Annotated in this window: 36 protein-coding genes and 9 tRNA genes; 24 read left to right on the top strand and 21 right to left on the bottom strand. The window is 69.2% G+C overall.

What is annotated here, in order from left to right; all coding sequences use genetic code 11:
* Positions 1-106: 106 nt before the first annotated feature.
* From PYV61_RS00225 to PYV61_RS00215, 3 genes are all read right to left on the bottom strand, one after another.
* Positions 107-1,528, bottom strand: coding sequence for a bifunctional alpha,alpha-trehalose-phosphate synthase (UDP-forming)/trehalose-phosphatase (locus PYV61_RS00225; protein ID WP_275827055.1), 1,422 nt, complete (start codon positions 1,526-1,528; stop codon positions 107-109).
* Positions 1,525-2,250, bottom strand: a complete 726-nt coding sequence (locus PYV61_RS00220) for a hypothetical protein (RefSeq protein WP_275827053.1) — start codon at positions 2,248-2,250, stop codon at positions 1,525-1,527. Before PYV61_RS00220 ends, PYV61_RS00225 begins: the two co-directional genes overlap by 4 nt.
* An 86-nt stretch (positions 2,251-2,336) precedes the next feature.
* Positions 2,337-3,263, bottom strand: coding sequence for a hypothetical protein (locus PYV61_RS00215; protein WP_275827051.1), 927 nt, complete (start codon positions 3,261-3,263; stop codon positions 2,337-2,339).
* Between the two features lie 539 nt (positions 3,264-3,802).
* Here PYV61_RS00215 and PYV61_RS00210 point away from each other — a divergent pair.
* The 12 genes from PYV61_RS00210 to PYV61_RS00155 all read left to right on the top strand — a co-directional run bounded on the left by PYV61_RS00210 (position 3,803) and on the right by PYV61_RS00155 (position 22,052).
* On the top strand, positions 3,803-4,435 hold the full coding sequence (locus PYV61_RS00210) for a hypothetical protein (protein WP_275827049.1): 633 nt from the start codon (positions 3,803-3,805) through the stop codon (positions 4,433-4,435).
* A gap of 106 nt (positions 4,436-4,541) precedes the next feature.
* Entirely contained in the window at positions 4,542-5,459 is a 918-nt protein-coding gene (locus PYV61_RS00205; RefSeq protein ID WP_275827047.1) for a DUF2382 domain-containing protein, read from the top strand.
* 132 nt (positions 5,460-5,591) lie between these two features.
* Complete coding sequence (locus tag PYV61_RS00200; protein ID WP_275827045.1) at positions 5,592-6,590, top strand: metallophosphoesterase; 999 nt, start codon at positions 5,592-5,594, stop codon at positions 6,588-6,590.
* A 6-nt stretch (positions 6,591-6,596) separates the two neighbouring features.
* The gene (locus PYV61_RS00195) at positions 6,597-7,682 is read left to right on the top strand and encodes an AI-2E family transporter (RefSeq protein ID WP_275827043.1); all 1,086 of its coding nucleotides are present in this window, start codon (positions 6,597-6,599) and stop codon (positions 7,680-7,682) included.
* Between the two features lie 896 nt (positions 7,683-8,578).
* A complete protein-coding gene (locus PYV61_RS00190; protein ID WP_275827041.1) occupies positions 8,579-9,454 on the top strand; it encodes a hypothetical protein in 876 nt (291 codons plus the stop codon).
* 604 nt (positions 9,455-10,058) lie between these two features.
* A complete protein-coding gene (locus tag PYV61_RS00185) occupies positions 10,059-10,448 on the top strand; it encodes a hypothetical protein (protein WP_275827039.1) in 390 nt (129 codons plus the stop codon).
* A gap of 1,299 nt (positions 10,449-11,747) precedes the next feature.
* Entirely contained in the window at positions 11,748-13,361 is a 1,614-nt protein-coding gene (locus tag PYV61_RS00180) for an ATP-binding protein (protein WP_275827036.1), read from the top strand.
* A gap of 332 nt (positions 13,362-13,693) precedes the next feature.
* Positions 13,694-15,571 (top strand): Druantia anti-phage system protein DruA, encoded by a 1,878-nt coding sequence (locus tag PYV61_RS00175; RefSeq protein WP_275827034.1) that lies wholly within the window; start codon positions 13,694-13,696, stop codon positions 15,569-15,571.
* Positions 15,572-15,742: 171 nt separating this feature from the next.
* Entirely contained in the window at positions 15,743-18,868 is a 3,126-nt protein-coding gene (locus PYV61_RS00170) for a hypothetical protein (RefSeq protein ID WP_275827032.1), read from the top strand.
* A 50-nt stretch (positions 18,869-18,918) separates the two neighbouring features.
* Entirely contained in the window at positions 18,919-20,001 is a 1,083-nt protein-coding gene (locus PYV61_RS00165; protein ID WP_275827030.1) for a hypothetical protein, read from the top strand.
* A 16-nt stretch (positions 20,002-20,017) separates the two neighbouring features.
* Entirely contained in the window at positions 20,018-21,364 is a 1,347-nt protein-coding gene (locus tag PYV61_RS00160) for an NAD(P)/FAD-dependent oxidoreductase (protein WP_275827028.1), read from the top strand.
* Positions 21,345-22,052, top strand: a complete 708-nt coding sequence (locus PYV61_RS00155; protein ID WP_275827026.1) for a hypothetical protein — start codon at positions 21,345-21,347, stop codon at positions 22,050-22,052. The genes PYV61_RS00160 and PYV61_RS00155 overlap by 20 nt, the downstream gene beginning before the upstream one ends.
* A 486-nt stretch (positions 22,053-22,538) precedes the next feature.
* Here the strand turns inward: PYV61_RS00155 and PYV61_RS00150 are convergent, their stop codons facing one another.
* Positions 22,539-23,705, bottom strand: a complete 1,167-nt coding sequence (locus PYV61_RS00150) for an HAD family hydrolase (RefSeq protein WP_275827024.1) — start codon at positions 23,703-23,705, stop codon at positions 22,539-22,541.
* A gap of 277 nt (positions 23,706-23,982) precedes the next feature.
* Between PYV61_RS00150 and PYV61_RS00145 the strand changes: the two genes are divergently transcribed.
* The 6 genes from PYV61_RS00145 to PYV61_RS00120 all read left to right on the top strand — a co-directional run bounded on the left by PYV61_RS00145 (position 23,983) and on the right by PYV61_RS00120 (position 35,878).
* The gene (locus PYV61_RS00145; protein WP_275827022.1) at positions 23,983-28,062 is read left to right on the top strand and encodes a DEAD/DEAH box helicase; all 4,080 of its coding nucleotides are present in this window, start codon (positions 23,983-23,985) and stop codon (positions 28,060-28,062) included.
* Complete coding sequence (locus PYV61_RS00140) at positions 28,055-29,770, top strand: DUF1998 domain-containing protein (protein ID WP_275827020.1); 1,716 nt, start codon at positions 28,055-28,057, stop codon at positions 29,768-29,770. The genes PYV61_RS00145 and PYV61_RS00140 overlap by 8 nt, the downstream gene beginning before the upstream one ends.
* Before the next feature lie 122 nt (positions 29,771-29,892).
* Complete coding sequence (locus PYV61_RS00135; RefSeq protein ID WP_275827018.1) at positions 29,893-31,173, top strand: PD-(D/E)XK nuclease family protein; 1,281 nt, start codon at positions 29,893-29,895, stop codon at positions 31,171-31,173.
* Between the two features lie 438 nt (positions 31,174-31,611).
* Positions 31,612-32,586 carry a PD-(D/E)XK nuclease family protein gene (locus PYV61_RS00130; RefSeq protein ID WP_275827016.1) on the top strand — a complete coding sequence of 325 codons (975 nt, stop codon included), beginning with the start codon at positions 31,612-31,614 and terminating at the stop codon, positions 32,584-32,586.
* A gap of 529 nt (positions 32,587-33,115) precedes the next feature.
* Positions 33,116-35,407 (top strand): hypothetical protein, encoded by a 2,292-nt coding sequence (locus PYV61_RS00125; protein WP_275827014.1) that lies wholly within the window; start codon positions 33,116-33,118, stop codon positions 35,405-35,407.
* 96 nt (positions 35,408-35,503) lie between these two features.
* Positions 35,504-35,878, top strand: a complete 375-nt coding sequence (locus PYV61_RS00120; RefSeq protein ID WP_275827012.1) for a hypothetical protein — start codon at positions 35,504-35,506, stop codon at positions 35,876-35,878.
* Between the two features lie 151 nt (positions 35,879-36,029).
* On the opposite strand, the gene PYV61_RS00115 is transcribed toward PYV61_RS00120, so the two are convergent.
* On the bottom strand, positions 36,030-36,614 hold the full coding sequence (locus PYV61_RS00115; protein WP_275827010.1) for a hypothetical protein: 585 nt from the start codon (positions 36,612-36,614) through the stop codon (positions 36,030-36,032).
* A 620-nt stretch (positions 36,615-37,234) separates the two neighbouring features.
* Between PYV61_RS00115 and PYV61_RS00110 the strand changes: the two genes are divergently transcribed.
* Positions 37,235-37,750 (top strand): hypothetical protein, encoded by a 516-nt coding sequence (locus PYV61_RS00110; protein WP_275827008.1) that lies wholly within the window; start codon positions 37,235-37,237, stop codon positions 37,748-37,750.
* Between the two features lie 537 nt (positions 37,751-38,287).
* Positions 38,288-38,917 (top strand): hypothetical protein, encoded by a 630-nt coding sequence (locus PYV61_RS00105; protein ID WP_275827006.1) that lies wholly within the window; start codon positions 38,288-38,290, stop codon positions 38,915-38,917.
* Positions 38,918-38,948: 31 nt separating this feature from the next.
* Here the strand turns inward: PYV61_RS00105 and PYV61_RS00100 are convergent, their stop codons facing one another.
* Positions 38,949-39,866: a helix-turn-helix transcriptional regulator gene (locus PYV61_RS00100; RefSeq protein WP_275827004.1), complete on the bottom strand. Its 918-nt coding sequence runs from the start codon at positions 39,864-39,866 to the stop codon at positions 38,949-38,951.
* A 376-nt stretch (positions 39,867-40,242) separates the two neighbouring features.
* Between PYV61_RS00100 and PYV61_RS00095 the strand changes: the two genes are divergently transcribed.
* Both PYV61_RS00095 and PYV61_RS00090 read left to right on the top strand, forming a co-directional pair.
* Positions 40,243-41,010, top strand: coding sequence for a hypothetical protein (locus PYV61_RS00095; protein WP_275827002.1), 768 nt, complete (start codon positions 40,243-40,245; stop codon positions 41,008-41,010).
* A gap of 208 nt (positions 41,011-41,218) precedes the next feature.
* Entirely contained in the window at positions 41,219-43,171 is a 1,953-nt protein-coding gene (locus PYV61_RS00090; protein WP_275826999.1) for a hypothetical protein, read from the top strand.
* Between the two features lie 219 nt (positions 43,172-43,390).
* Here the strand turns inward: PYV61_RS00090 and PYV61_RS00085 are convergent.
* From PYV61_RS00085 to PYV61_RS00030, 12 genes are all read right to left on the bottom strand, one after another.
* Positions 43,391-43,464 (bottom strand) — tRNA-Pro (locus PYV61_RS00085).
* Positions 43,465-43,518: 54 nt separating this feature from the next.
* Positions 43,519-44,427: a chlorite dismutase family protein gene (locus PYV61_RS00080; protein ID WP_275826997.1), complete on the bottom strand. Its 909-nt coding sequence runs from the start codon at positions 44,425-44,427 to the stop codon at positions 43,519-43,521.
* 150 nt (positions 44,428-44,577) lie between these two features.
* Positions 44,578-44,650 (bottom strand) — tRNA-Gly (locus PYV61_RS00075).
* 24 nt (positions 44,651-44,674) lie between these two features.
* A tRNA-Thr gene (locus PYV61_RS00070) sits at positions 44,675-44,746 on the bottom strand.
* Between the two features lie 35 nt (positions 44,747-44,781).
* A tRNA-Leu gene (locus tag PYV61_RS00065) sits at positions 44,782-44,863 on the bottom strand.
* Positions 44,864-44,923: 60 nt separating this feature from the next.
* A tRNA-Asp gene (locus tag PYV61_RS00060) sits at positions 44,924-44,998 on the bottom strand.
* Positions 44,999-45,054: 56 nt separating this feature from the next.
* A tRNA-Glu gene (locus PYV61_RS00055) sits at positions 45,055-45,126 on the bottom strand.
* A gap of 36 nt (positions 45,127-45,162) precedes the next feature.
* A tRNA-Glu gene (locus PYV61_RS00050) sits at positions 45,163-45,235 on the bottom strand.
* Between the two features lie 71 nt (positions 45,236-45,306).
* A tRNA-Trp gene (locus tag PYV61_RS00045) sits at positions 45,307-45,379 on the bottom strand.
* 40 nt (positions 45,380-45,419) lie between these two features.
* Positions 45,420-45,493 (bottom strand) — tRNA-His (locus PYV61_RS00040).
* An 89-nt stretch (positions 45,494-45,582) separates the two neighbouring features.
* Positions 45,583-46,143 carry an elongation factor P gene (gene efp, locus PYV61_RS00035; protein ID WP_275826995.1) on the bottom strand — a complete coding sequence of 187 codons (561 nt, stop codon included), beginning with the start codon at positions 46,141-46,143 and terminating at the stop codon, positions 45,583-45,585.
* Between the two features lie 80 nt (positions 46,144-46,223).
* Complete coding sequence (locus tag PYV61_RS00030) at positions 46,224-46,928, bottom strand: arylesterase (RefSeq protein ID WP_275826993.1); 705 nt, start codon at positions 46,926-46,928, stop codon at positions 46,224-46,226.
* 31 nt (positions 46,929-46,959) lie between these two features.
* Between PYV61_RS00030 and PYV61_RS00025 the strand changes: the two genes are divergently transcribed.
* Together PYV61_RS00025 and PYV61_RS00020 are read left to right on the top strand one after the other, a co-directional pair.
* The gene (locus PYV61_RS00025) at positions 46,960-47,661 is read left to right on the top strand and encodes an ABC transporter ATP-binding protein (protein WP_275826992.1); all 702 of its coding nucleotides are present in this window, start codon (positions 46,960-46,962) and stop codon (positions 47,659-47,661) included.
* Positions 47,661-50,273 carry an FtsX-like permease family protein gene (locus PYV61_RS00020; RefSeq protein WP_275826990.1) on the top strand — a complete coding sequence of 871 codons (2,613 nt, stop codon included), beginning with the start codon at positions 47,661-47,663 and terminating at the stop codon, positions 50,271-50,273. Before PYV61_RS00025 ends, PYV61_RS00020 begins: the two co-directional genes overlap by 1 nt.
* 82 nt (positions 50,274-50,355) lie before the next feature.
* Here the strand turns inward: PYV61_RS00020 and PYV61_RS00015 are convergent, their stop codons facing one another.
* The 3 genes from PYV61_RS00015 to PYV61_RS00005 form a co-directional block, all read right to left on the bottom strand.
* Positions 50,356-51,696, bottom strand: coding sequence for a RagB/SusD family nutrient uptake outer membrane protein (locus tag PYV61_RS00015; RefSeq protein ID WP_275826988.1), 1,341 nt, complete (start codon positions 51,694-51,696; stop codon positions 50,356-50,358).
* Between the two features lie 14 nt (positions 51,697-51,710).
* The gene (locus PYV61_RS00010) at positions 51,711-54,809 is read right to left on the bottom strand and encodes a SusC/RagA family TonB-linked outer membrane protein (protein WP_275826986.1); all 3,099 of its coding nucleotides are present in this window, start codon (positions 54,807-54,809) and stop codon (positions 51,711-51,713) included.
* Positions 54,810-55,087: 278 nt separating this feature from the next.
* A complete protein-coding gene (locus PYV61_RS00005; RefSeq protein ID WP_275826984.1) occupies positions 55,088-57,415 on the bottom strand; it encodes a Tex family protein in 2,328 nt (775 codons plus the stop codon).
* Between the last annotated feature and the right edge of the window lie 256 nt (positions 57,416-57,671).

Genomic DNA, 57,671 nt, shown 5'->3' with positions numbered 1-57,671 from the left:
GCGCGCTCGACGCGCTGCCAGCAGGTCGCCGCGCCGTCATGGCGGCCGCGGCCGTGGGATCAGCAGCAGCGGCGCCGCCGTCAGCCCGTCGGGCCGACCGGCCGCCTCACTCGCTCGCTGCCGCACGGCGCGTCTCCTCGAGCGCCGCGAGGAAGGAGTCGGCCCACGCGTGCACGTCGTAGCTCTGCACACGCGCGCGCAGCGTGCGCATGCGCGCCTGCCGCTCATCGCGTGGCATGGTGAGGGCGCGGTAGTACGTCGCCGCCGCGCCGTCGACGTCGTACGGGTTCACGCACAGCGCGTCGGTGAGTTCGGCGGCCGCGCCGACGAACTCGCTCAGCACCAGCACGCCGTCCTCGTCGGCCCGGCACGCCACGAACTCCTTGGCCACGAGGTTCATCCCGTCTCGCACCGGCGTCACCAGCATGACGCGGGCGGCGCGATAGAGCGCCAGGAGCTGCGCGTCGGGCACGCTGCGGTAGAGGTAGTGCACCGGCGTCCACCTGGGTGTCCCGAAGGCGCCGTTGATGCGGCCCACGAGCGCATCGAGCTCATGCCGGAACTTCTGGTAGGCACCGACCGCGGTACGCGACGGCACCGCCACCTGGATGAGACGCACCCGCTCCCGCAGTTCCGGGTGTCGGACCAGGAGCTGCTCGAACGCCAGCAGGCGCCGTGGGATGCCCTTCGTGTAGTCGAGTCGGTCGACGCCGACGAACAACGCCACGTCGTGCCCAGGCGCGGTGCCGAGCGCGAGGTCCGCAAGCTGCGCGTCCACCTCAGGTCGAGCGGCACGCTCCTCGTACGCGGCGGCGTCCACGCCCATCGGGAACACGCCGACGCGCACGGTGCGTCCCTCCATCACGACCGCATCCGGCTCGGCCGGCATCCGCAGGATGCGCCGCACGGACTCGGCGAAGTGCCGCGCGTACGCCGGCGTGTGGAAGCCCACGAGGTCGGCCCCGAGGAGCCCGCGCAGCACTGCGTCGCGCGCGGGCATCGTGGCGAACACCTCGTCGGACGGAAACGGGATGTGCAGGAAGAAGCCGATGCGGGCATCGGGAAGACGCCGTCGGAGCAGCGCCGGGAGCAGCATCAGCTGGTAGTCGTGCACCCAGATCCGGTCGCCGGGGCGGTACTGCGCGACGACGGCCTCGGCGAAGTGGGCGTTTGCCGCCTCGTAGACGTCCCAGTGCTCGACGCGAAGCGGCACCTGGTCGATCAGGTAGTGGAAGAGCGGCCAGATCGCGCCGTTCGACACGTCCTCGTAGAAGTGCGTCACCTCGCTCCGCGTCAGCCACACGGGGACCGTGCGATGCGCCGCGAGCAGCTGCGTCAGCTCGGCCCGGCGCTTGGCGCTGGCCGGCGCCGCCTGCCCCGGCCAGCCGATCCAGAGGCCGCCCGTCCGCTCGTGCGGGCCGCGCAGCCCCGTGGCGAGACCGCCCATGCTGGGGAGCACGTGGGTCTCCCCGTCCATGATCGAGACGGTGACCGGCAAGCGATTGGAGACGATGAGCAGTCGACTCATGGGCCGACGTGCGCGCGTGGCGGATGGGTGCCCCGACGGCGTCTGCGCTTGCGCGCCGAACGTCCGCCGGAGGGACCGGTCTCGCGGACCGTGGGGCGCGCCGTCGCGGGACCGGCTTCCGGACTCGCGGGCGCCGGCACGGGTCCCGGTGCCGCCGGGTCGTGGCGCGTCGTCGTGCGATCCGGCGCACGCGGCGCGCGCGCCATCTGCCACAGCAGCATCGCCATGAGCGCCACCGCCGCGAGATGGGCGGCCAGGACGTGCCCCCAGAGGTCATCCGCGACCTGGTGGCTCGTCACGACGTACAGCGCGGCGAGGGGAACCGCCACGGCGACGAGTGCCACCACGGTCGCGGCCAGGACTCCAAGGGCGCGACCGTCGACGCGCCGGGCCGCGGTCGCCGCGAGCACGCCGGCCAGCACGAACGCGCCGCACTCCAGACCGGTGAACAGCGTCGCGAGCTGCGTCGTGCCCCGCCACCCGCTCGACCCGAAGGCGCGCGTGACGTATGCGCAGAGTGTGGCCGCCGTGTCGAAGGGCAGCCCGCGCCCGAGGTCGACGGCGAGCAGCCACAGGGTGGAGACTGCCGTGCCGCCCACGCCCGCCACGACTCCGCGCAGCAGCGTGCGCCCACGCACGTCGGACCGCACGCTCCGAGGGACGCGCTCCCGCTCCGACGAGTGGGTAACGGCATCGTCGAGCAGCCGGTACCAGGACGACACCTGCACCTCCTGACATCGCGCCGTCATGGCACCCGTGAGCGGCGCCCTGGAGGGCCTTGCCTCCGCAACTCGGCGATTTCCGACGCTCACCGCGGTCGGGCGGGATCACCCCCTCGCGAGGGGAACACGACGCCAGCCGCCGGTAGCTCGGCGCTCACGACTCGCAGTCCGTTCGCCCGGACGTAGAGGGGCACCCGCGCGAGCGTCGCCGCCTCCGCGGCACTCAGCCCCCACACGGCCCGCGCGGTCGCCGGGTCGCGCGGCACCGGCCGGAGCACGCCCGCCAACACGACCGTCTGCCCGGGCCGGATTCCCAGTTCGATGGCCGGCGCCGGCGCCAGCGCGACGAAGAGCTGCCGGTCGGCACTCGACCCGACCCAGAGCGCGTTCCTGCCCACCGCGCTCCGGACGGTCACGCCGAGCAGCGCGACCGCGCGTCCGGAGAGCGCGGCGGGATCGGGCGTGTCGAGGATGGCGTCCAGATCGACGAGCGGCGCGACGGGCTCCGGGATGGTGATCGGTGCCATCGGCGCCGGCTTCGCGCCGCCTCTCGGCGTGAGGGCCAGCGCGGTCATCACGACCACCGGCTGCCGTTCGTAGAGGCGCCACCAGTTGCCCCCCAGCGCCTCGCCGAGCTCCTGCTCGATGGCGCGCTGGTCGAACAGGCGGACGCGGCCGGTCACCTGCACGATGTCGTCCTCGACGCGCCCGGCGTCAGCGAGATCGTCGAGCAGCGCGGGGAATCGGCTCGAGCCGACGACGAGCAACTCCTCGCCGGCACCGAAGCCTTCGCCGCCGATCGAGAACCATCGGGGGCCGAAGACGCGGTTCACCTCTCCGCTCACGGTCACCACCCTGCCCTCCGCCTGCGCCGGGTTCGACTGGATGGCGTCGACGGTGGCGCCCCACGGCACCGCCGGGCCGGACGGCGTCGCGCGGGGGGTGCACGCGGCTGCGGCGACGGTCGTCGCGACGCCGAGCACGAGCGCCCAGCGGCCGCGCACGCCGGGCACCGTGTCTCTGCTCCTCGCCTCGCACCGACGTTCTCGCACGATCCGCGGTTGTCGCATGTGGTCTCCTGCGTTGGTGATCCGGCGCCGGAGGCGCCCTGGGTGAAGCCGTGCGCGAGGGAGCAAGCGAATCGTCGACCCGGGCCCCGCAGCGTGCATCATCGGTGCCGTTATACGTCATGCCAAGTGCGTCATATAGCCAGAATGCGCGGCTCAACGGCGGAAGGAACGCCATACACGTGTCTCGCACCCGCTAGCGAGGCCACACCGACTCGGGCGCGGACGAGCGCGCCGGGTTCGCGCGAGCCGTCCAGTCACCAGCCGAGGTCGAGTGTGATCAGAGGTGATGAGGGTCAACCATCGGACCGGGTAAAGACATGGAGCATGTTTGATGTAGTATAAATCGGCACAGAGGCGTATTTGAGCACTATGAGTGTGTCATTCGCGCGGCTCCTGGCACCGGGCATGCCGTCAGGGGGCCTTGAACTGACGGAGCACCGTGCCAACGCGGCGACCCGCCACCCTCAACGAGGAGATCTCAAATGGCCGAGCTACATATCGAGCGAAAGGAGCGAAGCGCCTGGCCCTGGGTGCTGGCCGGCGCGCTCCTGCTCGCGCTCCTGCTCTGGTACTTGTTCGCCCGTGACGGCGCCGACCGCGTGGCGGTCGACCTGCCGGACGCGACGACGTCGGTGAGCGCCGGCGCCGTCGTCGGCGACGGCATGGGCGCTGCTGACCTGCCCGCCGAGGTGAGCGAGCTGGTGCGCTTCACGGAGACCCGCGCGGCCGACGGCGCCGGTCCGGCGCACGACTACACGGCGGCCGGGCTACGCCACCTCGCCGCCGCGCTCGGCGCCGTCGGCGGCAGCACAGCCGGGAACGTCGACGTGCAGGCGCGCATCGCGGAGATCCGCCAGCACGCCGACGCCATGCAGCGCGACCCGGCGTCCACCGAGCACGCGCTCCAGACGCGCGAGGCGTTCCTCGTCGCGAGCAGCCTGATGCAGCAGATGCAGCAGGGCCGCGGAGACGCGGCGGTCGGCGCCGTGCGGGAGGCGCACGACGCCGCGACCGCGATCGAGGCGCGGACGCGGCTCCTCGACCAGACGCAGCGAGTGGAGCGCTTCTTCGACCGCAGCGCGAACGCCGTGCGCGAGCTGGCGCGGTCGCGCTGACGCGCGACGTCCAACGCCCGGGCCCTCTATCCGCGCGACGAGCGCGCCCGGGCTTCGACCACCAGCCACGCATTCAGGGCCACACCACATCACGGAGGATCACATCATGAGCACGCGAGACGGGAACGACCGACATGTCGGCTACGACGAGACCACGCGGACCATGGACACGGTGTCCCGTGGGCGGCTGGCGCACCTCGACGATCTCGACGATTTCAAGGTCGCCGACGGAGAGCCCGACATCCGGGGATGGTCCGTGCGGACGAGCGACGACCGGGAGGTCGGCGAGGTGAAGGACCTGGTCGTGGACTGCGGCGCCATGAAGGTCCGCTACATGGAGGTGGAGCTGGACGGCAAGGCGCTCGACCTCGGCGAGGACCGGCACGTGCTCGTGCCCATAGGGGCGGCGCGCCTGAACGACGACGAGGACGTGGTCGTGCTGGGCGGGCCGGCGGCCGAGATGCTGGGCCTTCCGGCCTACCGTCGCGACGCCATGTCGCCCGACCGCGAGCGTACGCTGCGCGACACGTACGGACGCGGCGGCGCGGTCGACGCGCGCACCGCCCGGGCGGACGGCGACCTGTACGACGGCGACGGTCGCTTCGACGACAGGTCGTTCTTCGGCGCTCGGCGCAGCGGCCGCGAGGACGCGCCGTACGTCATGACGCGCTCGGAGGAGGAGCTGGCGATCGGCAAGCGGCAGGTCGAGGACGGCGCGGTCGAGCTCCGCAAGACGGTCGAGACGGAGCAGGTGCGACGGACCGTCGCGCTGGCCCATGAGGAGGCGACCGTCGCGCGACGCCCCATCTCGGCGGAGGACGCAGCCCGCGGGGACAGGACCGTGATCGGCGAGCGCGAGATCCGGGTGCCGCTGATGGCCGAGGAGGTCGTCACCGACAAGCGCGTCGTGCCGAAGGAGGAGCTGGTGATCCGCAAGCACGTCGTCCAGGGCGAGCAGGTGGTCGAGGCCGACCTCCGCCGGGAGCGCGTCGACGTGGACGGCGCCGATGGTGGCACGCGCTGACGCGCGCTGACACCGGGTCGTGGGACGGAGCGCCGCGCACGGGGCGAGGTCTCGTGTCGGCGCCGCCCCTGAGACACCACGCGGTGCTCCGCCCGCCCCCCCGTCCGCACCCTCAGGCCCCCCTCCCCTTCCATGACCTACGCGGGCGACCCTCCGCGCGCCACCCGGGCCGCGCCACCGGCGGCGGGTGCCGCCGGTTCGTTCAGGGCGGGAGTCCTGGCGCGATACACGAAGCGTGCGGCCGCGGTGCTCGGCGCTGCCGGGGCAGGACTGCTGCTCTGGGGCGCGCTCGTCGAACCGCGCCTGATCGACACGGAGCACGAGGTGGCGCCGATCCCCGGCCTGCCGTCCGCCTGGGAGGGACGGCGCATCGCGCTGATCGCCGACCTGCAGGTCGGCATGTGGGGCGCGAATACCGGGACCGCGCGACGCATCGTCGCGCGCCTCGCAGCAGATCGCCCTGCCGCCGTCCTGATAGCTGGCGACTTCCTGTACAAGGCCGGCGACGACCTCGCCGAGCACGTGGCGCAGGCAGTGGCCATCGTGCGTCCGCTGCCGGCGGCCGGCATCCCGACGTACGCCGTGCTCGGGAACCACGACTATGGGATGGACGAGCAGGATGACCGACGGGAGAGCGCGATGGCCGAGCGGCTGCGGCGAGCCTTGGAACAGGCGGGGGTTCGGGTGCTGCGGAACGAGGCCGTGCCGCTCGAGGCGCCTGGCGCCCCCGAGGCCGGCGCGGGGGCGCTGTACCTCGTCGGCGTCGGCTCACACTGGGCGGGCGAGGACGATCCCGCGGCCGCGCTCGCGCAGGTGCCCCGCGGCGCCTCGTCGGTCGTCCTGATGCACAACCCGGCTTCGTTCACGCGCCTGAGCGCCGGGGCTGCGCCTGTCGCGCTGGCCGCGCACACGCACGGCGGCCAGATCCGCCTCCCGTTCACCCCGGACTGGAGCTGGCTCACGTTCGTGAAGGAAGACGCCGTCCACGCCGACGGCTGGAGCGACGCCACCTTCGGCGCCGCAGGGAACCGCCTCTACGTCAACCGCGGCATCGGCTTCAGCGACGTGCCGATCCGGATCAACTGTCCGCCGGAGCTGACCCTGCTGACGCTGCGCCGCGCCGCTCGGTAGCGGACGATGGGACGACCGATCCCCTCCGGCGGCCTGCCAAATGGGGTGCCCCTCTCCCAGCGCGCGCTCGTGATCGCGGGGGTGCTCGCGGCGGTAGCGGGCGTGCTGCTGCTCGTCTGGTTCGCGCACCGAGCGTTGCTCCTCGCCTTCGCCGGCGTGCTGGTCGCCGTGCTGCTCTCGACGCCCGCGGCGCTCCTCCATCAGCGTGCGCGGCTTCCCTATCGAGTCGCGCTCTTCCTGGTGCTCGTGCTGCTGGGTGGCACCATCGCAGTCGCCGTGTCTTTGAGGGGACCGGCGGTCGTCACCGAGGTCGACGCCTTGCGCGACTCGCTGCCCCGGGCGCTCGACGCGCTGCGTGATCGCGTCGCGCAGTACCCCTGGGGACCGCGGCTCCTGGACGGCGTCCCGACCATGGCGGAAGTGGTCGGGGACCAGCAGGCGCTGGCCGGTCGCGCCCGTGACTTCGCGGCTCGCCTCCTCGCCCTGCTCTCGACGGGGCTCATCATCCTGTTCACCGGCCTCTTCCTCGCCGTCGAGCCGGGGCTCTACGTGCGAGGCGTGGTGCGGCTCGTTCCGCCGCGCCATCGCGAACGGGCGCGCGTCGTGATGGACGAGGTCGGGCGCGCGCTTCGCTGGTGGCTGCTGGCGAAGGTCGTGTCGATGTTCGTGATCGGCGTCGGCACCGGGGTTGGACTCTACCTCCTCGGCGTCCCGCTCGTGTTCTCACTGGGCCTCATCGCGGCCCTGCTCACCTTCGTCCCGAACATCGGGCCGATCGTCTCGGCTGTCCCCGCCGTGCTGCTCGCGCTCGTGCAGGGCCCCCGCCTGGCGTTCTGGGTGGTGCTGCTCTACCTCGGGGTGCAGGTGGTGGAGAGCTACTTGATCACCCCGTACCTCGAGCGCCGCACGGTGAGCCTACCACCCGCGCTGACGCTCACGGTGCAGGTGCTCCTGGGGGCCGCCGCGGGTGTCCTGGGGATCGCCCTGGCCGCGCCGCTCACCGCAGTCGGGCTCGTGCTCGTCCGCATGCTGTACGTGGAGGATGTCCTGGGGGACCGCACGCTCACAGGCTCCGAGCAGAACCCCGGATAGGATCGCGGGCTGGGCATGTCATTGACCTGCAGCAGCAAGCACGAGAATGCGCCTCAGAGTATCTGCGACTCGTACGGTGCCTGCGAACGGCCCGGCCGCCGACGCGGGGCGACCGAGCCGCTGGCACCGCTGCCCGTGATCCGAGTGGCGGGCCCGTTCAATGAGACCTGCTAGCCCTGCTGGTCTGAAGAGGTGTGCGACGACCGGTTGAATCGGCAGGGAGTGGAGCCGAGCCTGCGAGTGTGCCTACGCTCGTGACACGAGCAGCACTCTCTCGTCCCCTGCGTCCCGGCCCGCTCCCGCAGACCCCATCGACGCGAGCGACGCCCGCGCCATCCTCCGGGACGCGCCGAGTACCTTCGAGCACCGTCGTCGGGCACTCGAGTTGGTCCTCGATCGGACGACCGGCGCGCGGAGTACCGTCCCTGAGTTCAAGAACTAGAAGGCTGAGCGAGCCTGGCGTGCGCGCGCCTGCCTCGTCGTGGCAGAGTGGGGACGGATCAAGCTCCGTGGCGCAGTGGCAGTACAGCCGGAGGCGCTTGCTCGCATTCGTGGCCGACCCGAGAGGGCGAGGTGTTCACTCGCTTCGCGCGCGCTGGCGCCCGGGAGTGGCTCGACACGGACGCAGGTTAGGGATCGCGCGGCAGGCAGAACCGACCGCTCGGGTGACCCGCGCGAGGAGCCAGCGGTGTGCGGACTCGGCCTGCCGTCAACTGCCGAGCGCCCGCGAGCCCCGGCGGCAGCGCGCTGCGGCGAATCCACCTAGGCTGGCGCCGTCCCCCGGACCCATGACGGTTCGGCGTGCCCTCCAGCCTTCCCGGACGATGCCCGCAGATCAGCACGAGCAGCCCACCTCCGGTGCCCCTGCACCCCCCCTCGGTACCCCAGCCGCCAGCTTGTCGGGCGCTTGGGCCTCCTACGTCCCGTTCCTCGCCCCCTACTTCCCGTTTCTCGATGTTCGGCTGACCGTCCAGGTGCTCGGCCGGTGCCGGTGGCGCACGCTGTCGCCGACGGCCCTCTACGAGGCCTGGCCGGCGCTGGCCGCACGCGCCGGCGTGCCGGACGTGCCGGCGTGCTGGTACGACGGGCGGTGGTACCCCAAGGGGGACGTGGTGCTCAACACACTCCTCACCGGCCTCCCGTTCTCCGAGGTCTCGGAGTCCGGACGGATCGAAGTCTCTCCGGGCACGATAGGCGCCGCGGCGCCGGCGCCCGAGTGCCCGGACGTCGGCGGCGCCATCGCGCGGGGGGGCGTGGCGGTCCCGGCCGCGGTGCTCGCCAGCTCGCATAGCGCCGGCACCGGCGCGGGGCTGACCCCGATCCTGCCCTATCGACCGCGCGCCTCGGAAGCGGGAGCCGCGTCAGCGGAGTCCTGCTCCATCGCCTGGCGCGGCGCCACCTCGCTGTCCGCCCTCGCGGCGTTCCCCTGGACCCGCCCCCTCGATTGCGCAGTCTACGTTCCGTCCTTCTGGTATGAGGACTATCTCCGGCAGGTGGAGGCGGGCGAGGGGGGCCTCCCTCGGTTCTTCGCGCCCCAGCCGACGCCGGGTGCTCGCGTAATCGAGGAGTCGGCAGCACGCGACCCGATAGCCCGCGCCGCGGCTGAGGGCCGTGGCTCCACGCTCGTACGCGTGCGGTGTCGCCTCACCTACGGCGAGGCTGCCGGCGCTTTCCACTCGGCGCTCCTACCCCTCTTGGCGGCGGTGGCGGCGCACTACACCGCCGAGAGCGGCGACGCCGCGGATCTCCGGCTGCTGGGCAGTCTCGGGTAAGGCAGCCGGATTCCGGCCGCAGCGCGGTTCGGCCGCGAGAGCCTGTCCGGCCCTCGTGTGGTGCGCGCGAGACGCGCCGGTGCCGCTCGGCGGCCGCGTTCCTCGCCGCCGGCTACTCCGTCCCGCTGCGGGGCCGGATGACCACCGGATCGCCGAGAGGCCGGCGGCGCGAGCGGCGCGGGGCCGGGCGGCTAGGCTGGGCGCACGGCGCCACGGCGGCCCGTTGCGGCCAGCTCGCGCATTTGAGTAGCCAAAGGAGGCCGGTCTCGCGGCCACTGCTGTTACGAGACGCACCACGAACTATGTCATGCAGTGCCGGATGGGGTGGTCGCCAGGTCGTTACTGCGAAGGAGCATGAACCAGCCGGACCACGCGCCCCCCGTCGATTACGCCGCGCACACGTCCGATTCACGTTCAGGATCACGTGCGTAGCGTCACCGTCAAGGGCGCCGCTCGCGCGGGCAGCCTCTCCCCGCCATGCGGGCCGGGGTCCCGGGAGCGGCGGCTCCGGACATGCTCTCGCCGGTTCGTGGCCGCTTGCAACCGCCCTGAGTGTGAAGGAGCGGGGTGGAGCCGAGCCCGCAGGCGCATCTACGCTCGGCACATGACCGACTTCCCGTCCTCCCCATCCCTCGCGACCGCCTCCGCGGACGCCATCGACGCGAGCGAGGCGCGCACCATCCTCGGCGACGCACCGAGCACCTTCGAGCACCGGCGTCGGGCACTCGAGTTGGTCCTCGACCGAACGACCGGCGCGCGGAGTACCGTCCCCACCTTCGACGATCCGCGCGTTGAACGAGCCTGGCGTGTGCGTGCCTGCCTGATCGTGCCGGAGTGGGGCGGCGTCAAGCTCCCGGGCGCGCAGTGGCAGTACAGCCGGCGCCGCATGCTCGCGTTCGTGGCCGACCCCTTCGAGTCAGTGACGTCAGCGGGCCCGATCATCTCGGCTCCCTCGGTCCCGGTCGTCGAGACGGAGGCCACCGAGCGCCCCTGAGGAGCATCAGGAATGGAGAGTGGCGCCCGGTCGAACGACCGCTGGAGTGGACGCGCCAGAGAGGACGTTGCAGCCCAACGACTTAGCCGTTCTCCATTCGCGGACCGCGAGCGGCGCCGAAGTGCCGCTCTCCATTTGGGCTCTGCTGGACTGCGTTGGTCTAGGTTGGCCGCGGATGGAGAGTTGGCCCTAGGGAGAGCGCTCTCTCCATTCGTTGATCGGCGTTCATCTCGCCGAATGCGTTGCACAGAAATGGAGACGTGAGCGAACCGGGCCGGTGAAGCGCCGGGGTAGCGCAAACGCGAGCCGCTGGTCGTGCCGCTCTAGGCTAGCCGGCGAAGTGCACACCATGCTCGGCCTGTTCTTCGAACGCGGCGGACGCTCTCGACTGACGCTCGCCGCCGGGCCGGCATTGGCCGCCGAGGTGAGTCGACCCGTCCCGCGCCCGGCCCGCATCGCGGTTGTGGCGGCCACCCAGTATGTGGCCGCCGCAGGCCATCTTCGGAACCATCCTCCCCGCATGGCCCTCGGCTGCAGAGGAGGACGACACTTAGCGGACTCCAGCGTATTGCTTGATTTATAACAGAGCGCTATGCTGTGGGACCTCAGGCGGCACGTTTTATAACGGATTGTTATACACCAAGCGATGCCGTCTTCCGCCTACCGTGCCCTATTCGGTCTTGCCCGGGACCAGATGGGCTACGTGACGACCGCCCAAGCCGCCGCCATCGGTGTGCGCCCGATGACGCTGGTCATGATGACACGCCGCGGGGCACTGGAGCGCGTTAGCCGAGGGGTGTACCGCCTTGTGGACTTCCCAGCGCAGCCACTCGGATCGTACATGGAGGCCACGCTCTGGCCGTATGAGCGACCGGGTGTTCTCTCGCACGGGACGGCGCTCGCTCTCCACAAGCTGGCCGGGGGCGACTCGGCGAAAGTGCACATCACGGTCGCCGCGGACTTCCGAATCCAGCGAGACGTCCCCGAGTACCTCGTCGTGCATCGCGGGGAGTTGACGCCTTCGGACATAGGTCGGTTCGAGGGCATGCCGATTACTACGGCCACTCGTACGATCCGGGATTGCATCGCCGCGCGCTTAGACGGGATGCTCCTCGCACATGCAGTGGAAGAAGCGCGACGAGCCGGTATGGTCGACGCTTCGGCCGCAGCCGACTTGCAACGGGATTTGCGCGTCGCACTAAGCGACGACGCTGAAACCGGAGCTTCAGTCTCACACCTACGGACTGCTCGCACTAACGAGCTAGGCGGGGCCAGGCAGTCCGATGCGAGGAGCCCGACATGAGTGCTGCGCGCGCGATTACACCCTCGTCAGGTCGTCGGCGACCTTTCCCGCTGGTTGCCGATCAACAGTTCATCCTCGCAACCCGCGATACGGGCTATCGCAGTATCTCGACGGCGGTAGCGGAACTGATCGACAACGCGCTCCAGGCAGGTGCCACGACGATACACATTTTCGTGCGTGAGGCACTCGACGCGGATGCCGTGACGGGAACGTCCAGGCGGCGTGTATCTATCGCGGTCCTCGATAACGGTTCTGGCATGACGGCCGCGGCCCTTCGCACCGCGCTGCAGTTCGGCGGGTCAGACCGATTCAACGACCGAAGTGGCGCTGGTCGTTTCGGGATGGGTCTTCCCAACAGCTCCGTAAGCCAGTCTGGGCGGATCGAGCTCTACTCGTGGCGCGATGGGAAGCGTGCCCTGTACAGCTACCTCGACGTGCACGAGATCGCACGCGGCACCATGCGCGAGGTGCCGGCACCGGCTACGTGCGCAGTCCCTCAGTGGGTACCCAGCGCGCTTGCGGTTACGGGGTATGGTATGCCTGCCAGCGGCACCTTCGTGTTGTGGCCTCAGTGCGACCGGCTGCCTTTTCGCAAGGCGTCCACTGTGCGCACCAAGCTCATTGGCGCGCTCGGAAGGACCTATCGCCATGCTATTCGAAACGGCACGAAGCTGCTTGTCGACGGTGCAGAAGTCCCGGCGACCAATCCGCTGATGGACTGGGGAAGCGTGGCGGAGAAACACGGCCCTGCTACGCAGTACGGAGAGGAGCTCCGCTACGAGTTCAAGGTTCCCTCATCTCCATCACGCACGTCAGTTGTTCGTGTGCGATTCACCGTCCTCCCGATTCGCCAGTGGGCGCCCCTGCCACTTGAGGTCAGGCGCGAGCTGGGGGTCATCGGCGGCGCGGGCGTCTCCGTGGTGCGTGCGGGGCGGGAGGTGGACTTTGGGTGGCACCTTATGGGTGGCAAGCGCCGAGAGAACTACGATGACTGGTGGCGCTGTGAGGTGCGTTTTGAACCCGAACTGGACGAATACTTCGGCGTGACGCACAGCAAGCAAGGGATTACCCCGCACCCTCTCCTGCAGGACGCGCTCGAGGCCGATCTCGAGCGGATCGCGCGCACGCTGAACGTACTCGTTCGTCGAGAGTTCGTCCGAGTCTCAACCGGCGAGAACGCGAGAGTCACTGCTCAGAAGTCGGCATCGCCGGGCCCGTCTCCAATCTTAGCGATGCGGGCGGTCAAGATCGCGAACGAACGGGAGCCATTTCTTCCAACATCCGATCGGCGGATCCGCCGCTATCGCATTCGCCACGCACCGCTCACATCGGCGCGATTCTTTGTCACGGCGTTGGAGAAGGGAGAATTGGAAGTCACACTCAACAGCGAGCATCCGCTGTACGGTGCAGTGACCAGCACAGGCGCCGGGTCTCGCGAGCTTTTCGACTTCATTCTTCTCGCCGCAGCCCGTGCGGAGGTCGCGACGCGCCCTACATCGTTCGCAACTCCGCACGCGAGGCCGGAACCGGGGTCCACTCCTGACGCGGCTGAGCAGTTTCTCGAAGCCTGGAGCGATGCTCTCGCCGCGTACTTGAGTGGCCGCACATGACAGCGCCACATCCTGTTACCTCCCTTTCCGCGCCTGCTCCGCAATCCGCCACGCTGTTACAGCGCCAGGCCGCTGAGAGAGAGCGCGGGGCTGCGTCCTCAACGCAGCAATCCGGTATTGGTCGGGATGCCGCCTGGGTGCGACTCGATGGGTCGCTCAGCTGCGGTGCGGACGGCGTACGAATGCTTCGCGCAGGTGCGCGCTGGCTTCGGGCTGCCCAAACCGTCGGTGACGCAAGGGCTATCACCACGGCCAGGTCGCGTCTGCTCGCAGCGGTCGAAGATTCAGCGCTGCTTCCGAGCGAAGCACAAGCGGTACGCGTCTGCTCGTCGGTGCTGTGTGACCTCGTGGGACAGGGCTGGCTGCTCAAGGTGAGCGCGCCCGGGATCTATGCTGCGCCGCCGAACGCGGCGGCTTCGCCTTCCGAAGAGAAAACTCGCGTCCGAGCCGCGCATCTCGTTGAGCGCGACAGTCAGCTCGCACAGCCAGCGACGCGACGGTTCATTCAGGACATGGAGCGGCGCCGGCCCACGCGAGACGGCTGGCAGTCGATCTTCACACTGATGCGGGATGGACGAGCACTGCGCGACCAACTGGTCGCCGCGGCAGCCTCCGACACACCCGACGCGCGCCAGGCCGCCCTCGCCGCATGCGTGCAACCGTACGTCCAGGTCGTGGAGCCGGACGCCGTCGATCACGTCACGGGTCTCAGGCTCATGGACGTCTGGCGCTACTTCCGCCATACGTGGACGACGACGTACAACAGCACCCCGGGTCGAAAGATGTACGTCTTGATCCGAGATCGTGCAGTGCCGGAGCACCCGGTGATCGGCATCGCCGCGCTCGGCAGCTCTATCGTGCAGATGTCGGAGCGCGACCGCTGGATTGGCTGGAGTAGCGACGCATTCCTCTCTGAGATGCAAGAGCGTCCGTCGGGACAGTGGGCACGCTGGCTGAACGATGCGCTCGCTGAGCTCCTCGCGGGGATCTACACAGTGGACCTCGTGCGCGACGAAGTCGTGAGTCGGTCGGAATTGCGTGCGCCGACGGTGAAGTCCGTCGAACGGCTGCGCGCGGCGTCTCGTGTCGCACGGAGCACCCACCGTCTGTATGGACAGGCCGCACAGCACAAGACAGCCGGAGACAGGACAGGGAGCACCACAAGCGCGCGTCGAAAGCAGCCGGTGTCCAAGTCGGAGAGCGACGACGCACACTGGCAGCGCCAAGCTCTCACGCACCTCTTCAGATCCAAGCGAGCAGCTGCGCTCGCGGACCTGCTTGAAGTGCGTATCAGGCTGGCAGCATCAGGGTTCGATGAGCCGTCGAAGAAAGCTCTGAAGTCAGCCCTGGCCAAGCCGTTGGGGCGTCGAGCCGTGCAAACTGTGCTGCGGCATGTACGCGCGGCCCATGTTGGCATCGACATGCTAGACATCACCGTCTGCGGCGCGGTTGCGCCCTATAACGCACTGCTCGGGGGGAAACTCGTCTCGATGCTGATGACGAGCCCAGAGGTCGTCGCCGCGTACGCGCAGCGGTACAAGAGTGCGTGCAGCGTGATCGCCTCCGCTATGGCCGCCCGAGCCATCCGGCGCCGTCCCAACCTGGTGCTTCTCGGGACCACGAGCCTGTTCGGTGTGGCTTCAAGTCAATACAACCGCATCCGGATACCCGCGAGCAGAGTAGGCGCCTCGGACGACGTCGAGTTCATCCGCCTCGGCCGCACCGCGGGCTACGGATCATATCACTTCTCGCGCGAGACGATGGCGGAGCTTGAGGCCGTCGCGGCAAGTGCACGTCGCGGACGCCAAGTGAACAGCATTTTCGGCGAGGGGGTCAACCCGAAGCTCCGGAAGGTGCGCGGCGCGCTCGATAGTGTCGGGCTGCCGTCGGAGGCTCTGCTACAGCATGGCAGTCCCCGGCTGATCTACGGCGTTCCGCTGGCCAGCAACTTTCGAGAGGTGCTCCTCGGAAAGGCGAAGCGACCCAAGTATCTGCTCCCGCAGGCGCCGGCTGGAGCCGCGGCTGAAGCGATCGCAGCCTACTGGCGCGATCGCTGGCTTACGCCACGCGTGCAGCGTCCTGAGGTCCTCCGCGCAATCGCAGAGCACTCCCTGTCGCTCCCTCTGACACACGGGGCCCGAGTCGTTCTCCCACCGCGAGGGGACGGAACCGAAGGCTCGCGGGACATGGCCGACCTATTCGAGTCCTAGGAGGGACGGTGAACGGCGCGGCTGTGCACAATCAGCTCGGAGCCCGTCCTGCCCTCCCGCGAAGGAGCCGCATTGTCAGTCCCTGGTCGTACGCTTCGGTAGTTCGGGACCCCGGCCGCGCGACCTCGCCGGTCGAGGACAGGCGCCCCATCGAAAGCCGGAGCGACATGAATGACCGGTTCCCATTTCAGAAAGCAAGTGGGCGCTGCCAACTGGGCACCACCCCTCAACGTGATGTCTGAGGCGCGGGATGTGACAGCGGGCCAGATCGCCCTCTCCCTCGGTGCAGCCGTGAGCGAGCCTGCACCCGACAACGGAGCACGAGACGGGCGTTTCCTAGCGGCCGATCCGCGAGTGCGGCTACAGGCGTGGCAGGAGCGCCTCGCCGGGCATTTCGGCCGGCTCGCAGGCACGCGGCGCGACTCGGGTTGGCCGGTGTTCGCGCTCGAGCATGGTCTCCATGAAAGTGATCGCGATACGCTCATGCGCGACGTACGCGAGTGCGCGGTGATTGGGCCGACGCGCGACGTGCCGCTGCCCTGGATCGTGTACGCGGTGGAGATCGGCTACGACTACTCCGGGTTCGAGTATTGGCAGACGTTTGAGTCGAAGACACCTGGATGGCAGCAGGAATGGCGGGGCCGGATCCGCTCGCGCTTCACCGCGTTCGCCGCGACTTATCACGGAGCGGAACCGCATGGCGACTGGGCGGACCAGTTCAACATCATCGCCTGGCCAATCACACACGGGATTCTCCCGCGAGACCTGCAGCGTCAGCTCGCCGAGTTGCTTTACGACGCGAGCATGAGCTTCCGCGCCGAGACCTTCTCGTCCGCGGAGGCGCTCGGCCGGCATCTGCAGGCGCGGTGCTTAGGCTACTCGTCGCGTTTCCGCCAGTTCGCGGAAAACACGATACTCGTGGGACAGATAGCGCTCGCCCTCTTGCTGCAGGACAGCGGGGATACCCTCGGTGGGGCGGCAGTCCTCCACACGGACACGCTTGCGCGAATTGTGGGGGACCTCAACCGCGAGCGCGACGCGCGCCAATGGCTTGCGGACGCTCGATCGGCCGCACGCTTCCGCGTGCGCGGATTGTCGAGTATCCCCCTGCGGGGGCGGACGAACGAGTCCACGCCACACGGTGGCCGGCCGCCCTCGATCGCCGAGGACGCCGAGGCTCTCCCTCGCCCGCGTCTCCTCCTCCGTGAGGAATCGCTGAATAAATGGCAAGTCCGACTGCAGTTCCCCAATCTGGCTCACGTAGCTGCGACATCACCTCGAACGCGGAACGTGCTCGCACGCAGCCAAGGGCGCGTGGCGGGGGCGACCGGCCCTGTCCTCGCTACCGGCAGGATCGTCCGCGACGCCGCGCCGACTGTCACCCTCGCAGCGTGGCCGTTACCGGACACGCAGTTGCTCTCGTTCGATGGCGCGCCACCGGAACTGAATGCCGTACTGCACGCCAGCTTCCGAATCGAAGCTAGGGAGAGCTGGCTCTTCTCGATCGGGAGTGACGGGCAGGCGCGCGAACTCGCCACGCGTGTCCTCCGCGCCGGCGCATCGTACCTGCTGCTCCAGACGGCGGAGACGCGGAACCCGCCCGCGGGACTTGGGCTCCGGGCAGTACAGGTCGCGTGCGCCGGTATATATGGTCTCCGCATCGACGTGCCCACGGATGTCCCTGATGTCCTAGTCGAGCTGTTGTCCAGCGTCCTGCGGCTTGAAGTCGCGCAGACGCTCGATGTGTGGCCCGCGGGCCTGCCGATTCCTGACTGGAGCGGTGATGGAAACGCCGTGTGGGTCGCCGGCCACCCCGTAATCCTCGGTGTGCGATCAGATCACCGCCTCACGTCGCTGACGTTCACCGTCGACGGCACCGGCAAGCCAGACGTGGTCTGCGCCACAGACACGTCCCCCGGAACACCGATGTTCGTTCAACTCCCGGCCTTGCAGCCCGGAACCTACCGGATCGTCATCGAGGCAGCGACGGGCGATGACGACACGGGGGGGAGCACCTCGATTTCGGGGAGCGTGCGCGCGCGCCCAGGACTGCGTGGAGAGCTGCTCTGCGTAGTTCGGGAACCGCGCAGCGCCACCGCGGGGCAAGGAGGAGCGCTCTCGTTCGCGGTGCTGCCCGAATCGCCGTCATTGGAAGACGTCTGGGAAGACCGGATCGAGATCCACGTGGCTGCGCCAGGTGCCACATCTATCAAGGGCTGCGTTGTGCTCCGCGCAGCCGGAGGGCAGGAGGCTAGGTGGTCGCTCTCGCTCCCTTCGCCGTGTGACAGCGACGCTTGGCGCCGGCAGTTCGCCGCAGTGCGGAAAGCTGCTGAGTCGAAGTACGATGACGCGCAGACTTGCGTGCTGGAGCTCGACGCAGGTTCGCTCGGTCGCGGGCGCGTGACAGCGGAGCGGGACTTCACCCCATTGCGGTGGGCTATCCGCGGAAATGGCCACCGGGCAGTCCTGATCGACTCACAAGGGTGCGCCGACCTCGCCATTTGTCTCGTCCCATGCGCCGCACCGTCGTTAGAGCAGCGTGTTGAGCCCACAGCCGCCCTGGACGGAGTAGCAATCAGCGACGGTGGGGCGCTCATCATCGCGCGATCGGGGCGCCTGGAGGTGGCCACCGTCGTCGTGCCGCCACAGCGCGTCAACAGCCTAGCCGCGCTGTCCGGCGTTCGGCCAAACGTACCCACGCCTGCTCGGGAGGCGTCCGCGCTCGCGGCACTCGCACGAAAGGCGGCGCTGTGGGAGCGGGCTCGCCTTGCGGGGAGTTCCCTGGCGGAAGTGCGTCGGGTGGCCGCAGTCGAAGCGTTGGCCGGTCGACTGGCGAGTGTCGTCGGCGGAGAGCGCTGGGCGGAAGCAGAGGAGATTCTACGGAACCGCGGACCCCAGGCTGTAGCCGATCTAATGCGCGGCCTTATCACAAGCCGGCCCGATGAGCGTGCCGTAGGCGTCATGCTGGCTGAGCGGGTTGTACCGAGCGCCGAAGCCTCTACCGTTGACGCCGAGCGCGCGCTCGTGGATGCACTCCGCCCATTTGTCCGAACTCCGAACCTCGACGCGCTCGCCGCCTACGCGCTGCGTCTTGCCGCCAGCCCAGCCCAAGCACGCGCGCTAGTGGACGCTCAGCGGAACATCGACGGCAGCTCTGACGCCCGCGAGCAAGAACTCATCGACGGGCTGCTCAACTGCCCAGTCATCCTCCGCGCCGCGCGTTACTTCGTAGTCGCGACTCGGGCGTTAGCACGCGGTCGTGTGCAAGGCGAGCGCGGCATGCCGTGGGAGCGGTAATGTCGACCGCAAATGTGAGCCCTGCGGGTTCTTCCGCCGACTGGCGTGTGATGTCCGTCGCTGACGTGCACGCCGTGAGCGTGCGTGCACTCGGATTGGACCCAGAGGCGCTCGATCTTGAATCACCAGAGGCGCTCGCGGCCCTGGTCCGCCGTGCAGCGTCCTTCGCCTCGCCATGCTCCCCGCAGGCGCTCCGGGGCAATGTGCTTCGCGCCCTTTCCCAACTCACGGATTCGGGCGCGAATGCACGCGAGGAGCTACGCACGTCAATCGACGAGACAGTCGAGGCGCTAACGAGCTATGGAGATCTGCTCGAGCTTCCTGCGGACGACCCTAACGAGAGCGCTTTAGCGCGGGTCCTGTACCTGGCGCCACCCACGTACGTGTGTGTCGACGACGTGCTCTTTCTGCTTGGCGGCCTGCAAGATGGTGGGGACGCAGTTCCCTCCGACCTCCGGGCCGTCGTGGAATACAGAAGCCATACGCGTCGCGTACGTCCCAACGACATGGCCGACGCTAGCAAGCGCCTTCGCGCGATCGGCTGGGTTGAGCTGCGCCGTGACCTCTGGCTTCCAGCACCGATTCAAGGAGAGCCCAAACAACTCATTGAGCGTGCTAACTCGGCGCTGGCCGCCAAACCGACTGCGGGTGAGGTGCCTGGGCTCAGCGTGCTAGACCCGCAGGCGCCGACGACGTATTACCGAGGACGCTGGAAGGAGCCCACACGAAAGTCTGGAAGGTTCGTCGCGCGACGCGAGCAGCGTTATGGGGCTGACCTCTGGTCGTACGTGGAGCTTGCGAACGGCGCTGTAACCCACCTCACGGACCTCCCCCTCAGCGGGCAGACAGGAGTGCGCCCGTGCGACGCGGCGTGGCACCTCCAAATGGCGATAGACGCGCAGGCAGGACGCCCGCAGTTCTACCGGCGGAGGTCCGCTCCGCTTATGGGGGCCGTCCTAGTCGACTTCTTCTCACCGGTGCCGCTCTGGGCGCGGCGTCGGTGGGACGTTCTCGGAGAGGAAATCACCCCTAGCAAGAGCCTCTTCGCATACCGATTCCCCACCGACGTGTTCGGAGACGTAGAGTGCACGTTTACGAAACAACTTTGGTTAGCAGAGATCGGCGGCCGATGATGCCATGCGGCGACTCGTGACCACCTCTTTCACAATGACCATCACTGCAGAAGAGACCATCAAGTCGTTCAGAGTCGTCGGTGAGCTGTACCTGATCGGCAGTCTCGAACGAGGAGTAACTGTATACCGCCAGCAGGTAAGAGCCCACAATCTGGTGTGGGCTCTGTCCCAGATCGACAAGGATCCTAAGAGAGTCCACGAAGTTGCGGTGATCGGAGGTGGTATCACAGGCCTAACGGCTGCAGCATGCATACTTGGCCTGTTTCCAAACGCAAGAGTGCACCTATTTGAGCGTAGCCCCGACCTGTGCTCGCTTCAACAAGGGTGTGATACCCGTTGGCTCCACCCACGCATTTACGATTGGCCCGCACGCGGAAGTCGAGCACCGAGCGCCGCCTTGCCAGTGCTTGACTGGAGCGAGGGTAGAGCATCTGACGTGGCTGCCGAGATACTTCGTCGATTTCACGAGTATTCGTGTCGCGTTTCCCACGAGCGGCTGCAAGTCATTCTTGGCGTGGATCACCTCAGAATTACGGGACGAGATCTACAAGTGGAGTGGGTCGGACGACGCGCGACTCGCGATGGGGAGTTCTTTCGCCAAGGACCTGCTGCTGGCGAGTCCGAGGTGTTTGATAGGATCATCGTCGCGACGGGTTTCGGGCTTGAGTCGTACCCTGCTCAGTTTCGCACTCCGTCATACTGGCGTAATGACACCTTGGCGCAGCCGCGTCTCGACGGATCGGTTCAGACCTACGTCGTGTCGGGATACGGCGATGGCGCACTTGTCGACTTGTGCAGGCTGACGATCGAGCGCTTCAGGCAGGATCGGATTCTTTACGAGCTCTTTGGCCACAACCCAGAGCCGATCGAGGAGATGCTCGGGCCTGCGGCGGCGAAGGCGTTGGCGGGCGAGAACGTATTCGACCTGCTCCGCGCGATGGAAGATTCAGTGCTGAAGGGTGCGAGGGATGAACTACGCAAGCGCATTCGTAAAGACACTAGGGTTTTTCTTCATATCCGCGGGGGCGGTAAACCCGGAAACACCTCGCTGCCGGATGTGTTCGGCGACACAAGCTCGTTTGCAAACAGGTTGCTGCTCTTCCTGCTATATCGGTGTGGTGCCTTCATCCCTCGCTTCGATGAACTACAGTCGATCGTTGATGATCACTCATTGCCATCAGCGAACGTCATTTGTCGTTATGGTCCAAGCGCGATGGCGCATTTAGCGACTGTGTTCACAGACGAAGCTGCATTCGCGGACCGCTTCCGAGAGATGAAAGAGCTACGCTCGCAAAGCGTATACCTTCAGTCGGCTCCCGGCGTTTTCCCTGACTACGCAAAGGATGATGACCGTTCAGAGTGAAGTCCCGCACACCGAGCCGGTACCTTCGGCGTCGCAACTTGCCGTCCTGCCGTTTCTCGCCGCATTGGAAGGCTACCTCAGGCGAAGCGATCCTACAGTGGCGCTTCGCTTGACGCTGCACCGCCGGATGAACCGGGGCGGCCGAATCTACCTTCAGCAGCTCTGTCCCTACGTTGGACCGACGGAGCGAGCAAACCACTCGGGCGTGGGCCGCATTTTCCCGGTAAATGAGGGAATCATCGGGGCGGCATTCGCGACCGAGCGAGTTTGGCGCACTCGCCATTACGACACGGTGTCCCTGTTGCGTGCCGATCTTGCGAAGGACATGGAAAGGACTAAGGACAGGAGGGACATCACAACTTTACCGCTGTCCTGGCTGGCAATCCCTTTCCTGGGCCAGTCTTCGCACACTGTGCTCGTGTTGTACGCGGATGCGCATTCTCTGAACTTCTTCGCGAAGAGCGAGCAGGTAGCTCCCTTGGTCGCCATGTGCCGAGGCTTCTGCCTGCTTTTCGATGGGCTCGAGGAGTCACCCTTTCGGAACTTGCGGAACTTTCCCTTTGACGTGGGCGAAGTGTTCAAAGGGAGCGACACCCTCTATCCGACGATTCAGGAGGAGCTGAATGACGTAGCCCCACCAGCATTCACTAGGCTCGACTCATTCAACTTCGAGGCATCGGCCGTGTAGCGGGCTGCGGTGACGCACTGGGCCCGCCCCGCCGTCTCAGGCGAGCGCATTCGCGTGTGGCGCGACGACGCGGTACTCCGTCGATGGTCTGGGACGCGCCCTTCAGGGCGATCGCCACGAGCGCCACATCAATCTCGGGGGGTGGTCCCGAGCGAAGCGCGTGTCCCCGGATACGGAGCAAGATCCAGTCGGACCAGCCACGTGAATGTCTAGGGGTTCCCCACAGCTCGGGGGAGCGGTGGGCCGCATCCCACCGCGCTGCTCGCGACCGCCCTGAGCGGAGTGCGCACGATGTAAGGCCCAGCCCACGCGCGCGCGCAGCGTGTGCTGGCCGTCCGCCGACGTCGGAGGGCCGTTGCTCGTGTTCAGCCGGAGGCTGCGCTACATGAGCCCGGAGCGGTGCAGTTCACATGCGACAGTAGCGGCAGAGCGCAGAATCAGCTTCCGCGGTCCTGGTTGGCGCTGAAGGTAGAGCCTGAGGTGGGCCTATTCGCGCGACCGGGCCTGCCGCGATTGAAGCGACTTAGTAACGCCTGAAAGCCCGGCTCGAGTGGCCAGTAAGGATGCACGACCCAGTGTCTCAGGCTCAAGTTCATCAAAACGACGAAGAACTGCGTGAGGGTAGAGGGCTCCGGCGCTTGCTACCTGCACAGGCGCGCGGTTGAACTGGTCTCCAGTCAAATCGACGTCGACAGCCCCAACGTCCGTCGGCAACCGATTCAACCAGTGGGGCTCTCCATTCACATGCGTGCTGAGCAACTCGCCGCCGAGCATCTCGTGAATGATCGTCGCCACAGCTGCGCAGTGACCGGCACTAGGTGTCGAAGCTACCGATCCTGGGAGGGCAGTGTCTTCGGAAAATACGGATTCCAAGCGCCGCCTGAGCGCCAGCAAGCGTTCATAGCCATGGGCACCGTTCATTTCGGAGTCCGTCCGGCGGCCGTCCACACTCAATACAATCGTTGCTGCTTCGGTCAGCTCAGCGGCTCGCCAAATCGTTGATCCGAGCTCCGCCTGCTCGTATGCCCAACTGCGCGCTGCAACCAAGACACATCTCATCCCAAGTTCGAGCGCTGGGTTTATGTCCGACCGAACGCTGTTGCCGACAGACCAGGTCGAAGCCGCAGGCAGGTGCTCTGCTCGCAGGAGTTCACGCCAGGTCTCACTAGACTTCTGTGCGACGATTCGTACCGCGTCGAAGTGCTGGCCAAGCTGTGACTGCTCGACGCGCATCCGCTGAACCTTTTCGTCACCAGCAGTGAAGAGCACAAGACGGTAGTGCTCTCGCAGCTGTGCAAGAGTACGAGCAGCATCCGCGCGGACCGCAGGCCGGGAGTCAAAAACTGCGCTCCCGAGTGCCATCGCCTGACGTACGACCGCCTCCTTTGGCCGTCGGTCAGCCTCACGACAGAGATACTCGTAAGTTTCCCGCATCGACTGCGGGAAGCGTTCGCGTGAGAATCCGAAGCGCGCGACGTTCGCAACGTCAATTTCCTCGAACGTCGACTGAACGCTAACGGCACTGTAGCCGCGCTCGGCAAGCAACGCGAAGAACCGAGTCTTAGCCTCATCGTAGAGTGCCTGCGTGTCCCAGAGCGTGTCGTCTCCATCAAACACGATCGCCCGATCAGGCACACCTCCGTAATGACGCATCGTGGTTCCTCCAAGAGTGCGGGGCTCGGTTGAGCGCCGTGTGGCCTCCCAGCGAAGGTTCCTCGACGTCCATCAGCCGTCGTCGGAATCCGCGCCGAATATAAGCCGAAGAGACCGCCCCGCATAGCGGACTCAGCAGCGACTCCCAGCTTGATCCCTGATCAGCCCTCCTGCTGTCAGTCCCCTTCTGCATTCTACACCCGCTCAAGCGAACCCCCGTCAGACGCGCTCCTCTTGAGCCTCCGGACGAAGCCTCTTGATGCCCCAACCGCCCCTCATGCCGCCTTCTCCGCCAAGCGGGAACGGGTCCGATGCAGCACCGAAGCCTGCGCTGACCATTACCGGGACGATTACCGAGCTCCACCAAGCACTGCAGGACTACATCGAGGCCACGTACCACGTGAGCCATCCGGCGCTTGTCGCGGAGCGTCGGGCGCTCCTCGCGTCGAGCGGAGTGATCTCGCAACGCCCGTTCTTCGAGAGCACCCCGCGTTACCGGAAGCAGCGGTTCTTCCGTGACATCGTAGGTCTCCCGGCGCCTGTGCTCGACCTCTTCGAGAAGATCAGCCGAGCGCCCGGGAGCCCCGCGGAGCCGAAGCGGCTCATCTTCGATCCGCCGTACGAGCATCAAGCGAAGGCGGTCGAGACGGCGCTCGTTGGCACCCCCGCCGAAGGTGGTCGTCGGCAGGATCTCGTGGTCATGACGGGCACGGGCTCAGGGAAGACAGAATCGTTCCTCCTGCCGATCCTCGGGAAGCTCGTTCGCGAGGCAACAACACGCGGCCATGCGTTCGGTGCGCAGCCGGCGGTTCGGGCGCTCGTGCTCTATCCCATGAACGCGCTCGTAAACGATCAGCTCGGGCGCATGCGATTGCTGTTCGCGGACCCGCGTGTCGTGAGCGCATTCAAAAGCGTGTCGGGTCGACCTGCTCGGTTCGCTCGCTATACCAGCCGCACGTTGTATCCAGGGGTGCGAGACGCAAAGCGCGATCAAACGCGCCTCCGTCCGATTGGGGATTACTACGTGAAGAAGTTGGAAGAGGGCGCGGCTTCCGAGGCACTGGTGCGCGAGCTTCAGGAGCGCGGGAAGTGGCCAGCGAAGTCCGACCTACGCGCGTGGTACGGTGCCGCAGGGACACATTGGCGCTCGCGTGACGGGCGGTTCCTCCGTTGCAACACGATGAACGACGACGCAGAGCTCCTCACTAGGCACGAGGTGCACGCGAACCCGCCCGACGTGCTCATCACCAACTACTCGATGCTCGAGTACATGTTGATGCGCCCCCTCGAGCGGCCCGTGTTCGATCGTACGCGAGAGTGGCTCGAGCAGAATCCCGATGAGCGGTTCCTGCTCGTGCTCGACGAGGCGCACCTCTATCGCGGAGCTGCCGGCACTGAGGTAGCGCTTCTGATTCGCCGGTTGAGGACGCGCCTCGGTATTCCAGCCGACCGTTTGCAAATCATCTGCACGTCCGCGAGCTTCTCGAATGCCGCGAACGCAGCGGCCTTCGCCGCACAATTGACCGGCAAGTCGGCGGACGGCTTTGAGGTCGTAGCTGGCCAGTTGGACCTCCGGTCACCCGACGCGCACGGTACCTACGAAGACGCTGCGCTGCTCGCCGCCATCGACCTAGAGGCGTATCACAACGCCGACTCGCCTGGTGGGCGCCTTGCACCGCTGCGGGCATTCCTAGAGGCGCGAGGGATTTCCCCGCAGCGACTCAAGACCGATGCCGTGTCGTCAGTCGAGGAGCTCGAACAGCTGCTGCACCAGGCGCTTGCGGGGTACGGTCCGATGAACCGGCTCGTCAACGTAACCATGGGCAGTGCGCAGTCGCTCTCCTACCTCGAACGCGAACTGTTCCCCACGGCTGCGCCTTCGGTAGCCGCGCAGGCGACCACCGCGCTGATGACGCTCGGTAGCGCCGCCCGCCCATCAGGCAACGAGCCGGGACTGCTTCCATGCCGCGTGCATGCGTTCTTCCGCGGTCTACCCGGTCTCTGGGTCTGCATGGACCCAGACTGCAGCGCGGTGCCAGAGGCCGAGCGTGGGATCGACCAGCGGCCCTGCGGCAAGCTATACGCGCAACCACGTGAGCGGTGCGATTGCGGCGCGCAGGTGCTTGAGTTCTATACGTGCCGTCACTGCGGCACCGCGTACGTGAGGGGGTACACCGACAACGTGGAGCAGCCCACGTTCCTATGGGGCGAGGGGGGCGAGGCGTTCCGGGACGAGACCGGCGAGGTTCTACAACTCCAGCCGATCGACCTGCTCCTTCAACAACCGCGCGAGGACGTTGAGACGGCGGACTACGACGTGCTCACCGGGCGGATAAATGCGCCGGCGGGCGATCGGACACGGACTGTCTTCTTGAGGAACGACCGAACGGTCGACGCCCGACGGGACGATGACGATGATGATCAGGGCAGCAACGAGGGTAACCTCGGCGAGTTCAAACCGTGCGGTGTTTGCGGCGGCCGGGCCGGGTACGGTCGAAGTTCGGTGCAGGACCACCAGACGAAGGGCGATCAGCCGTTTCAAGCACTGGTAGCGCGCCAGCTCCAAGTTCAGCCGCCCGGGCCGAAACCGGCAACACCGCTCGCGCCAAACCGCGGGCGCAAGGTGCTGATCTTCTCTGACTCTCGTCAGACGGCCGCGCGGCTTGCGCCCAACATCCAGACGTACTCGATGCGCGACGTGGTCCGACCGCTGATCATCGCGGGCATGACACGTCTGCAGTCGCTGCCGCAAGCGGGGGCTATGCTCTCGCTGGACGACGTGTACTTCGCCGTACTCGTCGCGGGCGCGGACCTTGGCGTCCGCCTTCGTCCCGAGGTGCGCCTCGGCGAGAGCTTCGACATTGACCAGCGCGTCGATAGCGAGCTCGCGAGCGGCGTGCTCGAGGATCCCGTACGCGCTGTGATGTTGCTCGCTGAGGTGCGGGGCTCTCGGCCGCCGGAGGCGCTCCTGCGCAGCATTCACCATGCGCTTACTGACCAATTCTGGGGATTGGAGGCGCTCGCCCTCGCGACGGTGCAGGAGCTTCCAGCGGCAACTGCGCTGATCGCCGCGCTCCCGGCGCTTTCCCCCACGACGCAAACCACGGAGCAGAAGCAGGCGCTAGTGCGCACGTGGCTGGTCGAGTGGCTTCGTGATTTCCTACACCTCTCCGCCGCGCCGCCGCAGTGGGCCGACACGGTGGTCCGCACCCATCGCGGAAAGTTCAAGCGCATCAAGCGACTGCTGTCATCGACGCGTGGTGCAGAGGCGGCCTTCAACCGCGATTGGCTGCCGAAACTTCTTGAACACTTCTGTGAGCGGGTGGGCGGGACCGTTGCACAGGGCGAGTACCGACTCAAGAGCTCGCGTGTCACGCTTCTCCTCGGTGGGCAATGGGAGCAGTGCCAACTGTGCCGCGGCGTGCAGCGTCCGTGGCCCAATGCCTCCCTCTGTGGCCGGTGCGGTAGTACCGACGTGCAGGCGCTGAACCCAGATGCCGATCCGGTGTTCACCGCGCGTAAGGGGTACTACCGGCGCAGCGCGATCGAGGCGGTGGCGGGCATTCCCCCGCTCGCGCTGATCGCCGCGGAGCACACCGCGCAAATCGGCGCGGCACAGGTGCACGAGATCTACTCCCGCTCGGAGGAGCACGAGCTCCTATTCCAAGACGTGGCGCTCGATCCGGACGAGCGCGGTCGCCCACGACCCGCGATCGACGTGCTCTCGTGCACGACCACGATGGAGGTTGGTATCGACATCGGCTCGCTTTCAGGCGTAGCGCTGCGCAACATGCCGCCTGCGCGGGCGAACTATCAGCAGCGCGCTGGACGCGCAGGTCGCCGCGGCAACGCAATCGCGACCGTTGTGGCACTCGCCGGCGCGGATAGCCATGACGAGCACTACTTCGCGCACCCGGCGGACCTAATCTCTGGCAAGGTGCAAGATCCGACGTTGTCGCTCGACAACGAAGACATCTCACGGCGTCACGTTACCGCCTACCTCTTCCAGCGATACCACAGCGCCAAGCTGCCGGACATTGCGCCGGAGGCGCAGCCGCAACTCTTCGAGGTGCTGGGCACGGTGCACGGCTTTCGGCACCCGGCGTCGCCGCTCAATCGTGACGACCTAGAGGTCTGGCTGAACGCCAACAAGGCTGCACTGAGGACGGAGGTAGACGGATGGCTGCCCGTGGAACTCAGCGCGGCAACACGGGCGCGACTTCTCGATAGCCTTGTCGAGAACACGCTCGGCAGCATCGACCATGCACTCGCGAGTGATGCTGCCGTAGGTAACAACGGAGAGGCGCTGACTGTCGCCCAGGCCACGGCTACCGCGGAGACGGATCCTGATGACTAGACGCACGCAAGGACAGCACGGCGGCCGCGTCGCCGGAAGACGGCCGGCTACGTCCGGCGGGTCGGGAACACCAGCCGGTGGCGCCGCGCAGGCAGTACCGGGAGACTCCGCCGAGGCGCCACCTGTCGAGGCACCGGCGGAGCTGGGCGAGGAGCGGCCGGCAGGGGACGTACTGCAGGAGAATCTGCTAGACCGGCTTCTGTACAAGGGCGTATTGCCGCGCTACGCGTTCCCCACCGATGTCGCGACGTTCTACGTATTCGACCCGGCGAACTCGCGACGCGGCCTTCCAGCGTTCCGTTTCACGCCATCTCAGGGCCTTGCCGTGGCGCTCTCGCAGTACGCACCTGGCAAGGAAGTGTGGATCGCGAACAAGCGCTACGCGTCTGGCGCGCTCTTCTCCCCGCTAAAGGGAGAGCGCTCGCGCGCTTGGCAGCAGAAGCAACTGTACTACGAATGCCGTAACTGTCGCTATGCTCGGACTCAGTCTGTCGCCGAGGGCCATCGGGGCGAGAAGCTCGACTGCCCCGCGTGCGGCGCCCGTGACGCGTTTGGCGAAGCACGGTATTGGATTCGTCCGCCGGGTTTCGCGCATCCCGTAGGATGGGATGAGGATACCTCGCCAGACGACCAGCCGGCGCGTAGCTATGCAACACGAGCGAAATTGGAGGCGCCCGCTCCGCGAGAGGACGCCGCCTGGTCGGCTGTGACGTCGCGCGTGCGCCGGCACTACATGCGAGACAAACTGCTCGTCACGAATAGCGGCCCCCGCAACGAGGGCTACACCTACTGCACGACCTGCGGTCGGATCGAGCCGTCAGCTATTCCTGGCGGCGAGTTGGGAGGCGCTCATCGCAAGCCGTTCCCGGACGACCGAGACTCCATGTGCCCTGGTGGCCGGGTGGCGAAGGGTATCTGCCTCGGCATGGACTTCATCACCGACATCCTGCTCCTCTCGTTGCGCGTCGATCACCCGGTGCGGCTCGCGCCGGGTTTCCTACCTACGGAGATCGCACTGCGAACGCTCGCCGAGGCGCTAGCTGCTAGCGCGTGCGATGTGCTCGGGCTCGAGCCCGGCGAGGTACAGGCGGACTTCCGCGCCGCGCTCACGGAGGCCGGACAGAACGGCTACGAGGCAGAGGTTTATTTGTACGACACGCTTCCGGGTGGCGCCGGGTTCGCCCGCCTCGCCGGCGAGCGTGCGCAGGAGGTGTTCCGCTGCGCACTCAATACACTCGGTAGCTGCGATTGTGATGTGTCGTGCTACAAGTGCTTGCGGAGTTTCAAGAACAAGTTCGAGCACGACCGCCTCGACCGACACATGGCCGCAGACCTGTTGCGGTACTTGCTCGACGAAACGCGGCCAGTGGTTGACGCGGCGCGTGCCTCGCGCGCTGTAACCGCTCTGGCGGAGGATCTCCGCCGTCAAGCCGGTGAGGCCCTGACAGTAGAGTGTGCGGCCACGATCGAGGTTCCCACCGTCGGTCCCGTGACGGTCCCCATTCTTGTGTCGGGTCCCGCTGGCCAGCAACGCGCGATCTGCATCACACACCCCCTCACGGCCACTACGCCATCTGACGCTGGTCTTGAGGCCCTCGGGGAGTTCACGTCCGTGCCGCTTGACCCCGTACACGAGATCAAGGTTCGGCGCAGCCTCCCGTGGGTCACGCGCGGTGTGCTCACGTCTCTTGGCATCGCGGGTGGCTGATGAGCGCGGCCGCACCAGAGGTCGCCGGCGGAGGATCGTCCGCCACGCCGGCAAGTGCGATGGCCGAACGCTCGGTGTGGACGACGCAGGGGCCGACGTCTTGGCCCTCGCCTCCGCCGCTGATGAGCTACACGGCACTGCGCGACATCGAGACTTGCCCGCTACGATGGGCCTTGCGCCACGGGGAATACGCTGGCGTCTGGACGGGGAAGGGGTATCCATCGGCTCCAGCGGGCGCGACGATCGCGGGTCACGTTGTGCATGTCGCGCTTGAGCGGATCGTGCGCGCGGTGGGAGCCGTACGCCATGAGCTCCCGAACGCTCATGCAGCAGGCAACGCCGACCCGATGGTACTCGTTGTCGACGCTCTGCGTTCGCTCGGTGGCATTTCTGCGGTGCTCAATATCGTGGTGCGAGAGACCATAGGCGAGCGGGAGATGAACCCACGTCTCTGGCCGCGTGCGACGGAGATCGCCGCCGAGTTGCAGCGCCAAGTTCCTGCGCTGCGCCCGCGCGTGCAGCAGTTCCTGAATCGCGTTGACTTGAGTCGCCTCCGTCCAGGGCGAGATCCGGGCGGCGCGCACGTGAGCGGGCGGGCAAATTCCGAGGTGCGGGCGAACTCCGAGGTGCGGCCACTCGCTCCGGGTGTCTACGCGGAGGTGCCACTCGTCGATGCAGGACTCGGATGGTACGGAAAGGCAGACCTCCTACGAGTCGGGGGAGGTACGGGAGACGCAGACGACGCGATCTTGGACTTCAAGACCGGCCAGCCAAAGCCGGACCATGCTTTTCAGCTCCGTATCTATGCCCTGCTCTGGGCCCGTGATGCGAGACGCAACCCAGCGGGACGACGAGCACGCAAGCTCACCGTGCTGTATGGTGACGCGGCGGTTGAGATCCCCGCTCCACACTCGGATCGGGATCTCGACGGAGTCGCTCAGGAACTCGGCGAGCGCACGGAACACGCGCGTGCCGCCGTCGAGCATCACCCGCCGTTGGCGCGCCCTTCGTGTGAGGCCTGCGAGTGGTGCGACGTGCGTCACATGTGTCCTGCGTACTGGGAACCTTCGACCCGTGCCGCGATCACCTCAAGTGCGGATCGACTCAGGCACCGAATTGATGCTGGCGTGCAAATCCTACAGCAGCAGGGCACATGGAGCTGGGTGGCACGGGTTCGGGAAGTCGGAGCACTATCGGACGAGATCTCCGAGGGAGCGCGTGTTCTACTGCGCGCGCGGCCACACGACGAGCACTTCGGGGCGCTCATTCGTGCTGGGGCGCAGATGCGGGTTGTAGGAGCGCAATTCGTCACCGCGTCTGAAGAGTCGGGCGGGCTCCCGGTTCTGTCCCTCACGCGTTCGACCGAGGCTTTCGTGATCCGCGACCGCTGTTCGGGTGAATAGCCGTTCGTCGAGGGTCTGGGTAGCCACGCGATCGGGAGTTCCGCGATCTCGGCGAACGGATTGCTGACGGCAGCGCCTGGTTACCGCCGACGGTCAGCTGTTATAGCGTCACCGACACGGTCACGACGCGCGGGGCATCGGAACGGCGTAAGGGTGGAGTCAGCCCCTCTCGGCTCGGTAGCCGGTGCAGCCGCGGTCTCTTCGTGATGACGGCAAGGGATGCGGCAAGGAACACGGCGGGGCCTCCATGCCTGGGCACGGAGGCCCCGCCGACTTCTGCGCGCCGTGGCGCCCCGACTCGCCGCGGATGCAGGGCGTCCCCCGCCGGGTTTGGCGCGCGGCGCTACACGCCAGGAGGACCCCACCGCTTCGCGGAGCACCGCGGCGGGCGCGGGGTCCGTCGCATCCGCGGAGACGCACTCCCTCGTGGAGGCCTCCATGGCGGGCTATCGCCGGCGCGAGTACCCGGAGTTCAGCTGGTCCCACTCGCGGGACTGTCTCTTCACCTCCTGTCGCCACGCGTACTACCTCCGGTACTACGGCTCGCACAACGGGTGGGAGCACGGCGCCCCGCCGACCGCCCACCGCGCGTGGGCACTCGGCAAGCTGACCGGCGTGCCGTCTGCGCTCGGCGCCGCCGTGCACCAGCGAGCGCTCGAGTGTGTGGCCGCCGTCACGGCCGGTGCGGCGCTGCGCTCGGCCGCGGATCTCATCGAGCGCTCACGAGGGGAGCTGAACCAGCTCCGCACGATGCGTGACCGCACCGGATTCCTGGCCCGGCCAACCGCGAAGCCGATGCTGCACGAGACCTACTACTTCGGCCGCGTGCGACCCGAGGTCGTGGAGCGCACGCGCTCGAAGCTGGTCCGCTGCACCTTGAACCTGCTGGCGTCGCCGCTGTGGAACGACCTCCGGCGCTGCCTCGACGCGGGAGGCGAGGCCCGCGTCGTCGACGGGCGCGAGTCGTTCTCCTTCGGCGAGCTCACGATCTACGGCGCGCCCGATCTGGCGTACCGGGGCGGTCCGGCCGACCGGCCGGTCATCGTAGACTGGAAGACCGGCGAGCTTCTGGGCGTCGTGGACCAGATGGCCGTCCAGGGCCTGCTCGTGCGCGACCATCTTGGCTGGGCGCCAGTCGACGACCGCTACACCGCCCGGGTGATCGGCCTCTCCGAGGGGCAGGAGCACCAGTTGGCCCTCGACGGGCGGGACCTCGCGGACGCCGAGACGCGGATTCGCGCGAGCGTCGAGCGTATGCGCAAGGTGCTGGCCGACCCCGACCGGAACATCGCGCGGCCGGCGGACGAGTACCCGATGAAGTGGGGCAGTTGGCGCTGCCGCTCATGCCCGTACCTCGAGCTCTGTCGGGCGCGCGTCGAGGAGGCGGCGAATCCGGGCGCGGACGCCGCGTAGCGCCACGCCGCTCCGCTCAATCCTGGGAACGGCTCATCGGCGAGCCGCCCGGCAACGGCACCCGGGCCTCCGGGCGCGGGCCGGGCGGAGGGGGACGGTACACGCACCACGTATGCGGCGTCCGGGGATCCTGTGCAGCGAGAACGGCCGCCCACCAGGGCGGCCGTTCTCGCTGGCGCGCTGCCACACAGCACGGGTAGGTCGGGAGGAAGACGTACGCCGCCGACTTAGAGCTCGTCAGCGAACGCCCCATGCGCCCGCTCGCCTCCATGTTCAGAACGGAAAGGGGATGTCACGGAACGACTTGGCTCTTGGCGGCACTCGGCGGAAGCGCCGTTAGGAACGCCGAACAGGAAAGGTTCCGGGTTCAGACCCACCCGGTTCTCGCTCCTAAGCCCAAGCACTTACGGGCTCCGGCACGAGACGGCACACGGCGGAATCGGCGCGCCATCCAAAGTCGCTGCACGCTCTCCTCTGAACCCTCGACCCGGACTCCCTCAGCATGCCAAGCACCCACCCCAACGCCTCGATGACCAACGGCGCCCTCAAAGCGCTCGTTCGCGAGCGCAACCACGCCGGCGCGCTCACCGCGCATCGGAAGCCATGCGTCACGCCGGCGACACTCGCCGTCGCGTTCAGTCATCTCGACCGCGCCACCCGCCTCGCCGCAGGCCTGCCGGAGGGCGCGCCGTGCGACCACGTGGACCTCCGCCCCTACGCTCGGGCGCTCGAGGGCGCCGCCGGCCGAAGCGGGCACGCCGACGATCAGCTCTCCTACGCCGCCCAAGCGCGTTCGGCGGTCCGCACGCTGCTCCGCGAGGCCGGGCTGCTCGCCGACAGCGGTCGCACGCCGACGAACGCGCTCCTCCCGGAGTGGCAGCCGCTCCACGAGGCGCTCCGCGGGCATCCGAACTGCCGGCACTACCGCACCGGTCTTCGGGAGGTGCACGATCTCGCCGTTTCGGCCGGTATCCCCTTGGCAGACCTCACGCGGGACGTGCTGGCCGCCGCGGCCGAGAAGTCAGGTTGCACCGGCCAACTCGCTTCCTGGTTGTCCGGGTACCGGCAGGCGCGGAGGGCCGCCGGGCGCCTCGACCTGCCGGACCTGCGCGCCGGCGTGCACCCGCGGACGCGTAACGTCAAGACGCTCGACCTTGAGAAGATCCTCGCCACGCGCCCACTCTTCGCGACGCCGCTCACCTTCAGCGACGGCGCCCGAGCACTCCTCTCGGAGAGGCAGCTCGCCGACTTTGAACAGCTGCGCCGTCTGAATCCGCTCGTCGCGGACTCCGTGCGCCAGCGCCTCGAGCAGGGTGCCCGAGCGCGGTACTCGCGCGCTTGGGCCAAGCGGCTGCTCGGTATGGCATCGCGCCTGGTCGCGGCGCTGTACGCGACCGCCGACGTCCACGGGCTCGACCCGGCGAACGTGAGCCTCTTCAAGACGTTCGTCACCCGCGTCTCGGTATCAGTGCCCCTGGACTCAGTGCTCCAAGCCGAACTCGGGGAGAACTACGCGCCGGTCGACCATCGGAGCATCATGCGCGTGGTGATGGACCACTGGGCGGCGCCCTCGTACCGGCACTCCCCGCGCAAGCTGAAGAGCGCCGAGGCCGCGGCCACCCTCGTGCCCACGTACACGGCGACGGTCGTCAGCGACATGGACTACGCCTACTACACGGTGGACGCGTTGCTACGGGCGAGCCTTTCCGTGCAGGCTCCCGACCTCTGGGAGCAGTTCGTTCAGGAGCGCAAGAACCTGCAGGCGCACGTGAAGCTGGTCCGTGAGGCGCACCCGCAGGAGCCGTGGCGCGACAAGGAGCAGTTGCTCGAGTGGCTCTCGCTCCCGCAGTTCATCTGCCTGGGGCTGCCCTGGCTTCGCGAGCTCGCGCTTGGTGCCCGTACGGAGTACGCACTCGCCGCAGCCGGTCTCGCTCCGCAGACCGCGGCACGCGCGAAGAGCAACTACCGACGCGCACTGCTCCGCTACCTCGTCGCCGCCATCGGGATCGACGGGCTGCGTATCAGCAACTACACGGGCTGTCGCGTGAACGTGCATCTCTTCCTCCAGACGGAGGAGCGCACAATCCACGGGGTGCGTTCGCTGACGATTACCGGCACCCGCACGTTTTTCTGGGGCGACGATCCGGATTCGCTCGCGTGCCTCAAGAAAGATCAGGGTGAAGGCGGCGGGGCCAACGAGCGTGACTGGGACCTGCTTCCCGGCATCGTAGACTTCGAGCTGCTGGCGGACTGGCTGTTCGATCATCGCGTGGACATCCTCGTGGCGCGCGGTGATCTACCGTGCCGAGAAGCCTACGACCCGGCGAACGACACGTTCGGGCTCTTCATCCACGAAGCCTCGCCAGATCGGTGGGCGCGCTACACGGAATCGCGGCTCGCCACGAAGTTCGGTCGTGCCGTGTACGACATGATCGTGTCGCCGCACGTCATGGGACGGCATGACGTGCCGGCGTGGCGAAGCGGCGAGTTTCGGAACCGCTGCTCGGGCCTCTTCGGTGGCCATGGGGGGAGGTACTTCCACGGGTCTCACTGGGTCCGCGTGGAGCAGGATATGGAGTACGCGAAGCTCGTCACGAACGACGTCGGGCCGACGCTCAAGCGTCACTACGCGGTGCGGCCCGCCGTGTTTGAACGTCGGATGCACACGCCTGGGATCGACCACCCGAACCACTTCGATGCGGTCATGCGGGCGATTCGTGCGCGGCGCGTGATCGACTGGTGTCGCTTCGACCGGAACTGCCCAGAGGCAGTCCTGGCGTCGCCGCCGCCTGAGTCGGGGCGTCCGCGCCGGGCGGCGTGAGCGTCGGCGGCGAGGTGGCGGGCTGCCCGCAGTTCGTGGTACGGTCGCGGCATGCGGCGTCACACGTCCTGCGCCGCGACCGACACCCACGCCACCATGCCCCTGACCGACGACGCAGCCCCGCCCCCGCCCGCAGACATCCTCCCGAAGGCCATGTGGCTCGAGCGGGCGAAGATCGGCAAGACGACCTACGACGACTACTACCGCGCCGACCTCGAGGCACGGGGCCGCGTGTGGGAGGACGCGACCGGCGCCCACTGGATGAGCGCTGAGGATGCTGACCGGATCCGTGCCGCACGGTTCCGCAGGATCGCCGGCAAGAGCGCACGAGCGAATCGCTCGCATCGCACGTGTTCCAACTGCCAGCGAAGCATCGCCGGGATCGCCCGGACCTGCCCTCATTGCCATGTGGCGCTACGCGCGGGACGCAGCGACAACGCGTCGCGGAAGCGCGACCGGCCAGACGGCTGACCGTGCGTGGCCAATGCGCTGCTCCGGCAATCCACTGCGCCGTCCTAGCGCCGCCGTGTGGCTCGAACTTGGTCGGTGCCTAACCGCAAGCGAGGGACGGAATCAGCGAACTGATTCCGTCCCCGCTAGCTCGCTGGCTTCACGGCGAGTGCTACCGCGGCCGACGCACCTCCGCGTACCAGTCGGGCTGCTCGACCTCACCCCGCTCGACCCGCTCGACGAGCTCCAGGTATCGCATCAAGTCCTGGGCCTCGATCAGCATGCGCGCCGGGCCGCCGGACTCGCCCTGCGGCGCGAGCAACCCTCGATCACGCGCGCGCCCGAGTTCGCGCTCGCCGAGGCCGACCTCGTTCGCCCATGCGCGGACTCGACGAGAGAGGCGGGGCGTCTCGTCGGCGATCTTCCGGATGTGCAGGAGCGACGCGTCGACGGGGTTCCGCTGCCTGATCGCCCGCCGCGTGCCCGCCGGCGGCTCGGCCGCACGCGGCGTGGCGGCCGGCGGCGTGGCGGCCGGCGGCTCGGCCACGGGCTGCCCGCGGATCGCCGCACTCGCTCTCGGCGAGCGCCGCCGCGGCGGCGGCGGCGCCGTCGAGTCACCCGGGCGCGTCGGGGTCTCCGGCAATTCGTTCACCACGACCGGGCGTCGGCCGATGGTGATCGTGATCCCCTGGACGGTCGCGAGCGCTTCGAGGAGGGTGGGGAGCACAGAGTGCTCCACCATCATCGTGTGCTTCATGGTACGTGACGGGTTAGGCGGAGAGCCGGGTGCACGGACCGACGCGGTCGCATGCGCACTTCACCGGCAGCAAGAGGAAACGCCTACCGCCCGCAGCCATCACGTGCGAAGTGGACCGGAGCCTCCGGCCACCATCCAACGCATGCGACTCAGCCGGAAGCTGTCGCAAGGGGGTAGGCGAATCGAGAGGCCCCAGCGGCACACGCGCTCGGACATGCTCCAGACTACCCACGGTTGGCCAGAGCGGTTCCCGACTCGCTCGAGAACACACGTCCGGCCGACGACGGGTCAGCCCCACTGAACTCCGGCGGCGCGCTCGGGGTTGTCGTGCGTGTCTGACATGTCAGACACGCGCCCACTCACGCGGCCGAGTACACAGCGACCGTCAAAACCATCGTCCCTGATGGCGACTCGAAGTGACGGCGCGTCGTGCCCCTCCCCCGGCTACTACTGTAGTCACCACCAAGGACGCGACGTGCTCGGAGAGAGCACGTCGCGTCGCCGCTTTCCGGAATCGGTGCGCCCGCGCGCGCGCCGGGAGCCTGCCCCTCGACGGCGGGCGAACCGGCGCGATGAGCGCTCCGTGATCGCAGCCCGCCATGGTCCTACCAGGGACAGGCATGCGATACACGAAGGAGCACACTCGCACGGAGCGCAATGCACGTCTGCGTGCACGGCACGCCATACGCCGCGAGGAAATCGCGCGAGCGGAGCGCGAGCGACGCGATGCGCTCAAGCGGCAGATGATTGAGTATCTCGGCGGTTCCTGCACGCGTTGCACACGCACGCTCGCAGAAATCGGACACGTTGCTGCGTTTGACTTTCACCATCGCGACTGGCGAACGAAGCGCTTCAACGTCTGCGGCAACTACTCTCGCAGTTGGGACGTCCTGCGCGCAGAGCTCGACAAGTGCGACCTCGTATGCGCGATCTGTCACCGCGTCATTGAGGCGACACTCGATGATCCCGGGCGCCGTCGCGGCCGCCCGCCGCTGACTGCGCGCGATGCGGACGCTGCGGACCTGCGGCGAGCCAGCGCTCAGATGTCGGCGCGCGCCTACGCTGACGAGCAGCGCGCCGAGTCGAACCGCGACGACTTCAAGCGTAATCAGCTCCACCTGTTCGGCACGCTGTAGCCCGGCTGGCACGGTCCCAGACGGGCCGACGCATCCCGGGGTGTCTGACGCGTCAGACACCGACATCGTCCCCCCGTGGCAGTCGACGTCCGAATGTCGGCCTGCGACCGCACGTCCCGGAGCGCCTCATGGCCCGTCGACCGTGCGCCTTTCGCGGCCGTGCACACGTCCACGCCGCGTCGGGTTCAAGCGCTCGCGCGAGCGGCCCACCTGTACACGAATCGCCGGCGTGTCTGACACGTCAGACACGCTGGCGTTCTATGATTCAGCGCAGCGTTAGGCGCACGTGAATAGCGTAGTTCTGGGGCAAAGTTGCCGCGAATAGCGTAGTTCCAGGTTGAAGTTGCGAACCACGCTTGACGCATACGCGCGAGCGGGTCTACGGTTCGCCTCAAGCGCGGCATTCAAGTCCGTTGCTCACGTCGCACGACCTCACGAGCACGTACCTAAGTGTGCCCTGCGTCGCGAACGACCGCAGTTGATAACACGCGCGCGCCTGCCGCTCTCGCAACCATTCGCCCACCGCCCACTCTACACATGCAGGACACACCACCGTTCGTCATCATCGGGGACCTCGCGACTGGTGGAACTTGGTCGCTCGAGGGCGTGGATGGCGGCGAGACGCCTTACAAATGGATTGTCCTGAAGCTATCACACGCGGGCGAGCTGTATCTTGAGGCGGAGTGCCGAGTCCTCCGTGACTCGGAACCATTCGACGAGAGGTACAAGCGGACGCTCACTTGGACCGTGTTCTCGGGTTTAGGTGAGCTCAACGTCGCGGCACTCCGCGCGGCCCTGGCGCCGGGCGGTGAGCTCTACGACCGAATGGTCGCTGTCGCTGCCGGGCACGGGGTGGATCAGAATGACCACAACCGTCGTGGAGTCCTCGACCGCGACGCGACTCGGGCCATGGAGTCGCTCCGCCGCCATTTTGGGGAGACGAGCTACGCTACGACTGGGCACATGAAACACGCGAGCGATTGGCTCGCTTCATCGGAGTGTTACGGGCTGAACGCAGACACGTCGGACGACGATCTCGTGATGATTGCCTTCTTCCTCGAGCTTGATGCAAGGTTGGAGAGGGTGTCCCTGGTCGGCGCGCTCGACGAGCTGCGCCGGCGACGCGAGCACCTGCAGTACGCGCGCGATACGACACGGAACGACTGACGCCTCCGCGCGGTCGGTGCGACGGCGAGCGTCACTCGCGCTCTTCGTTGCCGAGTAGCCGGAGGAGTTGACCCACGCGTTCAGTAACGGCGAAGGCGCGCGCGCGTTCGATCACGTCGACGCATGCAAGCGCGAATGGCGCTCCACGTTGGGCCACGCGGCCACAGTAGGAGCGCCACGCCGCGTCTTCTCCGGTGGCTTCCGTTGTGGCCCAAGCCCGCAGCTGCGCTTGGGCATCGCCCGCCGACCTGACATGCGCGAGCTCGAGCGTGTCCAGCGCGCGGGCGAGGGCCCGCGCCGCCACGTCGTCGAGGGGCGCCTGCGCGGTCAGCGCGGTGCGTACAGTATCGAGCAGTCCCCAGTACCGCGCGAGGTCGCGAGCCGCGTGGTGGTGCTCGGGCGTGTCGTCCGACAGCAGGGTGAGCGTGACCCGCTCCCGGACGTGAGGACCCGCGGGACGCGCCGCCGGCTCTGGTGAGGCACGCGGCCCGCGCGCTGGGCGCAGCGTCTGAGGCACCAACGTCGGCGCGGCGACCTCGGGCCCTCGCGCCTGCGTCACGGCCATCGGCCCTCGCGCGGCGCCGACGGGCCGTCCACGCCGCGGCTGCGCATCGTCCCCTTGCTCGGCGGCGAAGATTGCGCCCGCCGTCGGTGGTTCGCACCCATCCCGCGCTGCGCGAAGGAACGCGGCCTCGGCCCGCCGAGCGAGCGACTCTTCCGCGGCCGATGCACCTGCCGCAGGCAGCGTCGAACCGTGCGGACCGAGCAGGCTCGCCGCGTCCACACCGAGGTGACGCGCCACCTCCGACAGGCGGTGGACCGGCGGCAGGGTCTCCCCCAGCTCCCACTTGGCAATCAGCGGCCGAGAGAGCCGCAGCCGCTCCGCGACGTCTTGCTGCGTCAGGCCGGCCGCGCGCCGGGCACCTCGGAGGCGCCAGGCGAGCAGCACTCGGAACGCGAAGGCGGACGCCTCCTCCGGAGAAGGACTGCGAGCCCGGCGGTGAGGCGACATGGAGTTCGGAGAGAAGGCGTGCGGTAATGATAGTAATACTAACATTACCTCGAGGCCGCGGCTTCGTGGGCGTGGACGCGTGCCTCGCGAGTACGCCGTTCCGCGCCCCTGCGAACGCGCCTCGCAAAGGTCCGGAATGCGTTGCCAGTTCACGACATAGCTCGGTCGGCCGGCACGGATCAGCAGCCTTCGGTCTGCACGTGCCGGGGGAACGGCCCCTGTCTCCTCGGCGGGTTTCCGCCCGGTTGGACGCGCGCGGGTCGTGAACGGGCGCGGGACGGTAGGGCACCTAGGCTGGCGGCAGACCCCGACCATGAGCACCGCCGCCCCCCTCCCCGCCGGCTCCGGCCGTCCACTCCCCTGCCCCGCGGCCGCGGTGCGCCGGGTGTTCCGCCGCTACCCGGCGGGGCACCTCTGCCCGGACATCGAGGCTTGGCTCCGCGTGTTCGAGGAGGAACTGGTCGCGGTCCTCGAGCACGCAGCGACGCCGGTCGACATCCTGACCGGCGTCGAGCGCGTGTTCGCCTGGTATCCACCGGCCGCCGTCGTGGAGAGCCGAGTGGCGCTGCTCGCATCACTGCACGCGGAGCTCGCGCACATCCTCGGCGTAGATCAGTCGGGAGCGCTGACGGGCGGCGCGTCCGCCATCGGTCACCAGACCTCGTGCGGCACCACGGGAGACCGCACCGGCCCGACGAGGTCGGAGGCGAGTGCCGCGCGCGCATCCCGCGCGCCTTCGCGCTTCCTCGATGCCACGCAACTGGCGCGCGAGGGGCCCGCTGCCGTGGCCGTGGAGGCGGGATTGCGACGCTCGGAGTCGCCCGTGCCGCCGGCGCACCTCGCCAGGACCGACTCCGCCCCCGGCGGGATGACGAACGCGCAGGACGGCGCGCCCAAGGCACCCGCGGCCGCCCCGCCGCCGGCTCCTACGGCGGCCATCGCGACCGCCGCGGTGCCAACACCGCCGGCTTCTCCACCGGCGCCGGCCGGCGCGCCGCTCGAACGCGCAGGGTGCGCGCCTGCGCAGTCGGCCCCCCCGGGCCGGACCCGCGTTCCCCGGCGCCTCCAGGAATGCGCGTGAGTGGGGTGGCCAGCGCGGGCGCGCCAGCCGGCGCGCCCGCGCACACTGCCGCGGCCCCGGGTTCGGCTCGCGTGGAATTGAAGGGAGAGCCTCGGGACGCCATCGGCGCCACGCTGCGCTCCGCGCTCCTCGCGCGGCTCACGGCGATGGCGCCGGGGACGACCGGCAGCGTGCCGCCGTCCTTCGCGTCCTCGCTCCCGGAGCCGCCATGCCCCGCCCCCGTCGCCTGCTCCGCTTCACCGACATCACGCCGGACGGGCGCCGCTTCTTCCTGGAAGAGGTCCCGCGCGGCCGCCGGCCGCAGGTCCGCGCCTGGGACACCGTCCGAAAGCGCTACAGCCGCATGACCCTCGACCTCGAGCTCCGGGACGCGAACGGGCGCCCCGACCTGCAACTCGTCCGTATGGCGCTCGACACCGCGAGGATGTTAGTCATGGAATCCTTCAATACGCCCGCCGCATCCATCGCTACACCGGCCCGAGTGCCCTCCCTCGGCGCTGCCCTCGACGTCGCGACCGATCCTGAGACGACGGTCGCGCGCGACGCCGACAGCGACCAGCACTCGGCGTGGGTGCTCGCGGCGAAGGACGCGCGCATCGTACTGGACCTCAGCCTGCCTCCGTCGCGGATCGGTGCGCGCCTCGCGACGACCGCCGCGAAGTCCGCGCTGCTGCGGATCGCCGCGGGCTACACGACCTCGAAGTGGAAGAAGGTCGTCCGACCGCTCATGGCCGAGCGCGACGAGCAGGTGGCATCGGACGCGACCCTGCGCCTGGCCTACGAGGCCGCGACGACTCCGCCGGAGGGCACGTTCTGCGGTGATGCCACCGCGACTGCGAACGACGCCACGGACGCGGCGTCGCCGGGTGACGATTACTCGCCCGGCGCCGAGCGTCCACGTCGTCGCGCCATCTCTCTCACCGGCGCGCGCCTAACGGCGCAACTGCTTCGCGCGATGCTGCGCCACGCCGCGGTGCACGACCACGACGCGTACGGCGCACTGCGCAACATGGGGCTCGCGCCGAGCCTCGATAAGGAGCTCCGCAGCTTTGCGCATAGCGTCGGCGTCGAGCTCCGGGACGCGCCTCACCGTCCGCGGCACCCGACCAGCGCCGCGCGCCGGATGCTCCGGATGATCAGCGACCCGCGCCACCAGATGTGGGCGGCGTTGGCCACCGTGTGCAACGGGGAGGGTGCATACCGGGTGCGCCGGAGCGACATCCAGTTGGCCGACGAGCTTCGCGTGATCGTGCGTGTCAACGTCGGCGGTCGTAAGAAGGTCGCCTGGAACTACCGTGAGCTCGGTGTCGCGGAGGGCAGCATCGTGCGCCTGCTCCTGACGACCGTCTACGCCGAGCTGGAGGCGCGGTACGGGCAGGACGGCGAGGACTACTACCTCCTGTCCGGCCACGAGTGGACAGGCGAGCGCCTCGTGTGCGCCGACGATGCCGCCGTTCCCAGCCTTGATCCACGCTGGCGCCTCCTCCTCACGCTCGGCGCGGAAGGGCGACTCGGGCAGTATCGCCGTGCATACCGCTCGCACGTGCGCCGCATCGGAGACACGCAGGACCTCGCGCTCGCCGAGTTCGGGCGTGGGACGAAGCCCTCGGGCATGCGACCCCTCGGCCCCACCCAAATGGCCGAGCTCGGGTTCGCGCTCGAGGTCGGGCACCTCGCCGACGTCGAGCGCGCGTATCGGGCCGGCGAGATCGCGGACTACCCGCTCTTCGCCGCAGGACGGCTGCGGGACGGCCGTGTGCCGCTCCGGGGAGCGACGCTCCGGCACATCGACGAGAAGACGCTGAACGGGTGGGCGCACGACCTGGAGGTGGCGCTCGGACTGGAGCGCACCCCCGGGCGCGCACACCGCGCCTGGCGCCGTACCTTCGTGGATCTCTACCGGCGGTGGTACATGGACCCGGCAGTGCTCGACGCCGTGACGGGCCACGGTCGTCGAATCGACCCCGAGGCGAACGGCTCGACGCGTGAGCAGGTCTACCTCGACCGCGACGACGAGTACCTGCTCCGCCAGGCGGCCCGCCTGCAGGAGTACGCCCGGACGGAGTGGGTCCGCACTGGCGAGGCGCCGCCGTTCGCCGGCCGCCCGACCCTCTCGGCACGTGGGATCGTGACGGAGGAGGACCGCCGAGAGACGCCGTAAGATTCGCGACGACCCCCAGGGTCGACGGCACCGCTGATTCACGCGAACGGGCCGCCCGCTTCTTACAGCGGGCGGCCCGTTCGCGCTTGTCGTCGACGAGTCGCGCAGCGCGCGAATGTCGGCGTCAGCGGGCCTCTACGTCAGAATCCACGTCAGAATTGACCCGAAGGCATTCTGACGTGGACTCTGGAAGATGGTGCTGCGTAAAGACCTACTGTATCGGGACGGCGGGATTTGAACCCGCGACCCCCTGAACCCCATTCAGGTGCGCTACCGGGCTGCGCTACGTCCCGTACCTCAGAGCGCGCAGTATAGCCGCCCCGCCCACCCGGATCAACCGAGACGGCTCAGCCGGCCGACTCGATCACCGCCGCCGTCCACTCCGTGGGCGCGAGCAGGCGCCCGACCCAGAAGTCGCCGAACTCCGCGTACTGCGCGCTCACCTCGTCGAACCGCATCTCGGTCACCGCCCGCTTGAACTCGAGCGGGTCGCCGGCGAACAGCGTCACCCCCCACTCCCAGGCGTTGAAGCCGATGGAGCCGGTGATCACCTGGAAGAGCCGACCGGCGAACCGGCGCCCGCTCTTCCCGTGCTCCCACATCAGCCGGCTGCGCTCCTCGGCGGAGAGCGCGTACCAGTTCTGCTCGGGCGCGCGACGCTTCGACATCGGGTAGAAGCAGACGTACGGCATGTCGGCGCCCGGGCGCGGCGGATACAGCCGGCGCTGCAGGTGCGGCGACTCGCGCTCCGCGGCCAGCCGGCGCTCCAGCTCCGCCACGTACTCCGCGTCCCCCTCGACGCCACCGCGTGCGGCCGTGTCGCGGGCCAGCTTCGACGTCAGCGCGTACATGCCGGCCTCGGTGACGCCGAGGTATGCGCCGGCCGGGCGCAGGACCGCGGCCAGCGGCGACGCGAGCACCGCCCGCTGGGCGGCACCGAGCGCGTCGAGCGTCGGGCGGAAGTGGAGGACCATCACGTCGGCCGTCGAGCCGACGAGCAGGGCCGCGGCGCTCCAGCCGCCCTCGGACGGCTCGGCCATCGCGGCGACGGCGCGCGCGGCGGCATCGGCCGCGGCGGCGCGGGCCGCGGGCGTCATCGCGCGCAGCGCCTCGCGGTCGATCGTGAAGAGCTGGTGCTGCGTGTACCACCCCTCCAGCGTCAGCGCGGGGGGGACGTGGGCGGTGGGCTCCGCCTGCGGCCGCCCGGCGGCGGGACGCGCGGCCGGGGCGGCGGGGGGCAGGATCTCGGTCGACATGCGCGGCCCTCCACGGCCGGTCGGGTTCGCGTCGAATCTACCCGTCGCGCCGGCGCGCTCCCCATCCGCACGATCCCGGACGGCGCGACCGGCGGGTCCGGGAACGCAAAACGGCCCCGATCGGGAGATCGGGGCCGTTTCGGACCAGAGAGCGGGAGACGGGGTTCGAACCCGCGACATCCAGCTTGGGAAGCTGGCGCTCTACCAACTGAGCTACTCCCGCGTACCACTTCGACCGTGCTGCGAGAGCCACAGGTGAGGATTGAACTCACGACCGCCCGATTACGAATCGGGTGCTCTACCACTGAGCTACTGTGGCGGAAGATGCCCACCGAACCAGCGTACCGCTAGGAGTGCCCTGGCGCGGATTCGAACCGCGACGCCTTTCGGCACCACCCCCTCAAGATGGCGTGTCTACCAGTTTCACCACCAGGGCAGCGTGGGGCGCGGCGGTCGTCAACCGCGCGCTCACCAGGCTTGGATGCTACGAACCCAACGGGGCCGACGGGGCTCGAACCCGCGACCTCTCGAGTGACAGTCGAGTGCTCTAACCAAACTGAGCTACGGCCCCCTACCACCCTCGCGATCCATTGCGAGGTCCTGCATCTCGTGCACGACGCGCTGCGATAGCCCCAACGGGAATCGAACCCGTCTCTCCACCTTGAAAGGGTAGCGTCCTAACCGATAGACGATGGGGCCGCCCGTTCGCTCCTATCGGACTCTCGCAGTGCGCAGTAGCGGTAACGGGATTCGAACCCGTGTTCCAGCCTTGAGAGGGCTGTGTCCTAGGCCTCTAGACGATACCGCCGCATGGCTCGGCCCGTTTCCGGGCGAGCACAGAACTCTAAACTAGCGCCGAACGATTTTCAATTAGCCGGACAGGCCCGGAGGGACTTGAACCCCCAACCGCTGGTTTTGGAGACCAGTGCTCTACCAGTTGAGCTACGGACCTACGGGACCTACCACGACCAGCGTCGCGCTTCGTGCGGAGGGGTGGCTAACGGGACTTGAACCCGCAACCCCCGGTGCCACAGACCGGTGCTCTAACCGATTGAGCTATAGCCACCATGGTTGCCGAGCGGCCGAGAAAGCTAACGGCCGCCGGGGGGCCGTTCAAGGGACCACCCCGGCACCGCGCCCGCCCCGCCGGCCGGCTCAGTCCTTCGCCCGCTCCAGGTACTCGCCCGTCTGCGGATTCACCCGCACGCGCTCCCCGGTGCTGATGAACTCGGGCACGTTCACCGTCACCCCGTTCTCCAGCTTCGCCGGCTTGCTCGACGCGTTCTTCGTCGCCGTCTTCATCACCGGCGCCGTCTCCACGATCTCGAACGTCAGCGACGCCGGGAGCTGGATGCCGATCGGCTTCCCGTCGTAGTACTCCGCGACGATCCGCATCCCCGGCTGCATCCACTGCGCGTTGTCGCCGAGCGCCTCCTCGTCCATCTCGAGCTGGTCGTAGTTCTCGACGTTCATGAAGTGGTACGTGTCGCCGCCCTGGTAGAGGAACTCCAGGTCGTGCGTCTCCATGTCCGCCTTCTCGATCGCGTCGGCGGCGCGGAACCGGTGCTCGAACGAGGACCCCGTGCGCAGGTTCTTGAGCTTCGCCTGCACCATCGCGCGCAGGTTGCCGGGGGTGTGGTGGCGGAACTCGATCACGCGGCACGGCTGGCCCTCGAACACGAGGACCATCCCGCGGCGGATCTGCGTGGCAGGCATTGCCATGGCGAGCGTCGGATGGAGGAGAGTCGGCGGTAAGTGCTTGCAGCCTCGGAATTTGCCCTGACCCCAGGCCCGGGTCAAGCGCCCGCGCGGGCGGCCAGCGCCGAGTCCACGACCGGGCGCAGCGCGCGCCACACCGTCCGCGCGACCACGCGCGCCCCCGCCTCGTTGGGGTGGATCCCGTCCCCCTGGTTCAGCCGCCCCACCCCGGCCACGCTGTCCAGCAGGAACGGGGTCAGCGTCGCCCCGGCGGCCCGCGCCACCTCGGGAAACATGCCCCGGAACCGCCCCGTATACTCGGCACCCAGGTTCGGCGGCGCCTCCATCTGCACCAGCACCAGCCGCGCCCGGGGGTGCGCCCGCCGGGCCCGCGTCAGGATCGCTTCAAGATTGGCCCGCGTGGAGTCCACCCGGAGGGCGCGCAGCCCATCATTCGCGCCGGTCTCGAGCACGAGCACGTCGACGGGCTCGCGCAGCACCCAGTCGATGCGCCGCAGCGCCCCCGCCGACGTCTCCCCGCTCACCCCGGCGTTCACCACCGTCATCGGCACCCCGGCCGAGTCGGCGGCGCGCTGGATGAGCGCCGGGTAGGCGCTGTCGGGGTCGAGCCCCAACCCCGCCGTCAGGCTGGTGCCCACGAACAGCACGCGCAGCGGCGCCCCGGCCGCCGGCGGGGTAGCACCCACCGCCGCCGAATCCGCGGCCGCCGCGGCGGTATCCTTCGGCGCCCCCGCGCCCGCGCCGCACCCCAGCGCGGCCGCGAGCAGCGCCCCCGCCAGCACGACCCTCCCGACTCCCCCGCTCCGCTGACCCATGCTCGTCGCCCGTTCGCTGTCCAAGGAGTTCCTGAGCGGCGGCCGGCCGCTCGCGGTGCTGCGCGACGTCTCGTTCGAGCTCGAGACCGGCGCCTTCGCCGCGATCGTCGGGCCCTCCGGCAGCGGCAAGACGACGCTGCTCGGCCTGCTCGCCGGCCTCGACGTCCCGTCCGGCGGCCAGGTCCTGCTCGACGGCACCGACCTGACCGCCCTCGACGAGGACGCGCGCGCGCGCCTCCGCGGCGAGAAAGTTGGGTTCGTGTTCCAGAGCTTTCAATTGATCCCGACGCTCACGGCGCTGGAGAACGTCACCGTCCCGCTCGAGCTGCGCGGCGAGCGCGGCGCCGAGGCGCGCGCCCGCGAGCTGCTGGAGCGCGTCGGACTCGGCGGGCGCGGCCACCACTTCCCCACCCAGCTCTCGGGCGGCGAGCAGCAGCGCGTGGCGATCGCCCGCGCCTTCGTGAACCGGCCGCGCATCCTGTTCGCCGACGAGCCGACGGGGAACCTCGACGGCGCGACCGGCGGCCGCATCGTCGAGCTGCTCGAGTCGCTCAACCGCGAGGACGGGACCACGATCGTGCTGGTGACCCACGACCTGGGGCTCGCCGCCCGCGCGCAGCGGGTGATCCGCGTCGCCGACGGCCGGGTGGTGGAGGACACCGGGGAGCGTCGCGCGGTGAGCGTCGAGGGGGCCGCCTGATGACGGCTGCCACGCTGCCGGGCGACGCCCAGGCCGGGTCCACCCGCTCCACGCTCGACGCCCGACGCTCGCCCTGGTCCTCGCTCGTCCGCCTCGCCTGGCGCGAGAGCCGCACCGCGCGGCGCCGCCTGCTCCTCTACATGTCGTCGATCGCGCTCGGCGTCGCGGCCCTGGTGGCGATCGACTCGTTCGCCGGCAACGTCGGCGGCTCGGTGCGCGAGCAGTCCCGCGCGCTGCTCGGCGGCGACGTCGCCTTCCAGTCGCGGCGCCCGTTCCCCAAGCCGGCGCTGGCGCTGCTCGATTCGCTGCCGGCGCGCGGGATGCGCGTGGCGCGCACGACGCAGTTCGCGTCGATGGGGCTCGTGCCGCGCACCGGGCGCACGCGCCTGGTGCAAGTGCGCGCCGTCGAGCCAGGCTACCCGTTCTACGGCGAGGTGACGACGCAGCCGGTCGGCCGCTGGGCGGCGCTGCACACGGCGCCGCACGCGCTGGTGGACCGCTCGCTGCTGGTCGCGCTCGACGCGCAGATCGGCGACACGCTGGTGCTGGGCTACGGGCGGTTCCGCATCGACGGCACGCTCGACAACGTCCCCGGCGACGCCGGGATCGCGTCGGTGATCGGGCCGCGCGTCTACATCCCGGCGCGCTACCTCGCCGAGACGCAGCTGCTCGTCTTCGGGAGCCGCGCCGAGTACGAGGCGGTGGTGAAGCTTCCCGACGGCCAGGCGGCGGCCCCGTTCCTGAAGCCGCTGCGCGCCAACCTCGACGAGTGGCAGGTGCGCGGCCGCACCGTCGCCGACACGGAGCGTGGGCTGACCGAGGCGGTCGACCGGCTCACCGACTTCCTCTCGATCGTCGGGCTCATCGCCCTGCTGCTGGGCGGCGTGGGCGTGGCAAGCGGGGTCAGCGCGTTCGTGGCGCGCAAGATCGACACGGTGGCGGTGCTCCGCTGCCTCGGCGCGACCTCGCGGCAGATCCTGGCGATCTACGTGACGCAGGCGGCGATCATGGGGCTCGTGGGGGCGCTGGCGGGCGCGCTGATCGGGATCGGGATCCAGGTCGCACTGCCGCGGGTGCTCGGCGACTTCCTTCCGGTGGACGTGCGCGTGTCGCTCGAGCCGGCGGCGATCGGCGCCGGCGTGGTCGTGGGCGTGTGGGTGGCGCTGGTGTTCGCCCTCCGCCCGCTGCTGGCGCTGCGCCGCGTCAGCCCGCTGCAGGCGATCCGGCGCGAGGTGGACCCGGGCGCGCTCCGCGGGCGCGGGATCGACTGGGCGAACGTCGTCGTCGGGCTCGCGGTGGTCGCCAGCGTCACCGCCCTCGCGGTGCAGCGCACGGGGCGGCTGCGCGACGGGATCGGGATCACGGCCGCCATCTTCGGCGCGATCGTGCTGCTCTGGCTGAGCGCGACGGCGGCCAGCGCGCTGGCCCGCCGGTCTCTGCGCGCCGGGTGGCCGTACGTGGTGCGGCAGGGGGTCGCGAACCTCTACCGCCCGGGGAGCCAGACGCGCGCGGTGACGCTCGCGCTGGGCTTCGGGGCGTTCCTGGTCTCGACGATCTACCTGGTGCAGTCCAACCTGCTGCGGACCCTCGACGTGCGGAGCGCGACCACGCGCGCCAACGTCCTGTTCTTCGACGTGCAGGAGGACCAGGCGGCGTTCGTGGACTCGGCGCTGCGCGTCGGCGGGAACGAGGTGGTCTCGTCGACGCCGATCGTCACGATGCGCATCGCCGCGGTCAACGGACGCACCACCGCCGCGATGCTGGCCGACAGCGCGCGGCGCGGCGAGCGCTGGCCGCTCCGCCGCGAGTACCGCTCGACCTACCGCACGACGCAGGGGGACGCGGAGCGCGTCACCGCCGGGACCTTCTTCAAGACCGACGCCGCCGAGGGGGCGCTGCCGGAGGTGAGCTTCGAGGCCGGCGTGGCGCGCGAGCTCGGGCTGTCGCTGGGCGACACCGTCACGTGGGACGTGCAGGGGGTGCAGGTGCCGTCGCGGGTGACGAGCTTCCGCGAGGTCAACTGGCAACGGTTCGAGCCCAACTTCTTCGCCGTCTTCCAGCCGGCGGCGCTGGTGCAGGCGCCCAAGCAGTTCGTCATCATGGCGCGCGTGCCGTCGGCGGACGCGGTGGCCCGGCTGCAGCGCGACGTCGTCGCCCGCCACCCGAACGTGTCCAGCGTCGACCTGTCGCTGATCCAGCGCACCGTGGGCGGGATCATCGAGAAGGTGTCGGTCGCGGTGCGCTTCCTCGGGATCTTCTGCCTGGCCGTGGGCGTCCCGGTGCTGGTGAGCGCGGTGGCGGCCACGCGGCGCGACCGGCTGCGCGACGCCGTGCTGCTCAAGACGCTCGGCGCGACGCGGGCGCAGATCGGGCGCATCCTGCTGGCGGAGTACGCGGTGCTCGGCGCGCTCGGCGCCTTCACCGGGATGCTGCTCTCGTTCGGCGGGGCGTGGGCGCTGCAGAAGTGGGTGTTCCGCGGGCCGTTCGCCCCCGACTGGGGCGCGGCGCTCGGGATCGCGGCGCTGCTGGTGGCGTTCACGCTGGCGATCGGCTTCATCACCGGGCGCGAGGCGTTCCGCGAGACGCCGATGGCGGCGCTGCGCGAGTCCTGACGGCGGCGCCGAGGCGGCCGCACGCGACGAGGGGGCGCCGTCCGCTGGACGGCGCCCCCTCGTCGTTCGCCCGGATCCCGGATCAGCGCGGGATGTTCGGGTTGCTGTTGATCTCCGCCAGCGCGAGCGGCCAGCAGGTCGCCGTGTCGTAGCGGTCCCCGGTGGTGCTGGTCGGGTACGGGCCGGTGGGGAACTCGTTGATCTGGTAGAACTTCTGGTACCGCCGCAGGTCGCCGAGGCGGTGGTTGTCGAGGTAGAAGTCGCGCCGCCGCTGGTCGCGCAGCTCGGCGAGCAGCGCCGCGCCCGTGAGCCCCGTGACCGGCTGCTGGAGCCGGCCGAAGGCCCGCCGCTCGTTGATGAGCGCCAGCACCGCCGTCGGGTTGCTCTCGATCTGCGTCTCGGCGACGATGTAGCGCGCCTCGAGCCCCGACGCGATGCGGATCGTGCCGCCGGCGACGAACGGCGAGCCGGTGGGCGTGCCGTCGAACGTGCTGTACGACGCCGGCGAGCGCGGGATGAGCCCCGTCACGCCGGTCGCGCCGGAGCGCGGGATGCGCACGTCGCCCGCCATGTCGCGGAACGGCGTGTTGTCGGTGGTGCCGCCCGACGCCGCCGTCAGGTTCTGCCAGACGCGGTGGTTCTCGGCCGTGCTGTTGGTCGAGTACTGGGCGAAGAAGGCGAACGCCGCCGGCACCTGGCCGGCGTAGGTCGCCGCGCGCGCCCGGTCGTTGACGTTCAGCGCGGCGCGCGCCGCGCCGACCAGCGCGAAGTTGCGCACCGAGTCGGCGGCCAGCGTGTCGCCGGCGACGAGCGGCACGCGGGCCTTGGCGGCCGTCTTCGCGGCGTTGGCGATCGCGACCGCGGAGTCGAGCTTGGTCATGGCCGCGCGGAACACGGCCTCCGGGGTCTGCGGCGCCTGCCCGTCGAACGGGATGTCGCAGTACATCTCGCCGAGGTAGTTGTACGTCATCCCCCCGTACGCCAGCGCGCGGGCGACGCGGAGGTCGCGGCTCGCGCTGTCGCCGAGGATCTCCTTCATCCGGCGCACGCCGTCGTCCGCCAGGAAGCGGGCGCGGTGGATGCGGGGGTAGATGAAGGTGTTGTGCGTGCCGTTCTCCGGGCCGACCTGGCGCCGGTCGATCAGCGCCTCCTCGAAGAAGGTGTTCCGGTTGTAGAGCTCGTCCGTGTAGATCGCGTTCCACCAGGTGATGTTGCCGAACGCCGGCTGGAACTCGCCGATGATCCCGTTCATCAGCAGGTTCACGTACTGCGGCTGGTTGACGTCGGTCTCCTCGACCGCGCCGGGGTTCTCGGCCTGGAGGAAGTCGTTGCAGGCGCCGGCGGTCGCGGCGCCCAGCACGAGCGCGCCGAGCGTCGCCAGCCGGACCCGCGGACCGCGGCGGACCGATTGCAGCTTTCGCATGGAATCGCCGGGGGTCAGAAGGTGAAGTTGAGCTGCGCCGACAGGCGGCGCGCCATCGGGGCCGCGTAGGCGTCCACGCGGTTGAAGTTGCGCCCGCCGTACGAGTTGACCTCGGGGTCGAGGCCGGTGTAGTCGGTCCACAGGCCGAGGTTGCGGCCGCTGAGGACGAGCTGCGCGGTCTCGGCGCCGCTGCGCGCGATCAGGCGCTGCGGGATGGTCACGCTGAGCGAGACCTCACGCAGCTTGACGAAGTCCGCCTTCTCGATGAACAGCGACGGGATCGTGCGGATCGCGTCCAGCTCGCGGCGCAGCAGCGAGTCGGCCGCGTTGCGCGGGTTGCGGGCCCCGAGGAAGCGCGGGTCGTTGGCGCGGGCGCAGTTGTCGTTCGCCGTCTGGCAGCGGTTGCGCTCCTTCAGGTTGAACAGGTAGTGCCCGCCCTTGTAGTCGAGCAGCGCGTACAGGCGGAAGTTGCGGAAGAACGTGAACGTGTTCGAGAAGCCGAGCTCGCGGGTCGGCGCGGACGGCCCGATGTACTGGGTCGTCCCGACGGTGTCGATCGCGCCGCCGGCCGTGAGCCGGATGTTGCCCGACGCGTCGCGCTGGATGACCGGGGCCCAGTAGGAGCCGAGGCGGTAGCCGACGCGGTGCTGCTGCACGGCGCCGTAGGCCTGGCTGATCGGGACCTCGCTCGTCTTCCCCGGGACGCCGAACGTCTCGAGGATGTCGTTGTTGGTCGACCCGTTGATGCGCGTGTCCCAGACGAACCGGCTCGTGGAGACCGGCGTCGCCGTCAGCGCGAGCTCGAGCCCCGAGTTCTTCACGGTGCCGAGGTTCGTGATCGGCGACGAGATGAAGCCGACCGAGGGCGGGACCGGGACGCCCACGAGCATGTCGCGCGTGCGACGGTTGTAGTACGTGAAGTCGAGGCCGAGGCGGTCGCCGAGGTGGCTGCTCTCGAAGCCGACCTCGAACTCCTCGCCGCGCTCCGGCTTCAGCTCCTGGTTGCCGTACGAGTTGGTGATGAGGCCCGACCCGGTGCTCGTCTGCGAGAGCGTGGACCGGATGATCTGGTACGTGCGCGTCGCCGTGTACGGGTCGGGCGCGCGGCCGGCCTGCCCCCAGGCGGAGCGCAGCTTGAAGCTGTTGGTCGCGAGCGTCTTGAACACGCCCTCGAGCGCCGGCTCCTCGCTCAGCACCCACGACAGCGAGAACTTCGGGTAGACGATCAGGTCGAAGTTCGTCCCGAACGACGAGTTGTCGTCCGCGCGCACGGCGCCCGTGAGGAACAGCCGGTTGCGCCAGGAGACCTCCTGCTGGCCGAAGTACCCGACCGAGTTGTTCTCGGAGTAGGTGTTCGTGCCGGTGGTCGTCTGGGCCGAGCCGATGACGGTGACGTCGGGGGCGCCGAGGCCGGCGCCGGTGGCGGTCAGCGTCTCGCGGAGGCGGGCGATGATCTGCGTGCCGAAGGACGTCGTCCCCGACCAGGACGGCGTGATCTTGTACGGCAGCTGGCCGACGTAGTCGACCGTGTAGTCGCGGAAGCGCGGGGTGCGCTGCAGCACGTTGCCGACCGGCTCGAACTCGTCGCCCGGCAGCACCAGCACGTCGGCGGTCGAGAAGATCTGGTCGGTGCCGACGGTGAGGCGGTTCCGCAGCCAGCTGGCCGGGTTGTAGTTCAGCGTCGCGCCGAGCTGCAGGCGGTCCGACCGCGTGCGGTTGTTGTAGTTGTTCGCGCGCTCGGGGCTCTGGTTCGGGTACACGATCGTGTCGGTCCCCGTGAACACCGTGCGGAAGTTGCCCGTCGGGCGCGCGCCGGGCTGGGAGCGCACCGCGTTGAGCAGCACGCCGAGCACCGACTCGTCCTGCGGCGGGAGCCGGAGGTCGTTCTGCGCGTACGAGACGTTGATCGCCAGCTCGGTCCGGTCGTTGGGCACGAGCGTGAAGTTGCCGCGCCCCGCCTTGCGGCGGTTGAAGCTGTTGAAGTACACGCCGTACTCGTCGTCCTTGTCGCCCGACAGGAAGTACGAGTAGCGGTCGGCGCCGCCGCGCAGCCCCACGTTCAGGCGCTGGATCGTGCCGTCGCGCAGCGCGGCCGGGTCGATGTCGAGCGGGTTCTGCGTGATGACCGTGCCGACGGCCCGGCCCTGGCAGCCCGGGAAGTTCGGCTCGGAGACGCCGTTCACCGTCGTGCGGCCGGCGATGCGCGCCGAGTCGCAGGTCAGGTAGTTGGTGAGCGTCTCCGTCCCCCACTGGTTCAGCCCGCGCTCGCCGCGCAGCGTCCACTGCGGCTTCTGCTGGCCGCGGATGCCGCGCTTGGTGAGGATCTGGATGACCCCCGACGAGGCGTCGGCGCCGTACAGCGTCGCGGCCGCGGGGCCCTTGATGACCTCGATGCTCTCGATGTCCTCGGGGTTGAGGAAGTCGAGGCCCGACGTGATCTGCGCCGAGAAGGCCTGGCCCGTCGCGCCGGTGCCGGTCGGGTTGAAGTTCCCGAGCCCCTCGTTGCTCATGCGGATCCCGTCGATGAAGATCACGGGGCGCGAGCCGCTGAGGGAGTTGCTGCCGCGGATGCGGATGTCGCCCGCGGTCCCCGGCGTGCCGGAGCCTGGGAGGATCGTCACGCCCGGGGTCTTGGACTGCAGGATCTCGCTGACGTTCGAGATCGAGTTGTCGCGCGTGATCTCGGCGGCGTTGATCGTGGTGATCGCGTTGCCGACGGTGCGGCGCGTCGTGGCGCCGCCGGTGCCGGTGACGACGACCTGGTCGAGCTGCGCCGCGGCCTGCGAGAGCGAGAAGTTCGCGGTCACGCTGGCGCCGGCGTTCACCGTCACCGCCTGCGAGGCGGCCTGGAAGCCGATGCGCCGGACGCGCAGCTGCTGCGCGCCGGCGGGGACGTTCGCGATCACGTAGTCGCCGGCGGCGTTCGTGATGGCGCCGACGGTCGTGCCGCTGACGCTGACCTGCGCGTCGGCGATCGGACGCTGGCCGGCGGCGTCGGTGACGCGGCCGCGCACGGTGCCGGTGCCCTGCGCGAGGACGAGCCTCGGAACGAGTGCGCCGAGCACCATCGGGACGAGGCACAGCCCCGCGGCCCGGACGAGCTTCAACGACATGGAGGTCTCCGGAGGGAGGGGACGGGACCTCCGGCGGGCGTGCCGCCGCGCGGAGTCCCGGTGGGGACGAACGGGCGCGCGACGAGGCGCAGGCGCCTCAGCGAAGACTCGATGAGCGCGCCGGCCCGGACGCGGCGGGCAGAAGGTAAGGCGCCGCGCGCGCCGCGGGCAAGATCGCGCGGCGCGCGTAGGTGCCGCCGCCGCACGAACTTCGCGATCGGCGCACGCATTCGTGACCGACGCGCGCCTGCCGGAGTCTCAGGCGCGCGCCGCGCCGCTCACTTGAAGCGGATGCCGTTGGGCGCGACCGCGCCGGACTTCGGCACGAACGGCGCCGGCCTGGGCGCCGACTTCGGCCCCTGCCCGCCCCTGGCCGCCGGGCGCGCGTCCGGCCGCTCGGCGCGGCGCCCGCCCGTCAGCCCGCCGGCCTCGCGCACCTCGCGCGGCGCGCGCGCGTCAGGGCTCGACTTCATCGACAGCGCGATCCGGTTCCGCTCCAGATCCACGGCCATCACGGTGACGCGGACCTTCTGCCCGACGCGCACCGCGGCGTTCGGGTCGGCGACGTAGCGATCGCTCAGTTGTGAGACGTGCACCAGCCCGTCCTGGTGGACGCCGACGTCCACGAAGGCGCCGAAGGCCACGATGTTCGTGACCACCCCCTCCAGCACCATCCCGGGCTGCAGGTCCTTCGGCTCCTTCACGTCGTCGCGGAACGCCGGCAGCTCGAACCCCTCGCGCGGGTCGCGCCCGGGCTTCCGCAGCTCCGAGAGGATGTCCCGCAGCGTCGGCAGTCCGACCTCGTCGGAGACGTAGCGCTGCGGCTCCACCCGCTGGGCCAGCGCCTCGTCGCCGACCAGCTGGCCGAGCGGGACGCCGAGGTCCCCGGCGATGCGCTCGACGAGCGGGTAGCGCTCGGGGTGCACCGCCGACGCGTCGAGCGGGTGCGCCCCGCCGCGCACGCGGAGGAAGCCCGCCGCCTGCTCGAACGCCTTGGCGCCGAGGCGCGGCACCTCGAGCAGGTCCTTCCGCGACCGGAAGCCCCCGCGCTCGTCGCGCAGCCGGACGATGTTCTGCGCGAGCGTCGGCCCGACGCCGGCGACGTACGCCAGCAGCGCGACCGAGGCCGTGTTCACCTCGACGCCGACGCGGTTCACGCAACTCTCGACCACCTCGTCGAGCCGGCGCTTGAGCTGCGGCTGGTTGACGTCGTGCTGGTACTGCCCGACGCCGATCGACTTCGGGTCGATCTTCACCAGCTCGGCGAGCGGGTCCTGCAGGCGGCGGGCGATCGACACGGCGCCGCGCAGCGAGACGTCGAGGTCGGGGAGCTCCTCGCGGGCGAGGTCGGACGCCGAGTACACCGACGCGCCGCTCTCGTTGACCACCACGACCTGCGGCCGCGCGCCGCCGAGCGCCGCGCCGGCGGCGGCGATCGCGTCGCGGGTCAGCTGCTCGGTCTCGCGCGAGGCGGTGCCGTTGCCGATCGCGATCAGCTCCGCGCCGTGGCGCGCCGCCAGCCGCACGAGCTGCGCGGCGAAGCGGTCGGGCTGGTGCAGGAACCAGGTGTCCGTCTCGACGACGGCGCCCGTGCGCGAGAGCGCGGCGACCTTCACGCCGGTGCGGAAGCCCGGGTCGAGCCCGATCACCACGCGCTCGCCGGCGGGCGACGCGAGGAGCAGCTGCTCCAGGTTCTGCCCGAAGATCCGGATCGCCTCCTCGTCGGCGCGCGTCTTCAGCTCCAGCCGCAGCTCGACGGTGATGGACGGCGCGAGCAGCCGCTTGTACGCGTCCTGCACGACCTGCCCGAGCAGCCGCGACGCGCGCCGGCGCCCGACCACGTCGCGCTCCAGCAGCGCCACGATCTCCTCGACCGGCGCGTCGATCGACCAGACGAGGAACCCCTCCTCCTCGCCGCGGCGGATGGCGAGCACGCGGTGCGACGGGATGTCGGCGAGCAGCTGCCGGAAGTCGTAATAGTCCTGGAACTTCGAGACCTCGTTCTCCTTGCCGCTCGCGGCGCCGCTGCGCACGGCGCCCCGCGCCCGCGTGGCCTGGCGCACCGCGTCGCGCAGCGCCTCGGCCTCGGCGACCCGCTCGCCGAGGATGTCGCGCGCGCCCAGCAGCGCGCCGGCGACGTCCGGCACCTCCCTCGCCGCGTCGACGTACGCCGCGGCCGCCGCCTCCGCCGTCGCGTCGTCGGCCTCGCCCGCCCACAGCAGCTCGGCGAGCGGCTCCAGCCCGCGCTCGCGCGCGATCATGGCGCGCGTGCGGCGCTTCGGCTTGTACGGGAGGTACAGGTCCTCGAGCGCCTGCTTCGTGTCGGCCGCGCCGATGCGCGCCCGCAGGTCGTCGGTGAGCTTCCCCTGCTCCTCGACCGACTTGAGCACCGCCGCGCGCCGCTCCTCGAGCTCGCGCAGGTAGTCGGCGCGGTCGCGCACGTCGCGCAGCTGCACCTCGTCGAGGTTGCCCGTGACCTCCTTCCGGTAGCGGGCGACGAACGGGAGGGTGTTCCCCTCGTCGAAGAGGGCGAGCGTGTTGGCGACCGAGCGCGCGGGGAGCGACAGCTCGGTCGCGATCTGCTGGACGAGCGACGGCGACAGCATGCGACGGGAGGCGGGAGGGACGAGGGGTCGTCAAGCTGCCACGCAGGGGGGCGGGCGACAACGGGTTGCGGGGGGAGGGGCGGATGGCTACCGCCGTCTCACGGCGTACTTCCGGGTACGGCGCAGACCCGGGGACGGCGCAGAGCGGGATGGGGCGAACACAGGGGTAGGACGCACCCCGGGGTACGGCGGATCTGCCGACTAGAGCAGATCACGGCGCGCTGTAGCGAGGTGAAGGGCTCGGGGCGGCATCGCT

Origin of the sequence: Roseisolibacter sp. H3M3-2 (genome assembly GCF_029211165.1) — a bacterium.
Lineage (GTDB): Bacteria > Gemmatimonadota > Gemmatimonadetes > Gemmatimonadales > Gemmatimonadaceae > Roseisolibacter.
Note: the sequence above shows the minus strand (reverse complement) of the source record. Positions and strands in the feature narration are given on the sequence as shown.

What these genes read in the sequence shown, in the direction of transcription:
- PYV61_RS00025 (WP_275826992.1), top strand. Translation starts at nt 46,960, where the DNA reads ATGCTCGTCGCCCGTTCGCTGTCCAAGGAGTTCCTGAGCGGCGGCCGG.
- PYV61_RS00120 (WP_275827012.1), top strand. Translation starts at nt 35,504, where the DNA reads ATGCCCCTGACCGACGACGCAGCCCCGCCCCCGCCCGCAGACATCCTC.
- PYV61_RS00185 (WP_275827039.1), top strand. Translation starts at nt 10,059, where the DNA reads ATGACCGACTTCCCGTCCTCCCCATCCCTCGCGACCGCCTCCGCGGAC.
- PYV61_RS00145 (WP_275827022.1), top strand. Translation starts at nt 23,983, where the DNA reads ATGCCGCCTTCTCCGCCAAGCGGGAACGGGTCCGATGCAGCACCGAAG.
- PYV61_RS00225 (WP_275827055.1), bottom strand. Translation starts at nt 1,528, where the DNA reads ATGAGTCGACTGCTCATCGTCTCCAATCGCTTGCCGGTCACCGTCTCG.
- PYV61_RS00205 (WP_275827047.1), top strand. Translation starts at nt 4,542, where the DNA reads ATGAGCACGCGAGACGGGAACGACCGACATGTCGGCTACGACGAGACC.
- PYV61_RS00150 (WP_275827024.1), bottom strand. Translation starts at nt 23,705, where the DNA reads ATGCGTCATTACGGAGGTGTGCCTGATCGGGCGATCGTGTTTGATGGA.
- PYV61_RS00010 (WP_275826986.1), bottom strand. Translation starts at nt 54,809, where the DNA reads ATGTCGTTGAAGCTCGTCCGGGCCGCGGGGCTGTGCCTCGTCCCGATG.
- PYV61_RS00195 (WP_275827043.1), top strand. Translation starts at nt 6,597, where the DNA reads ATGGGACGACCGATCCCCTCCGGCGGCCTGCCAAATGGGGTGCCCCTC.
- PYV61_RS00200 (WP_275827045.1), top strand. Translation starts at nt 5,592, where the DNA reads ATGACCTACGCGGGCGACCCTCCGCGCGCCACCCGGGCCGCGCCACCG.
- PYV61_RS00125 (WP_275827014.1), top strand. Translation starts at nt 33,116, where the DNA reads ATGACCAACGGCGCCCTCAAAGCGCTCGTTCGCGAGCGCAACCACGCC.
- PYV61_RS00210 (WP_275827049.1), top strand. Translation starts at nt 3,803, where the DNA reads ATGGCCGAGCTACATATCGAGCGAAAGGAGCGAAGCGCCTGGCCCTGG.
- efp (WP_275826995.1), bottom strand. Translation starts at nt 46,143, where the DNA reads ATGCCTGCCACGCAGATCCGCCGCGGGATGGTCCTCGTGTTCGAGGGC.
- PYV61_RS00140 (WP_275827020.1), top strand. Translation starts at nt 28,055, where the DNA reads ATGACTAGACGCACGCAAGGACAGCACGGCGGCCGCGTCGCCGGAAGA.
- PYV61_RS00090 (WP_275826999.1), top strand. Translation starts at nt 41,219, where the DNA reads ATGCCCCGCCCCCGTCGCCTGCTCCGCTTCACCGACATCACGCCGGAC.
- PYV61_RS00155 (WP_275827026.1), top strand. Translation starts at nt 21,345, where the DNA reads ATGATGACCGTTCAGAGTGAAGTCCCGCACACCGAGCCGGTACCTTCG.
- PYV61_RS00130 (WP_275827016.1), top strand. Translation starts at nt 31,612, where the DNA reads ATGGCGGGCTATCGCCGGCGCGAGTACCCGGAGTTCAGCTGGTCCCAC.
- PYV61_RS00080 (WP_275826997.1), bottom strand. Translation starts at nt 44,427, where the DNA reads ATGTCGACCGAGATCCTGCCCCCCGCCGCCCCGGCCGCGCGTCCCGCC.
- PYV61_RS00110 (WP_275827008.1), top strand. Translation starts at nt 37,235, where the DNA reads ATGCGATACACGAAGGAGCACACTCGCACGGAGCGCAATGCACGTCTG.
- PYV61_RS00170 (WP_275827032.1), top strand. Translation starts at nt 15,743, where the DNA reads ATGACCGGTTCCCATTTCAGAAAGCAAGTGGGCGCTGCCAACTGGGCA.
- PYV61_RS00015 (WP_275826988.1), bottom strand. Translation starts at nt 51,696, where the DNA reads ATGCGAAAGCTGCAATCGGTCCGCCGCGGTCCGCGGGTCCGGCTGGCG.
- PYV61_RS00020 (WP_275826990.1), top strand. Translation starts at nt 47,661, where the DNA reads ATGACGGCTGCCACGCTGCCGGGCGACGCCCAGGCCGGGTCCACCCGC.
- PYV61_RS00180 (WP_275827036.1), top strand. Translation starts at nt 11,748, where the DNA reads ATGAGTGCTGCGCGCGCGATTACACCCTCGTCAGGTCGTCGGCGACCT.
- PYV61_RS00005 (WP_275826984.1), bottom strand. Translation starts at nt 57,415, where the DNA reads ATGCTGTCGCCGTCGCTCGTCCAGCAGATCGCGACCGAGCTGTCGCTC.
- PYV61_RS00135 (WP_275827018.1), top strand. Translation starts at nt 29,893, where the DNA reads ATGAGCTACACGGCACTGCGCGACATCGAGACTTGCCCGCTACGATGG.
- PYV61_RS00165 (WP_275827030.1), top strand. Translation starts at nt 18,919, where the DNA reads ATGTCCGTCGCTGACGTGCACGCCGTGAGCGTGCGTGCACTCGGATTG.
- PYV61_RS00115 (WP_275827010.1), bottom strand. Translation starts at nt 36,614, where the DNA reads ATGAAGCACACGATGATGGTGGAGCACTCTGTGCTCCCCACCCTCCTC.
- PYV61_RS00095 (WP_275827002.1), top strand. Translation starts at nt 40,243, where the DNA reads ATGAGCACCGCCGCCCCCCTCCCCGCCGGCTCCGGCCGTCCACTCCCC.
- PYV61_RS00105 (WP_275827006.1), top strand. Translation starts at nt 38,288, where the DNA reads ATGCAGGACACACCACCGTTCGTCATCATCGGGGACCTCGCGACTGGT.